Consider the following 56463-nt stretch of genomic DNA (forward strand, 5'->3'; position numbering starts at 1 on the left):
TATCGGTGAAGAGCTTCGCCGGCTGTCCCGCCACGATCACGGCCACGTCGATCTTCTTCACGACGAGCGCGGCAATCGCGTCCTCGTTGCTCAGGCTCTGCACGTTCTGCTCGGGAATCGGTTGATTGAACATCAGCCGGTAAAGCGTCGTTGCCGATTGCGCGGTGCCGCTGCCGATCGGGCCGATGCTGATCACCTTGTCCTTGATCTCGTTTATCGTCTTCATCGGCGAGTCGTTGCGCACGACAAAATAGATCTCTTCGTTATAGAGCGGCATGATGAGGCGCAACGGGCGGATCGTCGTGCCGGCATCCGCGTTGCCGGAGTTCGCCATGTCGATATAGGCCTGATACACGTCGGATTGCACGAGCGCGAGCTTGACGCCCGGCTCGAAGCGCATGCGCTGCACGTTTTCCGCGGAGCCTTTCGACGGCATCACTTCGAGGTCGATGCCCGCGGGCTGAGCGACGTATTTCGCGAGGTCGGCGCCGATCTGGATGTACGTGCCGCGCTCCTGTCCCGTGACGATCTTGTAGTGCGCGGCGACGCCGGCTGCCGCCGCTGCCCCCGTCGCCCCAGCAGCGATGGCGACGGACGCGACCAATAAGCTCACCAGCGCCGTCAATCCCGTCAGTATTGTTCTGAGCATGGTCTACCTACCTTGTGGTGTGTTGAAACGCATGCGCCTAACGGATAGCACGCATGCTCCGTTACTTCAGGCTTGCAATACGTGTGTGCTGCGTCTTCTCGATTGCGTGACGTGCTCTGCTATTTGTTCACTTGTTCGCCGATGGCGAGTGCTTCCAGCCCGAATCGATGATTGCGCGCATCTCGGCGTCGACGCCGCTGGCTGCGCTCGCCGCGTTGCTGTTCGTCACGTTCGTCGCCGCGTTCGTCGCCGTCGGATTCGCGGTGACGCTCGTTGCCGTCACGGCGCTTTTCGTTGCGATGGCGGGCGGCAGTGGCGGCAGCGCCGGCGTGCCGTTGGTATTCGTATTCACATTGGCATTGGCGTCGGCGTTGTTGACTTTCGTGGCGGCGGTCGCGGGCGCGGCCGCGCTGGCAAGCGGCTTCCAGCCCGTCGAAAGAATCACGCGTTCGAGCAATGACTGCGCGTCCGCGCTGCTGACGTCGATCGCGAGCGCGTGCGCTGCATGCTCGCGCACGCAGCTCCACAGCTTGTCCTTCGCGCAGTTGCTCGCCACGTTGAGCGCGGCGTCGCGCCTCTTCTCGCGGTCGCCGATTTCGCCCTGGATCTGCGCTGCGTCTGCGTTGTTCGGCTCGATCGACATCGCATCCGCAAGCGCCGACTTCGCTTCCGCGAGGTTGTTGTGCGCGAGTCCCGCGTTTGCGGCGCGCAGCGCTTCGGAGAGGTCACGGTAATGCTGGACGACGGGTGGCCTCGGCGGCGCGACGCGTGTCGGCATGATGTCGGCGACGGGCGCGTTCACAGTCGTTGCCGTCGGCGCGGTGCGCGCCATTTGCGCTACCGGCTGCGCTGCCGGTTGCACCACGGATTGCGGCGTCGCTCGCGGCGCAGGTGGCGGCGTATAAGGCGAAATCGATCCGCCCGCCGTGCTCGCGCTGTTGGTCGTTTCGTCGCCGCTCGTGTCCTGCCGGCGGTTGTCGCCGAGCAGCAGCCAGGCCGCGTAGCAGAACGCCGCGACGAAGAGCAGCATCACGACGCCTTTCGTGACCATCCACCGGCCGGCCGCCTGCCATGCCGCGTGCGGCACGGCGAGGGGCGCAATCGGCATGTCGGGTGATGCGAGCGCAGGCAGTCCCGAAGGATCGGGAGCAATCGCGGGCAAATGCGGCGCCTGCGTATCGACGGCTCTCAACTGGGTTCCGGCGCGCTTGCGCTGCGCTCTGTCGAGAGGATGATCCGCACCGCAGTACGGGCAGAATTCGGCATGCTGATACAGCACGCCGCCGCAACGTGTGCATGGCGTGGGGAAGCCCTGGGCAGATGTCGATTCGGCAGACATGCTTGAACCCCAACCAGTTGTAGGCGATGCCATTTCGGCATGCTCAGGATCGAAGTTGAAGCAAACGAGCGAGTTGGCGGAACTCGATCCACATGCGCTGGGTAGCAGCCGGCCCAGTTCTTTCATCATGGGGCCGCTGTGTGTGAGCAAATATGGTTTCTTTCTCGCGGCGCGTCAATCGCCGTTGCTACCTATCGCACACATCCGTCGCGTCGGCCCTTGAATTAAAGGGGTAAACGATCATGCATCAGGGTTTATGCATAGGCCGAATTGCAACGTCGCCCGTTACGTTTTGATCATAGGAAACGCATCGATCAAATAAAAGGCCGGCGCGCAATGCACACCGGCCGTTATGCACAAGCATGTCATAGAGACGTTGCACGCCTTTATCCAGTCATCGGACGCCTTTCGCGCGTCTTGTCGTTCTTGTGTTTGCTAGCGTCTGATGCGCTTTTCAATGCTTGCGCAGCGGATGATCTCTAAGCAGCCACGCAAGCGCGAACGCGAGCACGACCACGCAGGCAGCGACGAGATACACCGTGTGCAGCGCGCTCGCGAATGCCTGCAAGTAATCGTCGCGCAAGACGGCGGGCAAGTTGTGAATCGCAGCGGGGCCGAGCGCGTGCGGCAGTTCGGTATCCGGTGGAATCAGCGCTTGCAGGCGAGCCGCGAGCCCATTCGAGAAGATCGCGCCGAATGCCGCGACGCCGACCGAGCCGCCGATCGAACGGAACAATGTCGCGCCCGACGTCGCCGTGCCGAGATGCCTGAACGGCACCGCGTTCTGCACGGCGAGAATGAGCACCTGCATCACCATGCCGAGACCGCAGCCGAGCACGCCCATATACGCATACATCACATGAACGGGCGTCGAGAGCTTTAGCGTGGTGAGCAACACCATCGCGACGCCGACGAGGAACGTGCCCATGATCGGGAACATCCGGTATTTGCCGATCTTGCTGATGATGCGCCCCGTGACGATCGACATCACCAGCACGCCGCCCATCATCGGCATCATCTGCATGCCGGCTTCGGAAGGCGTCGAGTACTTCACGACCTGCAGATACATCGGCAGAAACGTCACCGAGCCGAACAGCGACACGCCGACGATAAAGCCGATCGCGCTTGCCAGCAGAAACGTGCGGTCGCGAAAGAGCTCGAGCGGCATGATCGGTTCGACGGCGAGGCGTTCTTCATAGATGAACCCGCCGACGCAGATGAACGCGAGCACGAGCGTGAACCACAGTTGCGGGGAGGTCCACGGGAGCACCGTGCCGCCCTGGCTCGTGAACAGGATCACGCAGGTGAGGGCGCCCGCGAGGAAGGCCGCGCCCATGTAGTCGATCGTGTGCTTCACGTGCGCGACACGCGGCTTGAACACGGCGCCGATCACGAGCAGCGCGGCGATGCCGAGCGGCACGTTGATGTAGAAGATCCAGCGCCACGACAGATGGTCGACGAGAAAGCCGCCCATCATCGGGCCGATCACGGTCGCAAGACCGAATACGCCACCGAACACGCCTTGATAGCGGCCGCGCTCGGCAGGCGGGATCACGTCGCCGATCGCGGCCATCGTGATGACGAGCAGTCCGCCGCCGCCGAGTCCCTGAAGCGCGCGCAGCAGGATCAGCTCGGTCATGTTCTGCGCGAGCCCGCACAGCGCCGAGCCGATCAGGAACAGCACGATCGCCGTCTGCAAGACGATCTTGCGGCCGAACAGGTCGCCGAACTTGCCGTAAAGCGGCACGACGATCGTCGACGTCAAAAGATAGGCGGTGACGACCCACGACAGGCTGTCCAGCCCGCCGAGATCGCCGACGATGGTCGGCAGCGCGGTCGACACGATCGTCTGGTCGAGCGCCGCGAGCAGCATCACCAGCAGCAGCGCCGGAAACAGCACGCGCAGCGACGGGCGTCCGGTCGTGCCGGGCGCGGCGTCGTGGGCAAGGGTCTGGGTTTCCATCTCGGCTTCCAATGCTTTCAAGTTGCCTTGAAATTAATTAACACGCAGATTAATATATGCGACATCAGATCATTCGTCAATCTCACTGTCATGGCACGGAAATCGGTATCGGGTCTGGATCAGGCGGGGCATGCGGACGACGTAAGCGCGGGCACGTCGGCGCCCGCCGTGGCGGGGCGCCGTCCCGGCCGCCCGTCGGGCAGCGGACGCGGTCCTGAGCAGCGCGCCCGTCTGCTGGACGCGGCGCTTGCGCTGTTCGCGCGGCAGGGCATCGTCGATACGACGCTCGGCCAGGTCGCGCGCGAGGCGGGTTTCACGCCCGCGATGATGCATTACTACTTCAAGACCCGCGATCAACTGCTCGACGTGCTGATCGACGAGCGTTTCCTGCCGCTGCGCACGCGGCTCGCCGGTTCGTTCGAAGCGAATCCCGACGATCCCATCGCGGCGATCACGTCGCTCGCGCAGCGGCTCGTCGATGTCGCGGGCGACTATCCGTGGTTTCCGTCGCTGTGGATTCGCGAAGTGATCAGCGAGGGCGGCCTGCTCAAGCAGCGCATGCACGAGCGTTTCGGCGATGCGAACCAGCGGCGCGGCATCGCGTATATCGAGCGGTGGCAGAAGGAAGGGCGGCTGAATCCGGATCTGGAGCCGTCGCTCGTGTTTCTGTCGGTGATCGGGCTGGCGATCCTGCCGCTCGCCACGTCGGCGATGTGGCGCCACGATCCTGTGCGCAGAAAGCTGACGGCGGACGACATCGCGCGTCATGCCGTCGCGTTGCTCATGCACGGCGTGGGGTCGAAGCCGCGCGCGTGAGTCGCGCGTCGGTCGTGCATCGCTTGCCGGCGAAGCGCTTTCTTCAGACGTGCAAGGCGCTTCGCCGTCGCCTGGCACCATTTGCCGGCGGCACGCAATGTGCTTGATCCATCCGTGTGTTTCGCAGTTCGACGTCCGCCATGCTGTCTTGCACCGGCGCGGCAATCAGCCATCTTCCGCGCACGCATCGACAGGTTGACGACGAAGACAACGAGGAACAGGAAGAAGATCGCAATGCATCGCAGTGCCTTGCCTTCGACCGTTTCGGCCGGCTGGCCCGCTTTTCATCCTGCGCGCGCTTCACAAGCTTCTTCTCGTTATCTGCATGCCTTCGGATGGTCACGCGAGCGCCTTGCGCGGCCGTCAAGATGGCGCGGTGCCCGCCAGCACGCGGCTCGGTTGTCGCGCCTGTCCTGGCGCTTTTTTGAATACGGCGGGACATGCTCGCAAGCGTACAGTCGCGTGCAACTCGATGCGGACAATCGAGTCCGAAGAGGGGATGTGCGCGGCGGCGGACGCGCGCCGTGCACACAGTGACGACTACGCGAGGCGGGAGCGGTTGGCGGACGGACAGCGCGTCCGTCGTCCGTTGGTAAGAGCGACCCTACGAGAGTAGAAACGTTGAACTCTTTTCCGCTGCCGGCGCTGGCGCGGTACACAAGTACGTAACATCATGGCCACGTCAGAGTGCATAACCAGCTTTTACAGCAATAACATCAAGATGAACGGAGTATTGAGGCTCGATCAGGCCACGATCGTGCTAGTCGAAGACGACCCGCAAAACAGGGAATCGTTGAAAATTCTGCTCGAATCAGAAGGGGCCAATGTCATCGCCGTGGCGGATGCCGAAGAGGGCGTCGAAGCCGCCATTCGGGTGCTGCCCGATGCCGTCGTCTGCGATCTGGACCTGCCCGCGATGGACGGCTTCTATCTGATCCAGCGTTTGCGGGATCACGAGATTCGCGGCGATCACGCGCCTTGCGTCGCAGTGGCCGTGACGGGCCATACCGATGAAGCCTATCGGCTGCGCAGCATCGGCGAGGGATTCCAGCACTTCATGACGAAGCCCGCGCCGCCCGATGCGCTGGTGACGCTGCTGCGCGACGCGATTGGTGCGCGCGCCGCCGGCCTGACCTGACGTTCGAACTGCGGCGCCTCGTCTGACGAAGACGGGTGGGTTCAGCTGCCGGCGGCTTGCGCGGCCTGGCATGCCGAGCACAGCCCTTTCAGCTCGATTCCGTCTCCGGCGAGCCGGTAGCCCGCGTTTTCGATTTGCGCGACGAGCGCCTCGCGCAGCGCGGGCTGATGCAGTTCCGTGACATTGCCGCACTGCTGGCAGACGACGAGAATGCCGTGCTGACATTGCGTCAGGTCGTGACAAACGGCGAACGCGTTGATCGATTCGATCTTGTGCACGAGCCCCGCGGACAGCAGGAAATCGAGCGCGCGATACACCGTGGGCGGCGCGGAGCCGGGGTGGATATGGCGCATGTCGTCGAGCAGCGAATAGGCCTTGGTCGCGCGGCCCGATGTCAACAGAAGTTCCAGCACCTTGCGGCGGATCGGCGTGAGCTTCTCGCCGCGCTCCCGGCAGTATTCCTCCGCCAGCGCGAGTGCCGCCTCTGCGGACGCCTGCGTACCCTGCAAATGCCCGGCATGCTCGTGACGCGGATCGTGCGGATGCGCGTGGTCCGCGCGATGTTCGTCGTGCTGCGGACGATGCGCTGGATTCGATGCGCCTGCCGTTGCGGAAGCAGCAGCGGCAGCCGTTGGCTTGGCGTTTTTCATCCGCTGATTATAAGGTTGAACGCAGCAGTTGAACCCTGCAGTCGAACCCAAGCCGCCGTCGCCGCTCTGCATGCGCGGCGGTCAGCGGCTCGCACGATTGATCGGTCGCGTCAGTCGAGCTTCGCGTCGAACCCGCGCCTGACACCAGGACGTTCGAACAGCGTGCCGTACCAGCGCTTGACGTTCGGGTAGTCGGCGAGATCGACCTTGTGGCGCTCGTGCCGCCACGCCCAGCCGAGGATCGCGAAGTCCGCGACGGACAACTCGCCCGCCACATATTCCGTCTTGCCCAGCCGCTTATCTAGCACCGCATAGAGCCTTCGCGTCTCGGCCGAAAAGCGCTTGAGTCCATAGCGCTTGTCGTCCTCGGAAGCGAGAGCCGCGAAGTGATGCACCTGTCCCGGCATCGGGCCGAAGCCGCCCATCTGCCACATCAGCCATTCGAGCACGGGCACGCGCTCGCGCAGGCTCTCCGGCAGGAACTTGCCCGTCTTCTCGCCGAGGTACAGCAGGATCGCGCCCGATTCGAACACGCTGATCGGCTGGCCATCCGGTCCGTCGGGATCGACGATCGCGGGAATCTTGTTGTTCGGGCTGATCGCGAGAAAGTCGGGATCGAACTGCTCGTCCTGCGTGATGTTGATCGGCTTGACGACGTACGGCAGTTCCATTTCCTCGAGCGCGACGCTGACCTTGCGGCCATTCGGCGTGCCCCATGCATAGAGCGTGATCGTCATGAGTTCAGGTCAGATCGAAGTCGACGTATTTCTTGAAGCCCGGGCGCGTCGCGAGCCGCTGATACCAGCGTTCGAGATTCGGCGTCGACGGACGCTCGACGCCCGGCAACCCGAACCAGCGCTTCGCATACGCGCCCAGCACGATGTCCGCGAGCGTGAAGTGATCGCCTTCGATGTGAAAGCGCCCTTGCAGGTGCACGTCGACCAGCTTCCACAGCTTCGCGACGCTGTCGATGTCGGCGGCGAGCTTCGCGTCGTCGCGCTCCGCCTCGGGCGTGCGCACGATGGTCCAGAACACGGGGCGCTCGGCAGGCTGCAGCGTGGACAATGACCAGTCGAGCCAGCGGTCGATGCTCGCACGCGCTTTGGGCTCCGTGGGATACAGCAGGCTCGACGCACCGTACTGCATCGCCAGATAGCGCAGGATCGAGTTCGATTCCCACAGCACGTAATCGCCGTCGACGAGCGTCGGAATCTTGCCCGTCGGGTTCATCGCGAGGTAGTCGGGTTCGTCGTTGCGGCCGAATTGCAGGCCGGCGTCGATGCGGTTGTAAGGCACGACGAGTTCGTCGCACACCCACAAGACTTTCTGGACATTGACCGAGTTGGCGCGTCCCCAGACTGTAATCATCCGGTAATCCTCTTTGATTCGTCTTCAGTGGCAAGCCGCGCGTCGTGCGCGGCGTTCAACCAGTAACGATACACGATGCGGGTTTTTCTTTCCGGGCGCCGCCTGTTCGTATGCACGCGTTGCGTACAATGAGCGCACCCAACATGACGAGGCATCGCATGGCCCGCATTGTCCCCGACGACTGGAAGAGTCTCGCCGCCACGGGCGCCGCCGCGCGCGAGCGCGAAACGCTGGCGCTCCTCGAAGAAGCGCTGCCGCGCGACTACACCGTCTATCACGGCCTGCACTGGACGCGCTTGCACGAAGGCTTCTCCGTGTTCGGCGAGGCCGATTTCGTGATCGTCAGCCCGTCGGGGCGCGTGATGATCGTCGAGCAGAAGACGGGCTTTTTGCGCGAGACGCCGAAAGGGCTCGTCAAGGTCTACATGCAGACCGAGCGCAACGTGGCGATCGCGCTCGCGCGCACGATCGAGGGGCTGCACCGGCGCTTCACGGCCGCTTTCGGCGCGGGCACGTATTTCATCGAAGAGGTGCTGTATTGCCCGGACCACATCGTCAGGGATGCGGCGATTGCGGGCGTGAACCCGGCGCGCATCGTCGATGCGAACCGCAAGGACAAGCTCATTGGCATCATTCTCGACGCGCTGCCCGCCGACGAGCCGCGTCTCGCGTGCGCATCGAAGATCCACCACTTTCTCGCCGACGAACTCGCGCTCACGCCCGACGCGAGCGCGCTCGTCGGCCAGGCGGGCACGCTCGTCACGCGGCTCGCGGGCGGGCTTGCCACATGGGCGCGGCGGCTCGAATTCACGCCGTTCCGGCTGCGCGTGATCGGCACGGCGGGCTCCGGCAAGACGCAGCTTGCCGTGCAGGTCATGAACGATGCCGTCGCGCGCGGCGAGCGGCCGCTGTACGTGTGCTTCAACCGGCCGCTCGCGGACCATATCGCGCGTGTCGCGCCGCCCGAGGCGAAGGTCGCGAACTATCACCAGTTATGCGATTGGGTCGTGCGGGAAAACGGCGAGGCGCCCGATTTCCAGAGCAACGACGTATTCGATAAGCTCGAAAGCGCGTTTGCCGCCACGCCGATCGACGCGCGCTGGCAATACGACGTGCTGATCGTCGACGAGGGCCAGGATTTCCAGCAGCCGTGGGTGCCCGCGCTCGAACGGCTGCTGAAGCCGGGCGGCGCCTGGTGGTGGCTCGAAGATCCGCTGCAGAACCTGTACATGCGCGAGAGCGTCGCGCTGCCTGGCTGGACGGTGCTGCGCGAGTCGACCAACTATCGCAGTCCGCGTGACATCCTCGACTATCTGCGCGACGTGGTCGGCGCGACGGTGCCGCTTGCGGGCGCGCTTGCGGCGGGCAGTCCGTTCGACGGCTCGGACATCCTGCTGTCGACCTACGATGAAGCGCAGACGCCCGAAAGCTGCATCGATGCGACCAAGCGCGCGATCACGCAGGCACTCGCGCTCGGCTTTCGCAAGCAGGACATCGCGGTGCTGTCGTTTCGCGGACGCGAGGGCTCGGTGCTCTGGCCGCTCGATCAGCTCGGCCCGCACCGGCTGCGCAGCTTCACGGGCAAGTACGATCTGTTCGGCAACCCGGCGTATCGCGACGGCGACGTGCTGCTCGACTCGATTTACCGCTTCAAGGGACAGTCGGCGCCGTGCGTGATCCTGAGCGAAGTCGATTTCGACGAGTTCGACGAGCGCAATGCGCGCAAGCTCTTCGTCGGCGCGACGCGCGCGACGATGAAGCTGATCGTCGTCGCTTCACAGCGCGCCGCGCGGCACTTGCAGCTGGGTGAACCGAAGGATCAGGCGGCGGCGTAGCGCGCCACGGGACGGGCGCGGCCGGGCAGCTTTGCTTCTTTGAAAGCTTCGAAGGCGTCAGAGCTCAGCGCCACGCCGACGCGCTGATCAGCGTGCCCTTGCGCGCGAGCGCATCCCACCAGATCACGCGCAAAAGCGGCGCCTGCTTCGCGATGAAGAGCGCCTGCACGGCATCGCTTTCGATGAAGTGCGTGACGCCGCAGCGCAGCGCGGCCTGCGCCTTGTGCGCGGCGGCGCCTGCGGGCGTTTCGTCGTGCATGTCCGGCGCGCGCATCACCAGCTCCAGATGGCCGAAGCCGTGCCGCTCCAGCCACGCGCGGGTGCGGTTCAGATCGACGTGCGGCCGGCCCGTGATCACCGCGTGCACCTTCTCCAGATCGACGTCGGGCAGGATCTCGAACGGCAGCAGCGCGTCGCGTTCGTTCAACGCGGCGGACAGGTCTTCGTCATAGCGCGACAGCGGCACGTCGGGCAAAAGGATGCCGTCCAGATCGATTGCGTACGTCGCGTACTCGTGGTCTTGCGCCATTTTCTCGGCGGAACCCGCCTCGACCTTCAGCCAGTCCTCGCGGTAATCGTCCGTGTAGGCCTGGCGCTCCCACGGGAAGAGCGCGAAGAAACCCGACGCGTCGTTCGCATAGTCCGGGCGAATGCGGCTGATTTCGTCGAACGCGCCCGTCAGCGTCTTGACGATCAGACCGTGCTGTTCGAGGAACGCGATGCAGTCGACCAGCGTGAAACCGCGTCCCGCGATGTCCTCGCACAACAGCACCTTGGAGCCCGGCGGCGGCAGCGGCTGCGCCGAGTCCCACGTGACATGGCGCGCGCGGCGGTCGTAGCTGAGAAACGCGACGGGCACGCCGATCGCATGCGAAGCCATTAACGCAAGTGGCGCACCGCCCCGTAAGATGCCGACAGCGGCCGCGAAGCGCTCTTCGAGCAGGGCGGGCTGCAGCGAATCGATCCAGTGGTCGAGCTGTTCGTAGGTCAACGGTAGAACCGGCTTTTTCATGACGGCTTGCGGTTTGTGTTGGGCCGGATGGACGCGCGTCGGCGAAACGGCTTTTTTGAGATTGAGCCGATATTATGCACGCCGTGTAAAGATTCTGTGTCGTGGCATCCGACCGCGCTGTCGTTATCGTCTGACGGCGATGTCAGGCACAATGCGAGCCACGGCTGGGAAAAAGACGCACAACAAGACACACAAGACCACACGAAAGGGACCAAAAGTGCAGAACAACAAATACGGATGGTTGCGCGCGCTCGCACTCGTGCCTGTGCTGGCGCTCGCGTTCGTCGCGCCGGACGCGCCTGCCGCGCCGATGACGACGACGCTCGAACTCGACGTGAAAGGCAAGATCGCGAAGACCAGCGACCCCGACCATTCCGTGTTCCATTTTTCGGAGGCGCAGATTCTCGCGCTGCCGACGCACACGATTACGACTTCGACGACATGGACGGCAAAATCGACCTTCACGGGGCCGCTGCTCGCGGATATTCTCAAGACAGTGGGCGCGTACGGCGACGAGATCGAAATCCACACGCTCGATGACTACACGTACACCGTTCCTGTGTCCGATACGAGCCGCTATGGCGTGATCGTCGCGTACAGCATGAATGGCAAGCGCCTCCAGGTCAGCGACTTCGGCCCGCTGTTTCTCATCTACCCGCGCGACCAATTCCCCGGCGAGCTGGCGGGAGGGGCAGCGGACGCAAAATTCGTATGGCAGATCAAGGCACTCATCGTCAAATAGGACGGCGCCCGCTGCGCCGCGTCGTACTCGTTGTCATCTGGATCGCCGCGCTCGCGGCGCCGACCACGGCGATCACCTATCTGCTCTATTCGGCTCTGCTCAATCCCCGCGAGACCCAGCAGGTCACGGGCACCTACGACGGGTTCTACTGGGACGCCGCGCAGCTCCAGATCGCCTATGCGCGGCTCGAAAGCCAGCTGTTGCTGTACCAGACGGGCGTCGACAGCGATTATCGGCGGCTCACACTGCATTTCCAGGTGCTGCAATCGAAGTTGCGCGTGATGGCGGGTTCGACTCAGCGCCTCGCCGCGCAGGCGGAGGCCGTCCAGCGTCAGCAGGAGGAGATCGCGCGTCTGTCCGAGATGCTCGTCGCGATGCAGCCCATGCTCGATGCGCTGCCGAATTCGCCGACGCTTGCCTCGCAGATGGTCGAAGAACTGCGCCAGCACTGGAAGGAAGTGAACGCCCTCGCGCTGAGCCGCCGTTTCGTCGACGTGCAGGATCGCGAGGCGATGAACTCCGACTTCATCGCGAAGCGCCGGATGTTGTTCGCGGGCGGGCTCGTGCTGCTGTTGCTGTCGGCGGCGGCGACCGTGCTGCTCGTGATGAACGGACGGCGCCGCACGAACCTGATCGTGCAGCAGCGCGCCGCGCTCGACGCCGAGCATCAGGCGAGCCGCGCCGCGCGCGAAGCGAGCCTCGCGAAGGACGCGTTTCTCGGCATGATCAGCCACGAGTTGCGCACGCCGCTGCACGCGATCGTGTCGTCGATCGAGCTGCTCGGCTTCAACTTTCACACGGAGGCCGATCGCAAGGTGATCCAGCGCCTCGAGACGGCCGCGCGCCATCTCGAGGCGCAGATGAAGGACCTGACCGACTACGCGCGTCTGGGCGCCGGCAAGCTCGAGTTGCGCCATGAGCATTTCGATCCGCGCGAGCTGCTGGCGTCCGTCGTCGACGAGCACGAGACGGCCGCACGCGCAAAGGGGCTGGCGTTCGAAGGCAGCGCGAGCGGGCGCACGGGTCTCGTCGATTCCGACCCGCATCGCATCCGGCAGATCGTCAACAACCTCGTGACCAACGCGATCCGCTACACGGAGCGCGGCAACGTCACGCTGCATTTCGAGCAGCACGCGGGCGCGCTTGTCATCGTCGTCACCGATACGGGACCGGGCGTGCCCGACACGCAGATTCCGCTGATCTTCAAGGAGTTCACGCAGCTCGACGCATCCCGCACGCGGCGCTTCGAAGGGGCGGGCATGGGGCTCGCGATCGTGCAGGGGCTCGTCGCGCTGTTCAACGGGACGATCGGCGTCGAAAGCGAAGTGGGCAAGGGCACGCGCTTCACGGTGACGATCCCCGTCGCGTCCGTCGAGGCTCCCGCAGTTCCGGCGGCCGCGCCGCACGAGGCGCACGGCGACGGCCGCCCGCAGGTGCTGATCGTCGACGACAACCAGCTGATCCGCGAATCGCTGTGCGAAATGCTCGAGCACATGGAATGCGACGCGGCCGCCGTCGCCAACGCCGACGACGCGCACGTGTGGCTGGCATCGAGGCGCTGCGATCTCGTGCTGCTCGATCTGCACATGCCGGACAAGGATGGCTACGCGTTCATGGCCGAGTACGCCGCGACGAAGGACGCGGCGGCGCGCACGCCCGTGATCGCCGTGAGCGCGTATGCGCCGGACGGACCGACACGCCTGGGCGACGCGCCGTTCTTCGACAGCCTGAGCAAGCCCGTTCACTACGAAGTGCTGCGCGACGCCGTGCAGCGCGCGCTGGCGGCGCGGCACGGGGCGTCGGTGGAAGGGTGACGCGGGCTGGGCAGGCTGGATCGTCCCGTCCCGGCAACCCTGGCGCTGCGCTTAAGCCCGGCTCAGTCGCTTCGACAGATCGGCGACGAGTATCGCCATGCGCGCGGGTTTCTCATAGCAGGCCACGTCGTAGTTGCGCACGATGTCGCTGATTTCCGATTCGCTTGCCTTGCCCGTCAGCAGTTCGCCCGTCAGCACGAAGATCGGCGCGTCCGGGTTTTCCGATGCGCGCACCGCGCGGATCGCTTCCGCCGACGTCTGCGGGCCGAACAGCCAGTCGATCACGACGCCGTCGAACACCTGCGTCTGCAGCGTTTCGGCGAACGCGGTGAGGCCGTAGATCGCCACGGCTGCAAAGCCGCTGCGCTCCAGGTAGTCGCGCAGGTTGTCGGCGGACGCCTGGTCGTCGTCGACGACGGCGATCAGCGGCTTGTCCGTTTCGGCGCGGCGCGGATAGATCTCGATCTTGTGGACTTCGTGCGCGTTCTGATAGAGCGCGCCGTCGTAGCGCACGACGCGCCACTGGTCGAGCTTCGACCACGCGATGAATTCCGGCCGGCTGCCCGCTTCGATCGGCGCGCCGATCCATGCGGTGCACGCGAGCTCGATCGAGCCGATCGCGAACACCGCCTCCTGCGCGGTGGCGCCGACCATGCCGGGGTCGAGCGTCTGCGCGCCGAACAGTTGCGCGGCCGGCTCGCCGAAGACCTCGGCGACCTTCTTGATCTGCGAGAGCGTCCAGGGGCTGTTGCCGCGCAGCTTGCGGTGGCCCTGCGAAAAACTCAAATCGAGGATGCGGCAAAGCTCGCTGGTCTGCTGACGCTTGCCGATGCCGTGACGGCTCATCAATTCGCGCACGCGTTCGGCGACGGCGAGCGAGTCGGTTGAGGTGGCTTCGTTGGACATGCGCGAAGTTTCTGTCTGTCAGTATGAATCGTTGTTTATGACGAAGCGTCGTTTCGACGGCGCGTAGCGCGGGTCTCCCAGACGCGCCGGATGGGCGCGCCCCCTAGCGGGACAGCCAATGTACCGCAAAACGCGCGGCGCGCCTGGTATCGCGCCGCGCCCGCATGGCCGCGTGCCGCTCCTGGCCGTGAAAACGGCCCATTCTGTTAAATTCGATTGCCCGCGCGGATCAGCACAGCTTCGCTCGTTGCCTGGCCTTTCTATTTTAGCGGCGAAAACGTATGCGTAACGCATCGTCTCGGGTGTCGATGGTCTTTCGCCGATGCGGACGGCGCGTGTTGCCGGCGCGCAAAAGACGGTGCGCAGCGGATCGCTTTATGACCGGCATTGCGGCATCCGCGCGGGCCTGAGAAGATGCAGACCCTCGACACCGCCACGCTGCGCAACCCGCTTTCCGATGACGACGACCTATCCGCTGCACGCGAACCTGAGTCCGGCCGACGCGCCGTTTCCCGATCGGGCCGATGTTGTCATCGCGGGCGCGGGCATCATGGGTTGCGCGGCCGCGTACTACCTCGCGCAGCGCGGCGTGAAGGCTGTCGTGCTCGACAAGTCGCGCATCGCGGGCCAGCAGTCGACGCGCGCGTGGGGCTTCGTGCGCCAGCAGGGCCGCGAGGCCGCCGAAGTGCCCCTGATGATGGCGGGCATGCGCATCTGGGAACAGCTCGAACACGAGCTGAACTTCGATCTCGAATGGCGGCAGGGCGGTTGTCTCTACGTCGCGGACAACGAAGAGGACTGGGCATCGTTCCAGCAATGGATGGATGTCGCGAAGCGGTACGGGCTCGACACGCGCGTGCTCGACCGCGCGCAGATCGACCAGCATGTGCGTGGCATGCACGGCGCGGCGTTGGGCGGCCTGTACACGGCTAGCGACGGCCAGGCCGAGCCGCGCCGCGCGGCGGCCGCGTTTGCCGCGCGCGCGGTCGAGGCGGGCGCGCGCTTCTTCGAGGGCTGCGGCGTGATCGGCATCGAACGGGCGGCGGGCGCGGTGACGGGCGTCGCCACGGAGCGCGGGACGATCCGCACGCGGCATGTGATCTGCGCGGCGGGTGCGAGCAGCTGGCGGCTGCTGGACACGCTCGGCATCGCGTTGCCGCAACAGGCCGTGCGCGGCACCTGCATGCGCACGAATCCGTTGCCTGCCGTCACGGCGTCGGCGTTCTGGGGGCATGGCCTAGGCATCCGTCAGCGCGCGAACGGCGCGATCAATCTCGCCGACGACATGCAGGTCGACGTCGACATGACGTTCGGCCATTTCCGCGCGCTGAAGTGGTTCCTGCCGGAGCTATGGACGCAGCGCGAGAAGTTCAGCTTCCATCTGAACGGCGCATTCGTGCGCGACGTGCTCGACCGTATGCCGGGCGTCGTGCCCGCCGACGAGCGCGTGCTGCATCCGCGTGACCCGAATCCGCAGCCGAACCGCGCGCACGCGCCGCGCGCATTGCAGAAGCTGCGCACGCTCTTTCCGGCGTTGAAGGATGCGCAGGTGGTCGAGTCGTGGGCGGGGCTGATCGACGTGCTGCCCGACGGCATTCCCGTGCTCGACGCGCCCTCGCAGACGCCGGGTCTGCTGATCGCCACCGGCTTCTGCGGACATGGTTTCGCGATGGGACCGATCGCCGGCCGGCTTATGGCCGAGTGGATCGACGACGGCAAGCCTTCGCTGGATCTCGCTGCGTTCCGCTTGCGGCGGTTTTTCGATGGGACGATGCAGCGGCCGCGGAGCATGTTGTGACCTGTGTTTTTTGATGTCTGCGACGCTGATTGTTTTTTAGCTTGCCGCTGGCATCCGCGCATGTGCCTCGCGGCGCAGGCGTTGCCCCTGTGCGGGGCGGCACTCACTTTCTTTGCCGCCGCAAAGAAAGTAAGCAAAGAAAGCGGGCTCACGCCGCCAGTGCTTGACATTTACCCACGGGCTCTCAGCGTCCCCGTGTTTCTTACGGCAGGGTGCTCGCTGATGTTCGTTGCCAGCGCACTACTTAATCGCCTCACCTGCTTCATGCGCCCGTGCCACGATCGAGGGTATCGAACGTTTCAGCGCCCCATTTCGGTTGTGAACGAAGTTGCTGTGCCGCACAGGGCAACGCCCGCACTGTATTGGCGTATCCAGTAGCGAGGGTGTCCTCCTGTGCGGCGCGAACACCTACACACAGTTTGCCGCAAAGGGGCGCTGGGACCTACGATGTCGCGAGCCGTAGTTCGGGTGCACGATGCAGGTGAGGCGATTAAGTAGTGCGTTGGCAACGAACATGGACCAGCATGCTGCGGTGTGACGGATGGGGACGTTGAGAGCCCGTGGGTAATCGTCAAGCACTGGCGGTGTGAGCGGCTTTCTTCTGCCTACTCTTCTTTGCCGCGGCAAAGAAGAGTAGGTGCCGCCCCGCACAGGGGCAACGCCCGCGCCGCGAGGCGCCTCGCGGATGCCAGCGACAAGCAAAAAAACAATCAGCGTCGCAGACAAAACCCTACTTCGGCGCAATATCGCGCCTCACCCTCAAGATGTGCTGCTCGACATAGAAAGCAGCCGCATCCGCATCGCCGTTGATGATCGCCTCGTAAATCAGCCGATGCTCCGACACATACAGCCGGATGCGCCCCGGATCATGAATGCCGTCGTCCTTCAGGCGCTTCCACAGCGGCTGGTCCATTGCCTGCGCGACTTCGTCGGCGATCTTCACGAGCAGCGCGTCGCCCGTCATCACGGCCAGTTGCCGGTGGAACAGACGGTCGCTGTCGTTCCAGAGCGCGCGCTGCACCGCGTCCGACACGTCGTCGATCGAATCCATCTGCGCGAGGTAATGCTCCGCGAGTTCGTCGCGTTGCGCATGCGCGGCCGCGCGGCGCGCGATCGCCGGTTCGAGGATCAGGCGCACGTCAAGCGCGGAAGTGGGGCTGATATCGGCGTCGCCCGGCGCGCGATCGTCCGCGCGTGCCGCCGACAGGCGCTGTAACGCGTCCGCGCACACATAGGTGCCGGAGTTGCGCCGCGTCACCACGAGTCCTTCGTTCTGCAGCGCGCCCAGCGCCTCGCGCACGGCGGGCCGGCCCACGCCGAAGCGCGCGGCGAGATCGCGCTCGGACGGCAGCCGCGCTTCGGGCGCGAACTGTCCGCTGCGGATGTCGGCGCGCATCCGCTCCGCGACCTGCTCGTAAATCTGCTTCGGGCGAAACGCGCGTTCCAGTGCGAATGAAGTCGTGGCCATAGGTGCGTTGCGAGGAATGGACGGCAAGATGACGTAAGCCGAATTCCGACCAGTTTAGCGCGACAATTTTGAAATTGGTTGATGGTCGACCAAAGCTGGTCTACATTCTGGTCCAATATAGCCAATGATGGAGCGAGACGACATGTTCGATATGCAGCCGGCCAGGCCCGTGACGCGAGGCGCGGGCGCATCATGAAACTGAACCGCGTGATCAGCACGGTCGAAGTGCATACGGGCGGCGAGCCGTTTCGCATCGTCACAAGCGGGTTGCCGAAGATGCTTGGCAAGACCATCGTCGAGCGGCGCGCGTGGCTGAAGGAACATGCCGATCATCTGCGCCGCGCGCTGATGCTGGAGCCGCGCGGCCACGCCGACATGTACGGCGGCTATCTGACCGAGCCCGTCACCGAGGGCGCCGACTTCGGCATCATCTTCGTCCACAACGAGGGCTATAGCGATCATTGCGGTCACGGCGTGATCGCGCTCGCGACGACGGCCGTTGCGCTCGGCTGGGTGGAGCGCACGGAGCCGGAAACGCGCGTCGGCATCGATGCGCCGTGCGGCTTCATCGAGGCGTTCGTCAAATGGGACGGCGATCACGCGGGCAGCGTGCGCTTCGTGAACGTGCCGTCGTTCATCTGGCTGCGCGACGTGAGCGTTCAGACGCCGGGCTTCGGCACCGTGTGCGGCGATATCGCATTCGGCGGCGCGTTTTATTTCTACACGTCGGGCGAGCCGTTCGGGCTCGACGTGCGCGAAGAGCAGGTGGACCGCCTGATCCAGTTCGGCGCCGAAGTGAAGCGCGCGGCCAACGAAGCATTCAAGGTCCAGCATCCGCATATTCCCGAGATCAACCACATCTACGGCACGATCGTCGATAACGCGCCGCGTCATGCGGGCTCGACGCAGGCCAACTGCTGCGTGTTCGCCGACCGCGAAGTGGACCGCTCGCCGACGGGCTCGGGCACGGCGGGACGCGTCGCGCAACTGTATCTGCGCGGGCAGTTGGGCAAGGACGAAACGCTCGTCAACGAGTCGATCATCGGCACGGTGTTCCGAGGACGCGTTCTGTCGGAGACGAAGCTCGACCGCTTCGATGCCGTGATTCCCGAGATCGAAGGCGACGCGCATATCTGCGGTTTCGCGAACTGGATCGTCGATGAGCGCGATCCGCTGACTTACGGATTTCTGGTCCGCTGAAAGCACGACTGAAAGCACGACTGAAAGCACGACTGAAAGCACGACTGAAAGCACGACTGAAAGCACGACTGAAAGCACGACTGAAAGCACGACTGAAAGCACGACTGAAAGCACGACTGAAAGCACGACTGAAAGCACGACTGAAAGCACGACTGAATGCGGAACTGAACGCGGAACTGAACGCGGAACTGAACGCGGAACTGAACGCGGAACTGAATGCGGAACTGAACGCGGAACTGAACGCGGAACTGAATGCGGAACTGAATGCGGAACTGAATGCAGAACCGAGCGCAGAACCGAGCGCCGGCCCGAACACAGAACCGAACGCACGACTCAACGTACGAGGAGCACGCCCCGCCATGAGCAGCATGCCGATTTTCGATGCCGCCGAAACGGCCCGCCTGATTCCCTTTCGCGCGCTCGTCGACGCGCTGAAGACGGCCGCCGCCGATTATGCAGCGGGGCGCGTCGCGAGCCCCGAGCGGTTGGTGGTGCCGATGAACGACAACGGCATCATGCTGTCGATGCCGGCCGCCGCGCCCGATCTCGCGATCCACAAGCTCGTCAACGTGTGCCCGCGCAATGGCGAGCGCGCGCTGCCGACGATCCACGGCCAGGTCATGACGTTCGACCCCGACACGGGCAAGACGCTGTTCATTCTCGACGGTCCGACCGTCACGGGACGCCGCACCGCCGCGATGACGATGCTCGGCATCGAGACGCTCTCGCGCGCCGTGCCGAAGGACTTTCTGCTGATCGGCACGGGCACGCAGGCCGCGAGTCATCTGCGGGCGATCGGCGAGCTGTATCCGGATGCGCGCGTGCGCGTGCGGGGCACGTCAGCGGCTCGCGCGCAGGCGTTCTGCGATGCGCAGCGCGGCAGCGTGCGCGATCTTCAACCGCTCGCCGAAACGGCGACGCCCGCTTCCGTCGATGTCGTGATCGCGCTGACGACGAGCCGCCAGGCCGTCTACGACGAGGCGCCGCGCGCGGGGCGGCTCGTGATCGGCGTCGGCGCGTTCACGCCGCAGATGTGCGAGATCGGTGCGCGCACGCTCGCGGGCAGCGCGCTTTACGTCGACGATCTGGCGGGCGCGAAGCACGAGGCGGGCGATTTCATCCAGGCCGGCATCGACTGGTCGACGGTGACGGGCATGGCGGATGCGCTCGAGCGCAAGCCTGCGCTCGACGGGCCAATCGTGTTCAAGACGGTAGGCTGCGCGGCGTGGGATCTGGCAGCGGGACGCGTCGCGCGATCGACGTTGGGCGCGGGCTGAGTGTCCGCAAGCGCGCTCGCGTCTGCGATCGCGGCGCGTGTTTTCGGTTTCGCGAGGGAGAGTGATCCGGCACGAACGAACGTGCGTGTCGTGTCACGACAGCATGCGTGCAAACAATCCGAAAACGTTGCACCATAGTCGTCTCGCGCAAACGCGTCCGGCATAAGCGCTGCCTGAAAGGGTGGCCCGGACGGGCTTGCGTTTCTCCCAGCAGTTCATCTTTCGCGACCGCGCTATGACGACTTCCAACGCCCCTGCCTCGCCGGACCTCCCGCTCGATATGATCATCTTCGGCGGCGCCGGCGACCTCTCAGCCCGCAAGTTGCTGCCCGCGCTTTACATGGCGCATGCGCACGGCAATCTGCCCGCCGAGACGCGCATCCTCGCGATCGGCCGCCGCGAATGGCAGCGCGAAGACTATCTGAAATGGATGGATGAGCAGAGCAGGCCCTTTATCGAGTCGAAGGCGTTCGACTCGGCCTCATGGGACCACTTTCTCGCGCTCTTCGAGTACGTGCGCGTCGACGTCGATCAGGCCGCCGATTACGTGCGTCTCGCCGAAGCGTCGCGCAAGGATGCGCTGCGGGTGTTCTATCTGTCGACGTCGCCGGAACTGTTCACGGCGATCTGCGACAACCTCGCTTCACACGATCTCGTCGACGAGCGCGCGCGCGTCGTGCTCGAAAAGCCGCTCGGCCACGATCTCGAATCCGCGAAGGCAATCAACAACTCGGTTGGCAGGCATTTCGAAGAGCACCAGATTTATCGTATCGATCACTACCTCGGCAAGGAGACGGTGCAGAACCTGATGGTGCTGCGCTTCGGCAATGCGATCTTCGGGCCGCTGTGGCAGGCGCCGTATATCCGCAGCGTGCAGATCACGGTGGCCGAGTCGGTCGGCGTGGGCACGCGCGCGGGCTTCTACGACCATACGGGCGCGATGCGCGACATGGTGCAGAACCACCTGCTGCAACTGCTGTGTATCGTCGCAATGGAGCCGCCCGTTTCGCTCGATGCGGATGCCGTGCGCGACGAGAAGCTGAAGGTGCTGCGCTCGCTGCGTCCGATGACGGCGGAAGACATTGCGCGCGATACGGTGCGCGGCCAGTACACGGCAGGCGCAGTCGGCGGCGAGCCCGTCAAGGGCTATCTGGAAGAAGCGAACGTGCCGCCCGATAGCCGCGCGGAAACCTTCGTCGCGTTGCGCGCGCATATCAACAACTGGCGCTGGGCGAACGTGCCGTTCTATCTGCGCACGGGGAAGCGGATGGCGAAGAAGGTGTCGGAGATCGTCATCGAATTCGCGGACATGCCGTTCTCGATCATGCCGAACAGTCCATGCGGTCCGCGCAATTGCGGCAACCGTCTGGTGATCCAGCTGCAGCCTGCCGAATCGATCCAGTTGCAGATGCTCGCGAAAGAGCCGGGCAGCGGCATGCGCACCTTGCCCGTGAACCTGAATCTCGATCTGGAGCAGGCGTTCACGAGCCGTCGCGCGGAAGCGTATGAGCGTTTGCTGATCGACGTCGTGCGCGGCAGGCTCACGCACTTCATGCGCCGCGATGAACTGGAAGCGGCATGGACGTGGGTCGATCCCATCATCGAAGGCTGGAAGCGCAATGGCGACAAGCCGCGTGGCTACACGGCCGGGACGTTCGGGCCGGGGGCTTCGACGGCGATGATGGCAAGGGAGAATATGGTTTGGTCGGAGGAGACGTGATTCACCTTCCCTTAACCGATGCGAGCGACGCGCTGGATGCGTCGCCTGCATTGTAAGACGGCGATTTAGGAGAAATACGAGCGGACATTAAGGAATGGTCCGCTTTTTGATGCGGTAATGTCGCAGCACTAGTAAGAAAAAGGTTGCGAACAAAATCGACAGTGCAAAGCTGGTTGTCAGTAGTATGGTTATCACCACGTCCATGTCGTCTTCAACCCCAATAGCACCATAAGCGTCAAAGAGCGGCCTTAGCAACTCATATCCAGCGCCACCAAGACAGGACTCGATCAGTCCTGGTACGCGCGAAATAGCAAAAGCGACGGGCCACGTCATAACGATCGCGAGTCCGAGAACTATTAGAAATTTTTTCATTCCACTTCCACTGTGCCGTAGTAGCGGACTGAGGTTCCCGGAATGAACGCCGGTCGCTGTGCTTTTAGATAGGAGCGTAGTGCCTTGAATTCCTCGCGCGAAGGAAGTGTTATACAGCCTTTGCTTTCTCCTGAAAGTCCGACCGGATGCAAACGAAAGTTGCCGCGCTGCACTCCATTTATGAACGTCCAGTCGTCGAGTTTCCCATCGGCGCGATACAACGCGAACCATTCACTCCGCCGTGTATCTGACGCAGCGTCTTTTATTGCATCCCAGAGCCATCCCAAATGTCCACCACTCTCCCGGTCGACAATGTAATAGAGGCCTTTGGGAAGCGGTCCTGACTCTTTCAAAGTCACAGAATCAGGGTTGTCAATAGAATTTCTGTTGCCCGAGAACGCCTGAATGCTGCCGAATCCAGGACATACAAGCGTCGACATTGGCCGTCGGTTCAGATTGAAGGTGCAGGTAACCGGCATAGTCTCCTCGCTCAATCGGAGCGATTCGCTTTGACATCGATGAGCGCGGTCACCGTACCGCCGCTCCCGCCGAGCCTGTTTTGCAAGATGTACTCCTGTTTCATTCTCGCAAACGAGAGCTGCACCTGTTCGAAGCAACTATCTCCAGTGCCGACAGGTTCGACGTGAGAAACGATCACGTCGTACATGGTAATCCGGGCGTATTCGTGAGGTTTGCCTCCAGACTTTCGCATCGTGAGTCTGGCTTCGGAGACGTGTTTGCCCGTAAAGCAATATTTCGCAAGGTTAGGACTTGCACGATCCAGCAAATGCGTAAACTCCAGATTCGATACAGTGGCTTTGCTCGCTCCACCTCCTGAGCCCGAATGCATTGTGGATTGCTGGGTGACTTTCCAGCGCCAGCCGATTACTTCGATTTCGTCTGGATGAAATGCATCCAGCGATTCGCCATCAATGCCATTGATCTTGATGAAAATGTCCTGCGCCATTTCTCTGCTCCGCAGTTGCAATCCGTTTTGCCGTCGCACAGAGGGTGCGGCTAGCGAACCCACACAGGCTCGGGGATTGGGTCAACATTGAGACGGAAATGGAGCTGCTCGAAAATAAGAACGGTCCTAAACAGTACGATATGCGAAATAAACCATGAATTGAGCGATAGGGCCGGTATAGAAGATGTATTCCTAGACTGGACGCTGTTGCATCAGAACAGCCTCAAAACACATCCACTCTCCCCGGAAACGTCTCCTCATACGCCACAGCTGCATCGCCTTCAACAGGCGTTCCGCCGCGTTGCTCTCTGAACATCACCGGGGGCATGCCGAACTCCTTTCGGAACTCGCGTCCCAAATGCGACGCGTCAGAAAACCCGCAACTCGACGCGATATCCGCGACAGTACGATCCGAACTCGTCAGCAGCCACGCAGCCGTTCTCAGGCGAACCTGCTTCGCGAACGCCTGCGGACTCTTGCCCGTCTCCGCCTTGAACAACCGCTCCAACTGACGTGGCGACAGATCCAGCTTGCAAGCCAGTTCCTCGAGCGGCAGTGTGCGCCCGACGTGCTGCTCCATCAGCAGGATCGCGCGCTTGACCTTCGGATGCGTCGCCGGTTCGAGACCCGGCGGATGCGGCTGCGGCGCATTGCCTTTCTGCATTTCGCCGACGAGCAGAATCCGTAGTGCCTTCTGCACCGTCGCCGTCTCGAAGTGCCGCAGCAGAATGGCAGCCGCGACGTCGATCGACGCCCGCCCGCCCGAGCACGTAATTCGTCGGCGGTCGATCACGAACAGCCGGTCCGCGATCAGCGCATCGGAATTGATGGAAGGAAAGCGCTCGACGAAATCCCAGTAGTGAAACCAGCTGACGCAGATCCGGTGCTCGTCCAGCACGCCTGCGCGCATCAGCGCGAACACGCCGGTGCAGATGCCGACCAGCGTCGCATTCGAGCGCGCGGCGTTGCGGATGAACTGCAAGGTCTCGTCGCTGGCCTGCGGCCCCGAATGCAGCAGCCCGCCGACGACGACCACATAGTCGAACGGCTCGGCATCGGCGAACGTTTCCCATGGCGTGATCTGGATGCCGCAACTCGCGCGCACGGGCGCGAGCGATTCGCCGATCACGCTCCACGAGCAGCGCACGGGCTTGCTGTAGTCGCCTTCGTCGGCGGACAGACGCAGCATGTCGACGAAGCCCGAAAAAGCCGTCAGCGTGAAGTTGGGCAACAGGATGATGCCGAAGCGGATGCGCTCTTTGGGCAGCGCATCGATGGAAGTCAGCGGTAGCGAATCAACGATGGTCATGGCGCGATGGCGCAGGAAAACGTCATAAGGTCCGGCAAGCTGAACAAGGGCTGACGACGAAGCAACACGAAACGGCACCCAACACGCACCACAAACATGCAGCACTACAACGCGCGCGCGTGGGGATAACCCTAGCGTCGCCGATCCGGCTTCGCGCCTCTTGTCCTTTTCCGACACCGACTTTCGCGGATGCGAAGCGCGTCGGCTCTCGACAGGCGTGCGATCCGGCGATCCTGCACGCCGCGCCGACTTGCGTTTTTCCGTCGCCGAGTTGCGCAGAAACGCAGCCGGAGCGGGCGCTGGCGTCGCCATCCCACGTCGATGCCGTTTTTGTTCTATCTGCGGATTTTACGCTTTGGTGTACTGGCGTCACTTCGCAATCTTCGCGTTTCCGCCCACTCAACTGAGCAAGGTTTCCATGAACGTCAGCGTTTTCGACCTGTTCAAGATCGGCATCGGCCCATCCAGTTCGCACACCGTCGGTCCGATGATCGCCGCATGCCGCTTCGCTTCGCATATCGAGGACGCGAATCTGCTCGCGTTCGTGCGCCGCGTGAAAATCGAGCTGTACGGCTCGCTCGGCGCGACAGGCAAGGGCCACGGCACCGACAAGGCGGTGCTGCTCGGCCTCGAAGGCCATCTGCCCGACACCATCGACCCCGACCTGATCGAGCCGCGTCTCGCGCAGATCCGCAAGGGCAAGCAGCTGTCGCTGCTCGGCAAGCACGAGATCGGTTTCGAAGAGAGGGAGCACATCGCGTTCTTTCGCCGCCTGATGAGCGGCACGGGCAGCGTCGTGCATCCGAACGGCATGCGCTTCCAGGCCTTCGACGAGAATGGCCAGCTGCTCGTCGAAAAAGAGTATTACTCGGTCGGCGGCGGCTTCGTCGTGAACCGCGAAGGCGATCGCGTGAACGGCGTGCGCGCGGGCGGCGAAGTGCCGTATCCGTTCCGCACTGGCGACGACCTGATGCGCGTATGCCGCGAAAGCGGTCTGTCGGTAGCGCAGGTGACGTTCGCGAACGAATGCGCGTCGCGCTCGCCCGAAGACGTGCGCGAAGGCCTGCTGACCATCTGGCGCACGATGGCCGCTTGCGTCGAGCGCGGCTGCAAGATGCACGGCGAACTGCCTGGCCCGATGAAGGTGAAGCGCCGCGCCGCCGATCTCTCCGTGCAACTGCGCACGCGCTCCGAAGAGTCGCTGCGCGATCCGCTGTCGATGCTCGACTGGGTCAATCTGTACGCGATGGCCGTCAACGAAGAAAACGCCGCGGGCGGCCGCGTCGTCACCGCGCCGACCAATGGCGCGGCCGGTGTGATTCCCGCCGTGCTGCATTACTACGTGAAGTTCGTGCCGGGCTCGAACGAGAACGGCATCGTCGATTTCCTTTTGACGGCGGCTGCCATCGGCATCATCTACAAGGAAACGGCGTCCATTTCCGGCGCGGAAGTGGGCTGCCAGGGCGAAGTGGGCGTCGCGTGCTCGATGGCCGCGGCGGCGCTCGCGGCCGTGATGGGCGGCACGCCGACGCAAGTCGAAAACGCCGCCGAGATCGGCATGGAGCACAACCTCGGCATGACCTGCGATCCCGTCGGCGGCCTCGTGCAGATTCCGTGCATCGAGCGCAACGCGATGGGCGCGATCAAGGCGCTGAACGCTTCGCGCATGGCGCTGAAGGGCGACGGCCAGCACTACGTGACGCTCGACAACGTCATCAAGACGATGCGCGAGACGGGCGCCGACATGAAAACGAAATACAAGGAGACGTCGCGCGGTGGTCTCGCCGTGAACGTCATCGAATGCTAATGGAAACCAGCAAGGCAACGACGAAGGGGTCTGCACGATGAGCCGCTATTCGATATTCAGTCTGTTCCGCAACGGGTTGTCGTATCACGAGAACTGGGAGCGACAGTGGAGGAGCCCGGAACCGAAGAAGGAATACGACGTCGTGATCGTCGGCGGCGGCGGGCATGGTCTTGCGACCGCGTACTACCTCGCGAAGGAACACGGCGTGAAGAACGTCGCGATTCTTGAGAAGGGCTGGATCGGCGGCGGCAATACGGCGCGCAACACGACGATCGTGCGTTCGAACTATCTGTGGGACGAATCGGCGGCGCTGTACGAGAAGGCGATGAAGCTGTGGGAAGGTCTGTCGCAAGACCTCAACTACAACGTGATGTTCAGCCAGCGCGGCGTGATGAACCTCGCGCACACGCTGCAGGACGTGCGCGACACCGAGCGCCGCGTGAATGCGAACCGGCTGAACGGCGTCGATGCCGAGTTCCTCACACCCGAGCAGATCAAGGAAATCGAGCCGACGATCAACCTGAACAGCCGCTATCCGGTGCTTGGCGCATCGATCCAGCGTCGCGCGGGTGTCGCGCGTCACGACGCCGTTGCATGGGGCTTCGCGCGCGGCGCGGACCAGGCGGGCGTCGACATCATCCAGAACTGCCAGGTGACGGGCATTCGCCGCGACGGCGGCCGCGTGACGGGCGTCGATACGGTGAAGGGCTTCATCAAGGCGAAGAAGGTCGCCGTGGTCGCAGCCGGCAACACGACGACGCTCGCCGACATGGCGGGCATCCGTCTGCCGCTCGAAAGCCATCCGTTGCAGGCGCTCGTGTCCGAGCCGATCAAGCCGGTCGTCAATTCGGTGATCATGTCGAACGCGGTGCACGCGTACATCAGCCAGTCCGACAAAGGCGATCTCGTGATCGGCGCGGGCGTCGACCAGTACACGGGCTTTGGCCAGCGCGGCAGCTTCCACATCATCGAAGGCACGCTGCAGGCGATCGTCGAAATGTTCCCGGTGTTCTCGCGTGTGCGGATGAATCGCCAGTGGGGCGGCATCGTCGACGTGTCGCCGGATGCTTGCCCGATCATCAGCAAGACCGACGTGAAGGGCCTGTATTTCAACTGCGGCTGGGGCACGGGCGGCTTCAAGGCGACGCCGGGATCGGGCTGGGTGTTCGCGCACACGATCGCGAACGACGAACCGCATCCGCTGAACGCGCCGTTCTCGCTGGACCGCTTCTATACCGGCCATCTGATCGACGAACACGGCGCTGCTGCCGTGGCCCACTAAACGCACTCACGAGGAGAAACGCAATGCTGATGATCGAATGCCCGTGGTGCGGGCCGCGCGCCGAATCCGAATTCTCTTGTGGCGGCGAAGCCGACATCGCGCGTCCGCTCGACACCGACAAGCTCACCGACAAGGAATGGGGCGACTACCTGTTCATGCGCAAGAACCCGCGCGGCGTGCACCGCGAGCAATGGATGCACACGCAGGGCTGCCGCCGCTGGTTCATGGCGACGCGCGACACCGTCTCCTATCAGATTCAAGGCTACGACACGTTCAAGACGGGCCATACGCCCGCTGACGCTCACGAGGGCAACAAGCAATGAGCCAGAAAAATCGTCTCGGCGCCGGTGGGCGCATCAACCGCGCGATTCCGCTGACCTTCACGTTCAACGGCCGCACGTATCAGGGCTTTCAGGGCGACACGCTCGCGTCGGCGCTGCTCGCGAACGGCGTGCACTTCGTCGCGCGCAGCTTCAAGTATCACCGTCCGCGCGGCATCGTCACGGCCGACGTTGCGGAACCGAATGCCGTCGTGCAACTCGAGCGCGGCGCGTACACGGTGCCGAATGCGCGCGCGACGGAGATCGAGCTGTATCAGGGACTCGTTGCGACGAGCGTGAACGCCGAGCCGAATCTCGAACACGATCGCATGGCGATCAACCAGAAGTTCTCGCGCTTCATGCCCGCGGGCTTCTACTACAAGACGTTCATGTGGCCGCAAAAATGGTGGCCGAAGTACGAAGAGAAGATTCGTGAGGCGGCGGGTCTCGGCAAGTCGCCGGATGTGCTCGATGCCGACCGCTACGACAAGTGCTACGCGCATTGCGACGTGCTGGTGGTCGGCGGCGGGCCGACGGGTCTCGCGGCTGCGCATGCGGCGGCGGTGAGCGGCGCGCGCGTGATTCTCGTCGACGATCAGCGCGAGCTCGGCGGCAGCCTGCTGTCGTGCAAGACGGAGATCGACGGACGCCAGGCGATGAGCTGGGTCGAGAAGATCGAAGCGGAACTGTCGCGCATGCCGGACGTGAAGATTCTCACGCGCAGTACGGCGTTCGGCTATCAGGACCACAACCTCGTCACGGTGACGCAGCGTCTGACCGATCATCTGCCCGTGTCGATGCGCAAGGGCACGCGCGAGTTGCTGTGGAAGGTCCGCGCGAAGCGCGTGATTCTCGCGACGGGCGCGCACGAGCGTCCCATCGTGTTCGGCAACAACGATCTGCCGGGCGTGATGCTGGCGTCGGCGGTGTCGACGTATATCCAGCGATTCGGCGTGATGCCGGGCCGCAACGCAGTCGTGTTCACGAACAACGACGCGGGCTATCAGTGCGCACTCGACATGAAGGCGTGCGGCGCGACGGTCGCGGTCGTCGATCCGCGCGCGCACGGCAGCGGCGCATTGCAGGCAGCCGCGCGCCGTCACGGCGTGAAGATCATGAACAATGCGGCCGTGATGACGGCACACGGCAAGCAGCGCGTGACGTCGGTCGAAGTGGTCGCGTATGCGAACGGCAAGACGGGCGCAAAGCAGGCTGATCTGCCATGCGATCTCGTCGCGATGTCGGGCGGCTTCAGCCCCGTGCTGCACCTGTTCGCGCAGTCGGGCGGCAAGGCGCACTGGAACGACACGAAGGTCTGCTTCGTGCCGGGCAAGGGCATGCAGCCGGAGACGAGCATCGGCGCGGCGGCGGGCGAGTTCAGCCTCGCGCGCGGCTTGCGTCTGGCCGTCGATGCCGGTGTCGAAGCCGTGAAGTCGATTGGCTATGCGGTGACGCGTCCGCAAGTGCCGCAGGTCGCGGAAGTCACGGAGTCGCCGATCCAGCCGCTGTGGCTCGTCGGCAGCCGCGTCGACGCGGCGCGCGGGCCGAAGCAGTTCGTCGATTTCCAGAACGACGTGTCGGCAGCGGACATTCTGCTTGCCGCGCGCGAAGGCTTCGAATCCGTCGAGCACGTGAAGCGCTATACGGCGATGGGCTTCGGCACCGATCAGGGCAAGCTCGGCAACATCAACGGCATGGCGATTCTCGCGGACGCGCTCGGCAAGTCGATTCCCGAAACGGGCACCACGACGTTCCGCCCGAACTACACGCCCGTGAGCTTCGGCACGTTCGCGGGCCGCGAGCTCGGCGATCTGCTCGACCCGATCCGCAAGACGGCCGTGCATGAATGGCACGTCGAGAACGGCGCGATGTTCGAGGACGTCGGCAACTGGAAGCGCCCCTGGTACTTCCCGCTGAAGGGCGAGGATCTGCACGCGGCCGTGAAGCGCGAATGCCTCGCGGTGCGCAACAGCGTCGGCATTCTCGATGCGTCGACGCTCGGCAAGATCGACATTCAGGGCCCCGATGCGGCGAAGCTGCTGAACTGGATCTACACGAATCCGTGGAGCAAGCTCGAAGTCGGCAAGTGCCGCTACGGCCTGATGCTCGACGAAAACGGCATGGTGTTCGACGACGGCGTGACCGTGCGCCTCGGCGAACAGCACTTCATGATGACGACCACGACGGGCGGCGCGGCGCGCGTGCTCACGTGGATGGAGCGCTGGCTGCAGACCGAATGGCCCGACATGAAGGTGCGGCTCGCGTCCGTCACTGATCATTGGGCGACGTTCGCCGTCGTCGGCCCGAAGAGCCGCAAGGTCGTGCAGAAGGTGTGCAGCGACATCGACTTCGCCAACGAAGCGTTCCCGTTCATGTCGTATCGCAACGGCACGGTCGCGGGCGTGAAGGCGCGCGTGATGCGCATCAGCTTCTCGGGCGAGCTCGCGTATGAAGTGAACGTGCCCGCGAACATGGGCCGCGCGGTGTGGGAAGCGTTGATGGCCGCGGGCGCCGAGTTCGACATCACGCCGTACGGCACGGAAACGATGCACGTGCTGCGCGCGGAGAAGGGCTACATCATCGTCGGCCAGGACACCGATGGCTCGATCACGCCGCACGATCTGGGCATGGGCGGACTGGTTGCGAAGTCGAAGGACTTCCTCGGACGCCGTTCGCTGACGCGCTCGGATACCGCGAAGGATGGACGCAAGCAGTTCGTCGGCCTGCTTTCCGACGATCCGCAGTTCGTGATTCCGGAAGGCAGCCAGATCGTCGCCGGTCCGTTCCAGGGCGATACGGCGCCGATGCTCGGGCACGTGACGTCGAGCTACTACAGCCCGATTCTCAAGCGTTCGATCGCGCTCGCCGTGGTCAAGGGCGGGCTGAACAAGATGGGCCAGAGCGTGACGATCCCGCTGTCGAGCGGCAAGCAGATCGCTGCGAAGATCGCGAGCCCGGTTTTCTACGACACCGAAGGAGTGCGTCAACATGTGGAATGAAACAAGGAACAATGCACCGGGCGCTACCTCGGCTGTCGTGCAACGGGGGGCGGGCCAGTCCTGGCAGGAGTCGCCGCTCGTCGGCGTGGGCGAACTGGTGAAGAAGCACGCGGCCGCGCCGTCGACGAAATTTCATCTGCGCGAGAAGGCGTTTTGCGATCTGGTGAATCTGCGTGGCGATGCGGGCGATGCGGCGTTTCTCGGCGCCGTCGAAAGCGTGACGGGCTGCCGTCTGCCTGTGAAGCCGAATACGGTTGCGCGCGGCAACGGCTATGACGTGCTGTGGCTCGGCCCCGACGAGTGGCTCGTGCGTTCGCAGCAGCCGCAGGCGCCCGTCGCCGAGGACAAGCTGGTCGAGGCGCTGCAAGGGCAGTTCGCAGCGGCCGTCGATATCGGCAGCGGCTGGACGGTGCTCGAAGTGAGCGGCGAGAAAGTGCGCGACGTGATCGCGCGCGGCTGTCCGCTCGATCTGCATCCGCGTATGTTCGCGCCCGGCCAGTGCGCGCAGAGCCATTATTTCAAGGCATCGATCGTGCTCGTGCCCGTCGCCGACAATACGTATGAAATCGTCGTGCGCCGCAGCTTTGCCGATTACTTCGTCCGTATCATGCTCGACGCGGCTGAGCCGCTGATGTCGTGAAGCCGTTCGAAGAACCTTTGGTGGCTTACGTGCAGCCGTTGCGCGGCTCGCATGGGGCGCGCGGCAGGGGCTGGCGCGTCTTCATCGACGAACTGGTCGTGTCGACGCGCATCGGCATTCACGCGCACGAGCATCTCGCGCCGCAGCCTGTCGTGATCGACGCGAGTCTTGCGTATCGTTGCGAGCCTTCGGAAGAAGGTTCGCACGCGATGATCGACTATGAGCGTTACTGCAACCGCGTGAGTGAGTTTCTTGCGACGAAGCCGCATACGCGGATGCTCGAAACGCTCGCCGTCGAGATCGCGCAGCTTTCGTTCGACGAGTGGCCCGCGCTCGATGCGCTCACGCTTTGTTTGCATAAGCCGAAGATTCGTGAGGGCACGAAGCGGATCGGTGTCGAGCTGGACTGGACGCGTGCCGATTACGACATGCATCGCGCGGCTTCTGCTGCGGGGCGTTGAGCGAGCGTCCGATATGTCGCGCGTGCATACGTCCGAACTGCTCAAGCGCGCGTATGCGGCCGGCGATGCGCATGCGGCTGTCGCGCTGCTCGATCAGAGCATGGCGCTCGGGCATCGGCGCATCGCGTTGATCCGCTATTTGCAGGCGCAACACCTGGATGCGCCGCTCGATGCAAGGCATCACGAGTATGTGCGGGAGGTTGCCGCGCGGATGAGTCCTGCGACGCTGGCGAGGGTGGTGGGGGAGGCGCGGGCGAGGGCGGGGAGACACGCGCGCGACGAACGCCGTGACTAGAACAACACGGCGGGCGTACGTCGACTAGCGCTCAATGCTTGAGCCTCACCCCTCACGCCGCATGCAACCCCCCACGCATCAACTGCCGCACACGCGACATATCCGCCTCGACGTGCCCCTGATGCTCGAACAACTCAGCGAGCCAATCGACGAACGCCCGCACGCGCGGCGACACGCGGCGCCCTTTGACATAAGCAACAGAAACAGGCATCGGCACTGGCTTCCACTGCGGCAGCACTTCGCGCAGCAGCCCCTTTTCGAGCAGCGGCTGCGCTGCGATCCGCGCGGGCTGAATCAACCCGAGCCCTTGCAGACCGCAAGTCAGGTATGCATGCTCGTCGCTGACCTTGATGAAGCCATTCACCTTCACGGTCAACGGGCTGCCGCCGACATCGAAGTCGAAATCGACGGCGCGGCCGTTGTGAGGCGACATGCAGTTCACCGCGACATGGCCCGACAGATCGTCGAGACTCTCCGGCGCGCCATAGCGCTCCAGATACGCGGGACTCGCGCACGTCACATGCTCGAGCGAGCCAAGACGCCGCGCGGCCAGCCCTGAATCGGGCAACTCGCCCAACTGGATGCTGCAATCCACCGCCTCGCCGACGAGATCGACATTGCGATGGCTCACGCCAATCGCCAGATCGATGGCCGGATAGCGCTCATGAAAATCATCGAGCGCCGGCAACACAATCGATGTCGCTACCGCGCCCGGCATTTCGACGCGCAGCCGTCCGCTCGGATTGTCCTGCGTCTGACGCAAGCTCGCTTCCATCTCGTCGATGTCGGCGAGAATCTGCGCGCAGCGTTCGTAATATGCCGCGCCTTCCGGCGTGAGGCTCAGACGCCGCGTCGTGCGCACGAGCAGCGCGGTGCCGAGCATCGCTTCCAGATTCTGCACAATCGTCGTCGCCGTCGCGCGGGGTATGTCGAGCGATTGCGCGGCGCGGGTAAAGCTATTGGTATCGACGATGCGCATGAAGGTACGCATCGCCTGGATACGATCGATCACGAAACTCTCCTGTGTCGACCAGAGTTGGCGCTTTAGTGCCTTACTCTGGTCCCATGCAAAGCGGTCGACCAGAGTTGGCACTTTAGCTGTCGGCCGGAGCTAGTGCTTTAGCACTTACTCCAGCCCCATGGAGAGCACCTCACTCCGGTCCCATGCAAAGCTCAAAAACGGGACATTCCACAAAAAGACAAAACAGCAAGAAAAGCCGCGACATGCCCCGTCCCGTCGGGAAGGCGCGCCGGTACTGCAGATGCACGAGCGATACAACGCGGGAAGCAGGGACAGGCCGCCGTCCTGCGCGGCCCGGGTGGAAGGGGTAAAGCGGTTGGGTCCTGCTGCCCGTTACTTCCGGAGCGAGTCGAGATCGATGACGAAGCGGTACTTCACATCGCTCTTCAACATGCGCTCATATGCTTCATTGATCTTCTGCATCGGAATCATCTCGATGTCCGAGGTGATGCCGTGCTTGCCGCAGAAGTCCAGCATTTCCTGCGTTTCGGCGATGCCGCCGATCAGCGAGCCCGCCAGACGGCGGCGCTTCATGATCAGGTTGAACACTTGCGGCGACGGATGATCGTGCTCTGGCGCACCCACCAGCGTCAGCGTGCCGTCACGCTTGAGCAGGTTGATGAACGGATTCAGATCGTGCTGCGCCGCGACCGTGTTCACGACCAGATCGAAGCTGTTCGCATGCGCATCCATCTCTGCCTGGTTCTTCGAGATCACCACTTCGTCGGCGCCGAGGCGCTTCGCGTCGTCGATCTTCGACGGCGACGTCGTGAACAGCACGACGTGCGCGCCCATCGCATGCGCGAGCTTCACGCCCATATGACCGAGGCCGCCCAAGCCGACGATGCCGACCTTCTTGCCCGGCCCCGCGCCCCATGTGCGCAGCGGCGAGTACGTCGTGATGCCCGCGCACAGAAGCGGCGCGACGCCCGCGGGATCGAGGTTCTCCGGCACGCGCAGCACGAACGCTTCGTCGACGACGAGTTGCGTCGAATACCCGCCGTAAGTGACAGCGCCCGTCTCGCGTTCGTTGCCGTTATACGTGCCGACGAAGCCGTTCTCGCAATACTGTTCGAGGCCTTCCTGGCAGCTCGCGCAGGTGCGGCACGAATCGACGAGACAGCCGACGCCGACGAGATCGCCGGCCTTGTACTTCGACACTTGCGGCCCGACTTTCGTCACGCGGCCGACGATCTCATGGCCGGGGACGACGGGGTACATCGTGTTCTTCCATTCGTTGCGAGCCTGATGCAGGTCCGAATGACAAACGCCGCAAAACAGGACTTCGATATGCACATCGTGTTCGCGCAACTCGCGACGCTGGAATTCGAACGGCGCGAGTTTCGATTGCGCGTCGGTTGCGGCATAAGCGTGGGTCGTGGTCATGAAAGCTCCAATCCTGGTGATGCAATTCAGCGAGGCGCCACGCGCGTTGAATACGCGCAGCGGGCGAATCTGTCGTGCGCCGAGGCACGCGGGAGTCCGTTGGAATGTCCGTCCGATGAACGGGAAGGCGGCGGTGCGCGCTTCGCATGCCTCGTGCGAGGCGATGGACGGTGGTGTTGCGGACAGAAAGCGGGCTTTGCGACAGGGTTCCCATAGTAGGGATCACGCGCGCCCCAGGGAATACCTGAACGTCTTGAAGACTTGCCTATTTCTCCTGACGCCGTCCGCGGTAGGCCATTTAATGCTAGATTTCAAGCCATATTCTATGGCGCACCATGCTCGCGTCGAACGGATTTAATCATGTCGGACACAAAACTTTCAAATAGCGCGCTCGTGCAATACACGCCACAGCAGCGCATGGTCGAACTGCTGCGCACGCTCGCGCCGAACGAGGGCATGACGGACGCGCCGCTCGAAGGCGTCAAGTTCTTGCGCGCGAATCATCCGATGCCGCGCCGGCCCGTCATGTACGAGCCCAGTATCGTGATCGTCTGCCAAGGCAGAAAGCGCGGGTACCTGGGCGGCCACTCGTACATCTACGATGCGCAGCAATACCTCGTGCTGTCCGTGCCGCTGCCGTTCGAATGCGAGACGGAAGCGAGCATCGAAGAGCCGTTCCTCGGCATTTCGATTCGCGTCGACCTGACGATGGTCGCGGAACTGCTGATGCTGCTGAACGAAACGCATGGCGCCGTCGACAGCGAGCCGCGCGGCATCTACTCGACGCCGCTCGACCAGCCGTTGAGCGATGCCGTGCTGCGCCTGCTCGAGGCGCTGGTGTCGCCGTTCGATGCGCGGATTCTCGCGCCGTCGGTCGTGCGCGAAATCTGCTATCGCGTGCTGACGGGCGTGCAGGGCGATGCGATCCGCGCGGCGCTCACGCATCAGCATCACTTCGGGCGCATCGCGAAGGCGCTGCGCCGCATTCACACCGAGTACGACGGCGCGCTCGACGTCGAGACGCTCGCGCGCGAGTCCGGCATGAGCCTCGCCGTGTTTCATGCGCAGTTCAAGAACGTCACGTCGACTTCACCGATGCAGTACGTGAAGACGACGCGCCTGCATCATGCGCGCCTGCTGATGGTGCAGGATGGGCTCAACGCGAGCGCGGCGGCCGCGCGCGTCGGCTACGAAAGCGCGTCGCAGTTCAGCCGTGAGTTCAAGCGGCTGTTCGGCCTCAGTCCCGTCGATGAAGTGAAGCGCATGCGCGGCACGCTGGACCCGGCCGTTTCGATCCCGCCGCAGCGGCCCGCCGCGCCCGCGCGCAAATTCGGGAAGTACGTGACGACGAACTGAAGCGTTGCGATCGGCCGCGCTGTGGCCGCGCCGTGGCGTCGCTCTCAAGCGGGGTCGTGACAGCAGACGCAGAGCTTGTTGCCGTCGGCGTCGCGAAAGTACGCGCCGTAGTAGTTCGCGTGATACTCGGGGCGCAGTCCGGGCGGTCCTTCGCAGATCGCGCCGTGTGCGAGCGCCGCCGTGTGCACGCGATCGACAGTGGGCCGATCGGGCGCCAACAGCGCGACCATATGCCCGTTGCCCGCGACAGCCGGCTGCCCGTCGAACGGCCTGCCCACCAGAAAGAGCGGCCGCGCGACGCCGGGTGTCATCCATCCCGCCCACGGCCTGTCGTCCTCGCGAAACTTGGGCACGAGTCCCAGCTCGCGCAACACAGCCGAATAGAACGCATACGCGCGTTCGAAATCGTTGACGCCGATGAACACGTGGGAAAGCATCGAAAGCGGCTCCTTTCGGATCAAAGCCCGACACAACTCGAGAGACAGGTAACGCCGATACCAGCATGGCTGCTGATCTGGCTACGCGTGCGCGCGGTGATTACGATGGTCGCGTCGTCAACTCAAACAACCTCACACGGAGCCCGACATCATGAAGCGTTTTCACATCGCGCTGGCCGTTGCAAACCTCGACGAATCGATTGCCGACTATAGCCGCCGGCTCGGCCAGCCTCCGTCGGCCGTGGTGCCGGGACAGTACGCAATGTGGCGCACCCGTCTGCTCAACTTCTCGATCAACGAAAAGCCCGAAAAAGCAGGGCAATTGCGCCATGTCGGCTTCGAGGACGACTCGGCGGAGGGCTATTCGAGCAGCGTCGATGTGAACGGGCTCGAATGGGAGCTGTTTTCAGCGGCGGAGCAGGATCGCCGCATCGTCAGCGCATATGGCGTTCCAGTGCGCGACTGAACGAGCAACTGCGTGCGCAACCGAGCACGCAACCACGCCGCTCACTCGCTGCCCGCTTCTTGCGATGCCTGCGATGTATAGTGCGCGCGCTTTTCCTCGTACATCAGCAGATCGGCGCGCTGCACGCCTTCTTCGATCCGCTCGCCGCGCTGCACCGTCGCGGCACCCATCGAAAAGCTGATCGGCGAGCCCGAATAGAACTGATTGTTCAGCTCGACCAGCTGACGGATCGTCTCGATCATCGCGGCGCCGCCGCGCTCGTCGGTGCCGGGCAGCAGGATCGCGAACTCGTCGCCGCCGATGCGCGCCGCGTTGAACGGCGTCTCCATTGCCTTCGCGAGCACTTCGCCGGCGCGGCGCAGTAGCGCGTCGCCGGCGGCGTGGCCCAACTGGTCGTTCACGCGCTTCAGGCCATTGAGGTCGGCCATGATGACCGTCACCGGAAACGGACCCTTGCGCTCCAGCCGGTTCAGCTCGTCGACATAGAACGAACGGTTGCGCAGTTTCGTCAGCACGTCGTGCTTGCCGAGAAACTCCAGATACGCCTCGGCCTTCTTGCGCGCGGTGATGTCGGTCAGCGCGACGAGCACGAGGTCCCATGTGCGCTCGTGGCCCGGCAGCACCGAGAATTGCAGGTGCACGTGCACCTCGTTCGCTTCGAGCGAATAGTTGAGCACTTCGCGCTGTTGAAAGAGCTTGCCGTCCCACAGGTCGATCAACTGCTCGCGGAAGTGCGGGCGCATGTCGTCGCGGAACACTTCGGGCAGGCGGGAGAGCAGCGTTCGCTTGTCGGGCGCGGCAAACATCTCCAGCGTGTGCCGGTTCACGTCGATCACGTGAATCTCCGCCATGCAGCGCTCGACGAACTCGGGGTGGACGTCGGTGAACGTGCGGAAATCGCTGATGCCGGCGGCGCGCGCTTCGTCGAGCAGACGCTTGACCGCGCTGAAATCCTCGACCCACAGCGACACGGGCGAATGCTCGAACAGCCCGCGCACGTGCTGTTCGGCGGCCGTCACGCGATGGCGCGCGTTTTCCAGCTCGGTGATGTCCTCCGTCGACACCAGCACGCGATCCCAGCGTTCCTCGTGCCCCGGCAGGATCTTGCCCTTCAGCAGTATGTCGAGGCGCCGTCCGCCGAGCGTGTAGTTGACCGTCTGGCTCGTGAAGTGCGGCTGGCCGGACCAAAGCTGGCACAGCTCTTCGAGGTGCGTCTTCAGCATGTCGTCGCGGAAGACGGTGGAAAGGCTGTCCGTCAGCGAGCTGAAATCGGCGGCCTCGAACAGCGACAGCGTCTTCTGGTTCACCTTGATCACGCGGATGCGGCTCGCGCATTCGGCGATGCGCCGCACATCCTCGCCGATATGGGCGCGCAAATCGGTCACGCCCTGCTCGCGCCACGCTTCGAACAGCGCCTTCACGCCGCTGAAGTCTTCTAGCCACAGCGCGACGGGGGCGAGGTCGAACATTTCGGAGTCGTCGTCGGCTGTGCTGCGCGGGCTGGAGGAGTTGGGCATGACGGGTCCAGAATCGAAAGTCTCGCTATTCTACGGTGCCGAATCGCGATGCCCGGCAAAAAGAGCGGGCATGCGGCCCTGGAACGGATGAGTTCGGCCGCACACGGGATATCGGCAGATCGCGGCGAATCTGCGGGGCACTTGCGTCGCGGACCGATCAGGCGAGAAACGACGCGAGCGTCGGGAAATCGTTGCGGTAAAGCGCGACGAGCCGCGCCGCGGTCTGCGCGAGCCGCTTCTGTTCGACGGAAAAAGCGTCGCTCACGCCGTCGGCCAATCCGCTCACGGTGACGGCCTTGGGCGAATCCGGGTCTTCCCATGTTTCGGCGAAGGCGGTCTGCTTGCAGGGCCGCGCGAGGTCTTCGTCATGCAGCAGATTGATGCGCGGCCGCGCAAACGCCATCGCGACGATCCGCCCATGCAGACTGCTGCCGAGATACCCGCGGCTGTGCGCGATCAGTGCGCAGATGTCCCAGATATTCAGCGAATCGAACACGTGGACGGATGAAGCCTGCATGCAGGCCGCGGTACGCTCGAAGCACGACAGATCGTCGTGCCACGGCGCAGCGCCCGCGCGAAAGAACACGACGGCGAGGCCATGCGTCCGCGCGACGTGGTCCAGTTGCGCGGCGATCTGCGCGAGCGTCGCATCGTCGCCGAAATCGGCGCTGAACTGCACGGCGAGATAGCCGTTGGGCGCCGCCGAGCGTATCCGTTCGATGGCGGGCGTCGACGCGCGCTCGCGGATCGTAGCGCCGAACAGGTCCGCTACCATGACGGCGCAATCGGGCACGAGCCGCGCTTCGATGCCGGACTGCGCGAGCCATGCCTGCGTGCGCACGTCGCGCACGGTGACATCGTCAGCGGCGGCGAGCTTCGCGAGCACTTCGCCGCGCAGCGCGTCGTCGCGGCCGCTCAGGCCCACGCCGCCGATCGCGTGAAAGAGCACGCGCGCGGCAGAGGGCAGCGCTTCCTTCGACGACACATACGGCGCATGCGCCCGCGTGCCGAGCACGCGATGCGCCCATGCAAGGCGATCCCGGTCGCGTTGATGCGACGCGATGAGCCGTTGCGCGTCGGCCGGCGATTGCAGCATCACGGCGGCTTCCCATGCATCGCACGTGAGAATTTCTCCGCCGACGTGGATCAGATCGACCGCACGTTCGTGCATCTGCGCAAGTGCTTCGACGCGATGGCCGCCGTGCGCGCGCAGGTCGCGAGCCGCGAGTCCCGCGAAGCGCACGTCGCGCGCGCCAAGCATGCTTGCGACGACGTGCGGAAACAGCATGTCGCCCAGATTGTGCCGGTCGAATGCACCGAACAGTATGACGGGTAATGGCTTATCTGCCGCGTCATTTGACTTTCGCATTGCGATGCCCTACGAATCGATTTAACCGGTCGTCGGTTTATCGGTGCAAATGATCATACGAGTCACCGGAATCTGTACGGAGGGTACACGCAATTCGCGCATTGGCCACGTGAACGCGCATCGCGTCACAGCACGCGAGCGGCACAGCAATACGGGGAACACGTGTTTTCCGGCGAAGCCATTCGAAGCGCTTCGCCGTGAAGCGGGCGACGATCTGTCTGCGGCGCACCGGCATCCCGGTGTGTCTCTTCATGCCTGAAAAGAACAGGGGCAGCGTCATGTTCACTTACGTCATCGTGGTGGCCATCTCGGCCTTCATTCCCTATGTCGCGACACCCGCTGCCGAAGCCGGCGTGAAGGCGATCGTCTCCCATCACGACGATACGGAATCGGGCGGCGCGGAGGCTCGCGCGCAGATGCAAACGCTCGTCGCGCAAGACGGCACGGTTGCCAATGCCGCGCCCAGGAATGAGCATTGACGGAGCACCGCGGCAAAGCAAACTGCCACGCATTGCGTCTCTTCATCGAGTCGAAACAGGGCGAAACGGGCTGGCCCCGACAGCGGGCCAAAGCTGCGATTTGCCTTCGATCCGGCGCGTTTTTTCGCTGCGCGCCACGGTCTCGTATGGCCGCGCGGCCCCTCTGCTGAAGGGAATTTTATCGCGCTGTACCATCGGCGTCGATGATCGAAACGACGTTGATGGGTGAGATTGCACGCGCATCGGTATGGCGCACTCCGCTTGCCCATTGCTTTCCTGTCGATCCACCCGCCGCATCGGCGGCGCAATGTGTCACGACCCAAAAGGAGCGAAGTTCAATGAGCACGATCACCACGAAGGATGGCACGCAGATCTTCTACAAGGACTGGGGCTCGGGCCGTCCCGTCGTCTTCTCGCATGGCTGGCCGCTCGACGCGGACGCATGGGATGCGCAGATGCTGTTCCTGCTGCAAAAGGGCTTTCGCGTGATCGCACACGATCGCCGTGGACATGGCCGCTCGGGCCAACCGTCGAACGGCAACGACATGGACACGTACGCCGACGATCTCGCCGCGCTGCTCGACGCACTCGATATTCAGGGCGCGACGCTCGTCGGGCATTCGACGGGCGGCGGCGAAGTCGCGCACTATATCGGCCGTCACGGCACGAAGCGCGTCGCGAAGGCGGTGCTGATCGGCGCGGTGCCGCCATTGATGATAAAGACGGCAGCGAATCCCGGCGGCTTGCCGCTGGATGTGTTCGACGGCATTCGCAAGGGCGTCGCCGACAACCGCGCGCAGTTCTACAAGGACCTCGCGATTCCGTTCTTCGGCTTCAACCGTCCGAGCGCAAAAGTGTCGCAAGGCACGATCGACGCATTCTGGGCGCAGGGCATGGCGGGCAGCATTCATGGCCAGTACCTGTGCATCCGCGAGTTCTCTGAAGTCGACTACACGGAAGATCTGAAGAAGTTCGACGTGCCGACGCTGATCCTGCACGGCGACGACGACCAGATCGTGCCGATCGATGCAGCGGGCAGGAAGTCCGCGGAGATCGTGAAGAACGCGACGTTCAAGGTTTACGAAGGCAGCCCGCACGGCATGTGCGTGACGGAGGCGGACAAGGTCAACGCCGATCTGCTCGCGTTCATCAACGGTTAAGCGCGCACGCGGGCCGTTGCCATGGTGGCGCATCCTTTGCGGGATGCGCCGTTTTTTTTGTTGAAGCGGCACGGTCTATCGCGTGATACGGATACGCCGGCGTTTGCGCTTCGTTTCCGACGCGATAACATTGCATCCATCGCGACTCCATGAACGGAACATGACCATCTACGTTGCGCTGTTGCGGGCCGTCAATGTCGGCGGTACCGGCAAGCTGCCGATGACCGAGCTTCGCCTGCTGTGCGAAGAAGCGGGCTTCGTCGACATACGCACGTACATTGCGAGCGGCAATGTCGTGTTCGAAAGCAAGCTCGCGCGGCGCGCGGTGCAAGCGGCGCTCGAAAGCCGTCTCGAAGCCTATGCGGGCAAGCCTGTGGGCGTGCTGATCCGCACGGGCAAGGAAATGGCGGACGTGCTGCACGCCAATCCGTTCAGCGACGAAGCGCCGAACCGTACCGTCGCGATCTTTCTCGACGGCGCGCCGCCTGTCGATACGCTCGAACACATGACCGGCCAGAAAAACGAAAAGGTCGCGCTCGGCAAGCAGGAAATCTACGTGCATTACGGCGAAGGGATGGCGAACTCGAAACTGAAGATTCCTGCCGCGAAAACAGGGACCGCGCGCAATATCAACACGATCGCGACGCTCGCCGAATGGGCCGCGCAATGATGACGAGCGATGGCCCGGCCCGCTGCGGCCGATACCGCTTGTTGCTACACTGCGCGTTGCCGGTACTTTGTTGCAGCACCTCTCTTGCAGCGTCTCTTTTGCGGCACCCCCGTTTCCTGCTCGCGTCTCGCTCATGAAACCGTCCCTGCTCGTACTGACCTCGCTTCTCGACGACAATCGCGAGCGCATCGCCGCGTCGTTTGACATCCTCTATGCGCCCACGCACGAAGCGCGCGCCGAATCGATCGCGAAGCACGGCGCTACGATTCGCGCGGTGCTGACGAGTGGCACCACAGGCCTGAGCGCCGATGAAATCGACCGGTTGCCCGCGCTCGAACTGGTGAGCGCATTGGGCGCAGGCTACGAGAACATCGCGACGGACCATGCGCGCGCACGCGGCATCGTGCTCACGAACGGCGCGGGCGCTAACGACGATTGCGTCGCCGATCACGCGTTTGCATTGCTGCTGGCCGTTGTGCGCGACGTGCCCCAGCGCGACCGCGCGACACGAGACGGCATCTGGCGCGATGCGTTGCCGTTGCGGCCTTCGGTGTCGGGCAAGCGCCTTGGCGTCGTCGGCCTTGGGCATATCGGCGAGAAGGTGGCGCGCCGCGCGGCCGGTTTCGATATCGACGTCGCGTATCACAATCGCAAGCCACGCGATGGCGTGACGCTGCGCTACTTCGACAACCTGCGCGAACTCGCGCGCTGGAGCGAGTATCTCGTCGTGGCGACGCGGGGCGGCGCGGGCACGCATCATCTGATCGACGCGCACGTGCTCGAAGCATTGGGGCCGACAGGCTTCCTCGTCAACGTGTCGCGCGGCAGCGTCGTCGATACGGATGCGCTTGCGCATGCATTGAAAAATGGCGTGATCGCGGGAGCAGGGCTCGACGTGTACGAAAGCGAGCCGCATCCGCCGCAGTCGCTGCTGCATCTGAACAACGTCGTGCTCACGCCGCATGTGGCGGGAACGTCGCCGGAAGCGAACGCGGCCTGTGTCGATACCTTCGTCGCGAACGCCACGCGCCACTTCGCGGGCGAAGACGTGCTCACGCCCATCTGACCCGCATCTGACTCACCTTACGCTCATCGGATTGCTCACCAGGCGAGGACCCCACGCATATGGCCAAACATACGGCACTGATCGAATGGAGCAGCAACGGCAGCCCGTTCACCGACAACCGCTATAGCCGCGCACATCGCTGGACGTTCGACGGCGGCGCGGTCGTGCCCGCATCGAGTTCGCCGCACGTGGTGCGCGTGCCGTTCTCCGATCCCGCAGCTGTCGATCCCGAAGAGGCGTACGTCGCGGCATTGTCGAGTTGCCACATGCTGTGGTTTCTGTCGATTGCAGCGGGTGAGGGTTATGTCGTGACCTCGTATCGCGACGAAGCCGAAGGCACGATGGCGAAGAACGACGCGGGCAAGGAAGTGGTGACGCGTGTCGTGCTGAAACCGGCCGTTGCATTTGCGGGCTCGAAAGCGCCGAGCGATGATGCGCTTCGCCATCTGCATCATCTCGCGCACGATGCGTGTTTTCTGGCGAACTCGGTGAAGACGGCGATCGACGTCGAGGGAAGCTGGAGCTTCGACGCGGCGCATTGAGCATTGCGGCGCGCAAGCAATGAAAAAAGCCGGCTCCACATGGTGCCATGAGGCCGGCGCGAAAGGGATTCTGGCCATTCCGAGGGCCATTGCCAGAACCCGAGAGAGTCGCCATTGTCCCGCACACCCCTGAAGATTTGCTTAACTGCGACGCCACTCGCTCAACACCTGGCGACACGATCGCGTTCAATACGCGCGTGTTCATCGACGTGGGGAACTGCGCGCACATAAACAGTTGGTAGGTGCTGGTTGCAACTGTGACATTCTTCATCCCTGTATGGGCGGTCGATTTCACCGCATCAGCGTCTCTTAAGTTTTGCGCGCTAAAATTTTGTGCGTTTCAATTGGTAAGCATGTCACTTTTTGACTCGACCAATTCGGAATTACCGACCCCCACTGCACATCGCGCGCCACATTCAGTATTTTTCTCGCTATGCGGCAATCGAATGGGGAAGAACTTCCGCGCCCCATACACAGCCTTCTGACGCTGTGTCCCGCTCGCCACAGTCAATCGTGTCTTATGTAAAGGATCGTTACCTGGAGGTCGGCCGTGGCCTCTGCGCGATCCGTGCCGCGAAACTTTTTTCCCCTTTGGAAACGTGCGTTTGCGCGCGGACTGCGTGTGCAGAGCGCTCAAAATCGCCAACGTGTAGTCGCGATTCGACGTTTTCAAACAGTAACAACCGCTGATGCATAACGGGTCGCGATTCCGTTAATTTTTGAGTAACCGATCGCGAACGAGTTCCCGGGGACGTAATGCTGTCGGTGCATGTCGACCAATCGAGGCGGGAAAACCGATTACATCATGGACCTCAAGCTAAAGCGGCTCTATCACGTGTGCAACCCTGAACTGGCGTGCCTCGACGGCAATCTGCCGGCGGAGTTATGGCGTATTCGCTGCATCGATGTTCGCGAGAGGCAAGGCGCTGCATTGCTAGCCGATGATCGAGCTGCCGGTTTGATCGAGTTCTCGTCTCTGACCATTCCGGATGATCTGAACGAAGTCGACGTACTGACAAAAGCGAGTGCTGAAATCAGTTGGGTCGCCGTCGTGACCAAGGCGCACCTGAACGATCCGGAAATACGCCGGATCGTGCGCACGCGCTGCGTGAGCTACATCACGCTGCCCGCTGCCGCCGAGCTGATCGCGCAGACCATCGATCGCGTGTATGAAACTTCGACGGGCGACGGTGACGAACGCAAGAGCACGGACGACGACTCGCCGGCGATGATTGGCGCGTGCGCTGCGATGACCGACGCGCGCGCGGCGATCCGGCGCGCGTGCGAGCACGAGCGGCCCGTGATGATCGTCGGCGAATCGGGGAGCGGCAAGACGATGACGGCAACGGCGGTCCATTCGGGTTCCGTGCGCCGCGATGGACCATGGGTATCGATCCATTGCGCAGCGTACGCGCCCGAGCGGATCGCAGCAGAACTATTTGGCGACGGGGAGAGCAAAGTCGAAGGGGGCAATCAGCGATCCCGCCTGGAAATGGCGGAGGGCGGTTCACTGTATATAGACGGCATCTGCGAACTACCGCTTGCGGCGCAACAACGTCTCGCAGATCTGCTCGACAGTGGGCCGCGCAATGTGCGCATCATCTGCTCGACACATTTCGACTTGCAACGCGCGACGCAAGAACATCGTCTGCATCCGCGCCTTGTCGCGTTGTTCGCGGGGAATACGATCACGCTTCCGGCGCTGCGCGATCGCGGCGCCGATATCCGTCTGCTCGCATCCTGGCTGCTGATGAGCTTTCGCTCCGATTCGCGGCATGGCGTGCAAGGTTTTTCCGCCTGCGCATGGGAAGCGCTCGACACGCACACATGGCCCGGCAACGTACAGGAATTGATCAACCGCATCCGGCGCGCGATTGTCGTCGGCAAAGGTCAGCTGATCTCGGCTGCTGATCTCGGTTTCGACAAGGTCGCGCAGGTCCCGTTGCTGAGGTCAGCCGACGAGACGGACGAGGTTCCCGAATGGGCCGCCGTCGAACTCGCCGTCGCACGCAATCAGGGCCGGCTCGATGCGGCCGCGACAGAGCTGCACATTTCGAAAGTCCTGCTCTCGCGGATGCTCGCGTCGGACTACAAGCGGGTCGCGCCGACGGACGCCGTGCTACAGGCGGATTCCGCGTAAGCCGAAGCAAAACCGCTTGTGCGCATGTTGAAATGCGCTTCACCAACAGTTACACAATCCATTTTTGTGTAGCACCTGGCGACATTTCCACGCGCTATGCTTCGTCTTATCGATGCCGCTCGCGCGTAGCGGCGCTCTTTGCCATTACTTTCAAAAGGAATTCTTTGCTAATTTTGATGCCGCTTTTTTGCGGAATTCACCATTGTATTTTGTCGTTATTTCGTTCACTGTGAGCCATGAAAGAGCCCTATCGCGCTGTTATCCGTTATCCGCGTAATGACTCAGGTCGTGACTTCGTCGTGGGCGACATTCACGGCTGCTTCGGGCAATTGCGCGCAGCACTCGAAGCCCGCCGTTTCGATCCGAAACGTGACCGGCTGTTCGCCGTCGGCGACCTGGTCGACCGAGGGCCGGAATCCGATTGCGTGCTGGAAGCCGTCGAGCGCTATCGCATCAAGTCCGTCAAGGGCAATCACGAAGATGTCATCGTGCGCTGGCATCACGGCGAAGAGCAGGCGCTCTCGCTGCTGGGCAACGGCGCGAACTGGCTGCTCGATCGCGCCGAGGACATGGACTGGATCGACCACATCGCCGACTACATGGCGTCGTTGCCGTATGTGATCGAGATCGAAACGGAACACGGAATCATCGGCATCGTGCACGCGGATTCGCCCGTGTCGGACTGGGCGACGTTCGTGCGTGAAATCGAACGCGAGTCGCCCAACGGCACGATGCGACGCAAGGCCATCTGGGCGCGCACACGCTGGAAGACGTATCAGCCGCATTCCGAGCCTTCGCGCAGCACGTTGCGAGGCCTGCTCGACAGGGCGAAGCGCAGCGTGCGCTCGCAGGCGCATGCGACGGGGCACGTCGACAACGTGACGGCCGTGATCGTCGGCCATACGCCTGTGTCCGGCGTCACCGCGAAAGACAACGTGATCAATATCGACACGGGCGCCGTATACGGCGGCAAGCTCACGATCATGGATCTCGCGGACGTGCCGCAGTGGGTCGAAGTGTTCGACCGTTCGTCCGTGGGTGCATCAGCGCCTGTTCGACAACAGCCCGTTCATGAGCAACCGGCTCATGGGGAGCTTGATCGCGAAGAGCCAGCGCTTCATGAGCCTGCGATGTCGGAGCGTTTGATTCGACGCAATCCTGGCTTCGCACCCGAGCCGATGGCCGAAAATGCCGTGGCCGAAGCGGTACCCGTGGCGGCGGAGTCGCCTGTGATGGCAGAGAGCTTCGCTGCCGCGCAGAGTCCTGCGACGACGGCCACTGCAAGTCCCGTCATCGAGCAGGAGATTGCGGACGACGCGCCGCAACTCGCGCCCGAATCCCAGCCTAAACAGGAGCCGTTGACGTCGTTTGCATCGCAAGGCATGCACATCACAGTGCGCATGAGCCTGCACAGCTTCGTGAACGACGGGCGTTCAACGGCCGATACCTCCGACCCGCATCGGCGGTAGCCCGATGCCGTGACACCGGATCGCATGCCGTCTTGCGAGTGTGACGCCGGCCGCGATCGACGGCATTCAGCGCACCGCATGCATCCCTAGACGTATGAGCAGATCGCGGCCGCGCGCGCTGATCTGCAATGCTGCCGCACCGCCGCGATCACGCACTTCGATGAGTTCGTAATGACGCAAAGCGAGCACGTCGGGGTCAAGTGATTCGAGACGGTGTTCATTGCTGTTCACCAGCATGAGCGTCGCGATTTCGTGAGGGCTCAACATCGGGACACCTCCATAGTCGAGTGAGCGATCAGTCCCGCACATGCTAATCGGACGTCGCTACAGTTTGACTACGGATGTGTTTCATGACGTTACGCCGTGACAGGTTTGACGGTCGTGAAAGGACGCGGCTTGCGCGTGCGCGCGCGGTCATGCGCGGAATGGGGCTCGACAGATGGCGCGTGGCTGTAACAGGCTTACGCGCGGGTAAGCCCGATACAGCAAACGGAAAGCACGCTGACGATTGACGACACGCGAGACGACCCGCGAGACGACACGCGAGCGATGCGACGATGCGGCGATGCGAGGCTCGAAATCAGCGGGCGTCGTCGACGGCGACGCGGTACTCCGCTGCGTCGTCATCGACTTTCGACACGAGCGTTTCGAGCGACAGGCCCTTCGTCTCGATGCCCATCGCCCACACGGCGAGCGCTGCGACGCCGAACGACAGCGCGCCGAGCGTAAACACGCCGCCTTGTCCGAAGATGGGCAGCACGACGCCGACTGCATAGGGGCCGATCAGCGAGCCGACACGGCCGATCGCCGACGCGAAGCCCGAACCCGTGGCCCGCGCGCCCGTGCCGTACAACTCGGGCGTGTAGGTGTAGAGCACGGCCCACATGCCGAACAGGAAGAACTGCATCGCGAGGCCCGTGCAGATCAGCAGCGTCACGCTATCCGCGTGCAGCGCCGTCTGTCCGTACAGATAGGCCATGACGCCGCCGCCCGCCAGCGACGCGATACAGGTCGGCTTGCGGCCCCAGCGTTCGACGAGCCATGCGGCGCACAGAAAGCCCGGCACGCCGCCGAGCGAAATGAGCACCGTATAGAGCACCGATTTCGTCACGGCGAAGCCCGCCTGCTGCATCAATGCGCCGAGCCACGACGTGAGGCCATAGAAGCCGAGCAGCGCGAAGAACCACAGCGCCCACACCATGATCGTGCGCTGGCGGTACGCGCCGCTCCAAATTTCGCGAAACGCGCCGTGTTTCGAACGCGGGGCGGGATCGGCGAGCATCGACGGCGCGGGCAGCGAACGGATGCCTTTCGACTTCATCACCTTCGCTTCGATTTGCCCGAGCACGGCATCGGCTTGCGCGTGGCGTCCGCGATGTTCGAGCCAGCGCGGCGACTCGGGCACGATGCGGCGCACGATCAGCACGAAGACGGCGGGAATCGCGAGCAACGCGAACACCGTGCGCCAGCCGAATTGCGGCAGCACGAGGAACGACACGCAGCCCGCCGCGATGAAGCCCAATGGCCAGAAACCGTCCATCAGCGCGACGAGACGTCCGCGTGACGCCGTCGGCACGAACTCGGAGAGGAGCGTCTGCGCAATCGGGAACTCCATCCCCATGCCGATGCCGAGCAGCACGCGATACACGATCAATGCGTCGACGCTTTGCGCCGTCGAGCACAGATACGATGCGGCGCCCCACAGCACCATGCTCCACTGGAACACGGGCCGGCGCCCGAAGCGATCGGCGAACAGGCCCGCGACGGCGGCGCCCAGCACCATGCCGAAGAAGCTCGCGCTGGCGACGAGCCCGGCCGTCGCGCTCGACAGGCCGAACTCGGTCTTGATCGAGCCGAGCACGAAGGTCATCGTGCCCAGATCGACGGAGTCGAAAAAGAACGCGATCGCGATGATGATGAAGATGGTGCGGTGATAGCCCGAGAAAGGCAGGCGTTCGAGACGCGCTGCGGCGCTGGCTCTTTTCGTGGACGAAGAGACGGATGAAGAAGCGTTGGTCGGCATGGCATCCTCGAATGGATGAAGGAATAGGCCGGTGTTCTGTTGCTCCGGTCCGTTCCAGTAGACGCCGCCATTAATCCGTCATATAGAACAGATTCGGCATTGCAGTGGAACGTGTGCGTCATCGGCGGATGAAGCACACGGCCCGTGAATGCCCGTCATTACGTATGCGTCGCCATGTTCCGTGCCTGTGCATGTGCAACGATATTCGCGCCACGCGCTGGTGCGCCGTTCGCCACGTAGTAGGGCGCGGTCGAGCGCGCGAGCGGCTTGCGTCCGCGAATGCGATCGGCGATTTTTTCCGCGAGCATGATGGTCGGCGCGTTCAGGTTGCCCGTCGTGATGCGCGGCATGATCGATGCGTCGACGACGCGCAGGCCTTCGAGACCATGCACGCGACCCTCGCTATCGACGACGGCCATGTCGTCGTAGCCCATCGCGCACGAACACGACGGATGGTACGCAGTCTCTGCGCGTGCGCGCACGAACGCGTCGATCTGCGCATCGGTTTGCAGTTCCGCGCCGGGGCTCAGTTCGCGGCCGCGAAAACGGTCGAGCGCCGGTTGCGCGATGATCTCGCGCGTGATGCGGATCGCGTCGCGGAACTCGCGCCAGTCGAGCGCTTCGGCCATGTAGTTGAAGAGAATCGACGGATGCTTGCGTGGATCGCGTGAGCGCAGCTTCACGCGGCCGCGGCTAGGCGAGCGCATCGAGCCGACGTGCGCCTGGAAGCCGTGCATCCTGATCGCATTCGTGCCGTTGTAGTTGATCGCGACGGGCAGGAAGTGATACTGGATATTCGGCCACGGGTCGTCATCGCGCGTGCGAATGAAGCCGCCCGCTTCGAAATGATTGCTCGCGCCAATGCCCGTGCCCTTCAGCATCCATTCGATGCCGATCGCGGGCTGATTGCGCAGCAGCAGCGCGGGATAGAGCGACACGGCCTCCTTGCACTCGTACTGCATGTACATCTCGAGATGATCCTGCAAGTTCTGGCCCACGCCGGGCAGATCCAGGACGACGGGAATGTCGAATTCGCGCAGGCACGCGCCGGGGCCGACGCCCGAGCGTTGCAGGATCTGCGGCGATGCAATCGCGCCGCTGCAGAGCAGCACTTCACGGCGCGCATGCACGGTGATCTGCGCCTGACCATCCAGATACACGACGCCTTGCGCGCGCTTGCCGCTGAACAGAATGCGATCGGTGGTCGCGTGCGTGACGATCGTGAGATTCGCGCGCTGCTTCGCCTGATCCAGGTAGCCGCGCGCGGTGCTTGCGCGGCGGCCGTTCGCCGTCACGGTGCGGTCCATCGGGCCGAAGCCTTCCTGCCGATAGCCGTTGAGATCGTCGGTGCGCGGATAGCCGGCCTGCACGCCCGCTTCGACCATCGCTTCGAAGAGGGGATTCACGCCGGACTTGCTGGTCGTCACATGCACAGGGCCGTCGCCGCCGTGGTAGTCGTTCGCGCCGATATCGCGCGTCTCCGCCTTGCGGAAATACGGCAGGCAATCCAGATAGGTCCAGTTTTCAAGGCCTTTTCGTTCGGCCCAGCCGTCATAGTCGAGCGCATTGCCGCGGATATAGCACATGCCGTTGATCAGCGACGAGCCGCCCAGCCCCTTGCCGCGTCCGCATTCCATGCGGCGATTGTTCATGAACGGCTCGGGGTCCGTTTCATACGCCCAGTTGTAGCGGCGTCCCTGCAATGGATACGCGAGCGCGGCGGGCATTTGCGTGCGAAAGTCGAAGCGATAGTCGGGGCCGCCCGCTTCGAGCAGCAGCACGGTCACGTCGCGGTCTTCCGTCAGACGCGTCGCGAGCACGTTGCCCGCCGATCCCGCGCCGATGATGATGTAGTCGTACTCTTTCGCTGCCATGCTGCGCTCCCTCAAAACACGGGCTGATATGGGCCCAGTTCGACCTGGATGGACTTGATGCGCGTGTAGTGCTCGAGTGTCGTGATGCCGTTCTCGCGGCCCACGCCCGATTGCTTGTAGCCGCCCACGGGCATTTCGGCGGGCGACTCGCCCCATGTGTTGATCCAGCAGATGCCTGCTTCGAGCCGATGAATCACGCGATGCGCGCGCGACAGGTTCTCGGTGACGACGCCCGCCGCAAGACCGTAGATCGTGTCGTTCGCGCGCGCGATCACGTCGTCCTCGTCGGCGAAACTCAGAATGCTCATCACAGGGCCGAAGATTTCTTCTCGCACGATCTTCATGCCGTCGTGGCAGTTCGAGAACACGGTCGGCTGCACGTACTGGCCGCGCGCGTAGTCGCCGTCCGTGATGCGCGCGCCGCCCAGAACGAGCCGCGCGCCTTCCTGCTTGCCGCTCTCGATGTAGCCGAGCACCTTGTCCAGTTGCGCGGCGCTCGCGAGCGGCCCGAAATTCGTCGACGGGTCCGACGGCTTGCCGATGCGAATGCGCTTCACGCGCTCGATCACTCGCTCTTCGAATGCCTGTTGCACCGATCGATGCACGAATACGCGCGTGCCGTTCGTGCACACCTGTCCCGCGCTGAAGAAGTTGGCCGTCACGGCGATATCGGCGGCGCGGTCGAGGTCGGCATCGTCGAAGACGATCAGCGGCGACTTGCCGCCGAGTTCCATCGTTACTTCCTTCAGCGACGAAGCGCCTGCCATCGACATCACTTTCTTGCCCGTCTCGACGCCGCCCGTGAACGAGATCTTTGCGATGCCCGGATGCGCGGCCAGCATTGCGCCGACGCGTCCGTCGCCCTGCACGACGTTGAATACGCCGGCCGGCACGCCCGCTTCCAGATAGATTTCCGCGAGCTTCGACGCGGAGAGCGGCGTGACCTCGCTCGGCTTGAAGATCATTGCGTTTCCGGCCGCGAGCGCCGGCGCGGACTTCCAGCACGCGATCTGGATCGGATAGTTCCATGCGCCGATGCCCGCGGTGACGCCGAGCGGTTCGCGCCGCGTATAGACGAACGATTCGGCGCGCAGCGGAATCTGCTGGCCTTCGATGGCTGTGGCGAGGCCCGCGTAGTACTCGATTACGTCAGCGCCCGTGACAATATCGACGGCGCGTGTTTCGGCGATCGGCTTGCCCGTGTCGCGCATTTCGAGTTCGGCGAGTTCGTCGTTGCGCTCGCGCAGCAGTTCCACCGCGCGGCGCAGGATGCGCGAGCGCTGCATCGCCGTCATCGCGGCCCACGCGCGCTGGCCTTCGCGCGCGGTTTGCACGGCGCGCTCGATGTCGGCCTCGCTTGCTTGCTGGACGGTTGCGAGTGTTTCGCCCGTGGCGGGATCGAATGTGTCGAAGGTGACGCCGCTCGTGGCGTCGACATATTCGCCGCCGATATAGAGACGTTGCAGGCCATAGACGGGCATCTGGGTTTCTCCTTGAAATGCGGGTGTTCGTGGCGCAGCGCTGTGAGCTTTATGAGCCGTTGCGCGCGAGCAGCAGGTCGATGTAGTCGTTGGCGAGACGCAGCGCGGCTTTCGTGTCGAACGGATCGCCCGACAACGCTCCGCGCAGCCACAGCCCGTCGATCATCGCCGCGAGGCCGCTGGCAGCGCGTCGCGCGGACGCGCGCGGCAGCTCCTTCGCGAACTCCGCGCACAGGTTCGAATAGAGGCGGCGCGTGTTGACGCGCTGCAAGCGGCGCAGCGCGGGCTCGTGCATGCTCTCGGTCCAGAACGCGAGCCACGTCTTCATCACGGGGCCGCTCACCTGCGATACGTCGAAATTTGCCGCGACGATCGCGCGCAAACGCGCACGCGGCTGTGGCTTCGCGGCGATGCGGCGGCGCGTCGTAGCGGCCCACAGATCGCGCAGAATGTGGCGCATCGTGGCTTCGAGCAGGCCGTCCTTGTCGCCGAAATAGTGGCTCACGATACCTGTCGAAATGTTTGCGCGCTGCGCGACGGATGCGAGCGTCGTACCCGACAGACCGGCCTGGTCGATCGTGAGCAGCGTGGCGTCGATCAACTGCGCGCGACGCACTTCGCGCATTCCGACTTTGGGCATGGTGTCTCGCGATGCTTGCCGAAAGTCGTCACTCTAGTCTTTTTTTATTGAACGTTCAATCAACAAAAACGGGGCAATCTGGCTTTGTCGGTTTGAGGAAAACGCGTGTCGCGTTTTGAACATTGGTGGACGGGGCAAAGGGACTAACCTCGAATCAGCGCCATTTGCGCATTCAGACCAACGTGGAGACGAGACGATGAGCAACAATCGCGGTGTCGTATATCTGGGCCAGGGCAAGGTGGAAGTACGGCCGATCGATTACCCGAAGATGGTCGATCCGCGCGGACGCGCGATCGGTCACGGCGTGATCCTCAAGGTGGTATCGACGAATATTTGCGGCTCCGATCAGCACATGGTGCGCGGCCGTACGACAGCCGAAATAGGCCTTGTTTTAGGGCACGAAATCACGGGCGAAGTAATCGAAGTGGGCCGCGATGTCGAAACGCTGAAGATCGGCGATCTCGTTTCCGTGCCGTTCAACGTCGCGTGTGGCCGCTGTCAGACCTGCAAGGAACAGCATACGGGCGTGTGCCTGAACGTGAACCCGTCGCGTGCCGGCGGCGCGTATGGCTACGTCGATATGGGCGGCTGGATCGGCGGGCAGGCCGAATACGTGATGGTGCCGTATGCGGACTTCAATCTGCTGAAGTTTCCCGATCGCGATCGCGCGATGGAAAAGATCCGCGACCTCACGTGTCTCTCGGACATTCTGCCGACGGGCTATCACGGCGCCGTGATGGCGGGCGTGAAGCCAGGCTCGACGGTGTACGTCGCGGGCGCGGGCCCTGTCGGCATGGCGGCGGCTGCATCGGCGCGCATCCTGGGGGCGGCGTGCACGATCGTCGGCGACATGAACGAAGAGCGGCTCGCTCATGCGCGCGCCGTCGGCTTCGAAACGGTCAATCTGTCGAAGGACGCGACGCTCGGCGAGCAGATCGCGCAGATTCTCGGCAAGCCCGAAGTGGATTGCGCCGTGGATTGCGTGGGCTTCGAGGCGCACGGCCACGGCACCAGCGGCTCGCGCGAAGAGGCGCCCGCAACGGTCCTCAACTCGCTGATGGATATCACGAAGCCGGCGGGCGCGATCGGCATTCCGGGTCTGTACGTCACGGACGATCCGGGCGCCGTCGATACCGCCGCTCGCAAGGGCAGCCTGAGCATCCGCTTTGGCCTCGGCTGGGCGAAGTCGCATTCGTTCCACACGGGACAGACGCCCGTGATGAAGTACAACCGCAACCTGATGCAGGCGATTCTGTGGGACCGTCTCCCCATCGCGGACATCGTCAACGTGACGGTGGTGTCGCTGGACGAGGCGCCCGAGGGTTATCGCAAGTTCGATGGCGGCGCGCCGCGCAAGTTCGTCATCGATCCGCATGGTTTGCTGAAGGCCGCTTAGTGCAGGCGCGTTCGCCTGCAACGAGCGGGTAGCAGATCGAAGTCTCCTCTGTCCCGTTTTGGACGATGCTGCGTTTTCCTTTTACAGGGAACGCAGCTTTTTTTTGCTTTGCGCGCGCGGACTCCAATTGAATTCACTTGAAGTCAAAAATCATGTCGAATGGAAAACGTCGCGCCTCTCTCGTGTGAGTGATTGAGGTTCAAAAGCGGATTGGCTCTGAAGCTCCATTCGTCGCTGTCGGTCGATGAACCTGAAGAGCCGTTTTGAGGATCGGGAGTGAGTCCATAGTCAGGCGAACCCGGTGTCTGGCCCGTCTGAAGGCCATCGAGCCTGGACAGGCGCTGTCCAAAGCGGAAGCGCTCGAAATCCGGCGCGATGCTGTACTGGTTATAGAGCCCGTAAGCCGCAGTTCCCATATGCAATGGGCTTGCGACGACGTATCGATGCAGACGCCGTTGCGGCGCATAAGCCGTCGACGGAATCTGCGGATACGAATAAAAAAGAATCGATGTGGATTCTCTTTCGGGCAATAAACGGGCGTGATCAGTGGCGACGGCTTTGGCGAATAACGCGCCGCTGACCAGGAGAAGCAACGCGCCCGCAATCCAGTTGCGGGGATTGCGGCGCGTCGCGGAGAGAACCCAATAAACAACGGAAATGATCACACCGCGGATCATCCTGGCTCGGCAGAAGCTTTGCCTGTCAAAACATTGATACTACATTTTAGTTCTTTCGATGCCTTTTCGGTTCTCCGGTTCTTTTCGGCTAGCCGCACGCGCCGATTTCACCGCACGCCGTGCAGAAGTCGCAACCGTCCTTGCGGATCACCGCGTTTGCCCCGCAATTGCCGCACTTGCGTCCGTGCATCGTGTGCAGTGCCTGAACGCCGCGCTCTTCCGCTGATCCTTCTTCAATGGACGAGAGCGTGTTGTCGGCGCTCGACGCATTCGGATTCGACTGACCGCTCGGCAAGCGTGCGAGCAGACGCGACGGCACCTGATTGCCCTCCACATCGAGAAAGCCGCGCCGGTGCAGGATCTGCTGTAGTGCATACGCAAGCGCCGCGACTTCCGAATCGTGCCAGCGCGGCGAGCGATGACCGTCGAGCCGTTGCACTTCGCCGAGCCGCACCTGGCCGCGATCCCATGAAACCTTGCGCAAGTCCTGCAGATTGCGCGCGACAAAGCCCCCGCGGGCCGCGAGCGAAAGTGAACGCATCGTCGCCGTGATCCATTGCTGCGACTCGTCGCGTTGGCCGGCGGGAATGAAGAACTCGATGGGCCGTTCGATCGTCACTTCCTCGCCGCCCACGCGCCCCGTCACCTCGATGAACGACACGGCCAGATACAGCGACTTCTTGCCGGCTGCCGTCAGGTACTCAACCTTCTCGATGATCGCGGGCAGCTCGCCCTTGGGCCGATGATCGATGGCGATGCGCAGCGGGTCCAGATCGATTTCGGCGAGCGCGTCGGAGGGCGTGGCCGCGGGCTCCGGCGTCACGCTCAGCACCGCGCCCAGCGTCTCGTTCGGGCGATACGTCGCGAGGCCCTTGAGTCCGCTTTTCCATGCGTCGAAATAGAGGGTTTCGAATGCATCGAACGGATAATCGGCGGGCACGTTGACCGTCTTCGAAATCGACGTGTCGATGAACGGCTGCACGGCGGCCATCATGTCCAGGTGGTCGCGCGCCGACATTTCCAGCGCACTGACGAAATACTCGGGCAGACTGCCGACGTCGCCGCCCAGCTCGCGATAGAGACGGTACGCGTGATCTTCGACTGCGAACTGCTCGCGGCTGCCGTCCGCCATCACCTTCATGCGCGT

The 56463-nt window shown here is 63.5% G+C and carries 52 protein-coding genes (2 of these 52 cut by a window edge); 27 read left to right on the forward strand and 25 right to left on the reverse strand.

All coding sequences use genetic code 11. The annotated features are described in order from the left end of the window. From GCT13_RS26470 to GCT13_RS26480, 3 genes are all read right to left on the reverse strand, one after another. On the reverse strand, positions 1-649 hold the 5' portion of the coding sequence (locus tag GCT13_RS26470) for a TAXI family TRAP transporter solute-binding subunit (RefSeq protein ID WP_152763186.1). It extends 476 nt beyond the left edge of the window; the window shows 649 of its 1125 coding nt (coding positions 1-649); its start codon is at positions 647-649; its stop codon lies off the left edge, out of view. Positions 650-776: 127 nt separating this feature from the next. Next, positions 777-1988: a zinc ribbon domain-containing protein gene (locus tag GCT13_RS26475; protein ID WP_152763188.1), complete on the reverse strand. Its 1212-nt coding sequence runs from the start codon at positions 1986-1988 to the stop codon at positions 777-779. A gap of 454 nt (positions 1989-2442) precedes the next feature. Continuing rightward, positions 2443-3951, reverse strand: coding sequence for an MDR family MFS transporter (locus tag GCT13_RS26480; protein WP_152763190.1), 1509 nt, complete (start codon positions 3949-3951; stop codon positions 2443-2445). A 90-nt stretch (positions 3952-4041) separates the two neighbouring features. On the opposite strand from GCT13_RS26480, the gene GCT13_RS26485 reads away from it, so the two are divergent. The 3 genes from GCT13_RS26485 to GCT13_RS26495 all read left to right on the forward strand — a co-directional run bounded on the left by GCT13_RS26485 (position 4042) and on the right by GCT13_RS26495 (position 5905). Next, positions 4042-4767 carry a TetR/AcrR family transcriptional regulator gene (locus GCT13_RS26485; RefSeq protein WP_152763192.1) on the forward strand — a complete coding sequence of 242 codons (726 nt, stop codon included), beginning with the start codon at positions 4042-4044 and terminating at the stop codon, positions 4765-4767. Positions 4768-4883: 116 nt separating this feature from the next. Then, positions 4884-5195: a hypothetical protein gene (locus GCT13_RS26490; RefSeq protein WP_152763194.1), complete on the forward strand. Its 312-nt coding sequence runs from the start codon at positions 4884-4886 to the stop codon at positions 5193-5195. A gap of 245 nt (positions 5196-5440) precedes the next feature. After that, a complete protein-coding gene (locus GCT13_RS26495; RefSeq protein WP_087732384.1) occupies positions 5441-5905 on the forward strand; it encodes a response regulator in 465 nt (154 codons plus the stop codon). Positions 5906-5946: 41 nt separating this feature from the next. Here GCT13_RS26495 and GCT13_RS26500 read toward each other — a convergent pair whose 3' ends face one another. The 3 genes from GCT13_RS26500 to GCT13_RS26510 form a co-directional block, all read right to left on the reverse strand. Continuing rightward, entirely contained in the window at positions 5947-6555 is a 609-nt protein-coding gene (locus GCT13_RS26500) for a Fur family transcriptional regulator (RefSeq protein WP_152763196.1), read from the reverse strand. Positions 6556-6665: 110 nt separating this feature from the next. Beyond that, positions 6666-7292, reverse strand: coding sequence for a glutathione S-transferase family protein (locus GCT13_RS26505; protein ID WP_152763198.1), 627 nt, complete (start codon positions 7290-7292; stop codon positions 6666-6668). 4 nt (positions 7293-7296) lie between these two features. Then, positions 7297-7923 carry a glutathione S-transferase family protein gene (locus GCT13_RS26510; protein WP_152763200.1) on the reverse strand — a complete coding sequence of 209 codons (627 nt, stop codon included), beginning with the start codon at positions 7921-7923 and terminating at the stop codon, positions 7297-7299. A gap of 158 nt (positions 7924-8081) precedes the next feature. Here GCT13_RS26510 and GCT13_RS26515 point away from each other — a divergent pair, with 158 nt between their 5' ends. After that, positions 8082-9758 carry an ATP-binding domain-containing protein gene (locus GCT13_RS26515; protein WP_152763202.1) on the forward strand — a complete coding sequence of 559 codons (1677 nt, stop codon included), beginning with the start codon at positions 8082-8084 and terminating at the stop codon, positions 9756-9758. A 64-nt stretch (positions 9759-9822) separates the two neighbouring features. On the opposite strand, the gene GCT13_RS26520 is transcribed toward GCT13_RS26515, so the two are convergent. Then, positions 9823-10770, reverse strand: coding sequence for a phosphoribosyltransferase (locus tag GCT13_RS26520; RefSeq protein WP_152763204.1), 948 nt, complete (start codon positions 10768-10770; stop codon positions 9823-9825). Positions 10771-11080: 310 nt separating this feature from the next. On the opposite strand from GCT13_RS26520, the gene GCT13_RS26525 reads away from it, so the two are divergent. Both GCT13_RS26525 and GCT13_RS26530 read left to right on the forward strand, forming a co-directional pair. Next, positions 11081-11512, forward strand: coding sequence for a molybdopterin-dependent oxidoreductase (locus GCT13_RS26525; protein WP_227747025.1), 432 nt, complete (start codon positions 11081-11083; stop codon positions 11510-11512). Beyond that, entirely contained in the window at positions 11482-13326 is a 1845-nt protein-coding gene (locus GCT13_RS26530; RefSeq protein ID WP_152763214.1) for an ATP-binding response regulator, read from the forward strand. The genes GCT13_RS26525 and GCT13_RS26530 overlap by 31 nt, the downstream gene beginning before the upstream one ends. Before the next feature lie 51 nt (positions 13327-13377). Here the strand turns inward: GCT13_RS26530 and GCT13_RS26535 are convergent, their stop codons facing one another. Continuing rightward, positions 13378-14232, reverse strand: a complete 855-nt coding sequence (locus GCT13_RS26535; protein ID WP_152763216.1) for a helix-turn-helix domain-containing protein — start codon at positions 14230-14232, stop codon at positions 13378-13380. 457 nt (positions 14233-14689) lie between these two features. On the opposite strand from GCT13_RS26535, the gene GCT13_RS26540 reads away from it, so the two are divergent. Next, positions 14690-16030: an NAD(P)/FAD-dependent oxidoreductase gene (locus GCT13_RS26540; RefSeq protein ID WP_152763218.1), complete on the forward strand. Its 1341-nt coding sequence runs from the start codon at positions 14690-14692 to the stop codon at positions 16028-16030. A 730-nt stretch (positions 16031-16760) separates the two neighbouring features. On the opposite strand, the gene GCT13_RS26545 is transcribed toward GCT13_RS26540, so the two are convergent. Then, positions 16761-17498, reverse strand: a complete 738-nt coding sequence (locus GCT13_RS26545; RefSeq protein ID WP_152763220.1) for a FadR/GntR family transcriptional regulator — start codon at positions 17496-17498, stop codon at positions 16761-16763. 192 nt (positions 17499-17690) lie between these two features. On the opposite strand from GCT13_RS26545, the gene lhpH reads away from it, so the two are divergent. The 3 genes from lhpH to zwf all read left to right on the forward strand — a co-directional run bounded on the left by lhpH (position 17691) and on the right by zwf (position 21695). Next, positions 17691-18698, forward strand: coding sequence for a trans-3-hydroxy-L-proline dehydratase (gene lhpH / locus GCT13_RS26550; protein ID WP_152763222.1), 1008 nt, complete (start codon positions 17691-17693; stop codon positions 18696-18698). Between the two features lie 359 nt (positions 18699-19057). Beyond that, positions 19058-19975 (forward strand): bifunctional Delta(1)-pyrroline-2-carboxylate/Delta(1)-piperideine-2-carboxylate reductase, encoded by a 918-nt coding sequence (gene lhpI, locus GCT13_RS26565; protein ID WP_152763224.1) that lies wholly within the window; start codon positions 19058-19060, stop codon positions 19973-19975. Positions 19976-20210: 235 nt separating this feature from the next. Beyond that, on the forward strand, positions 20211-21695 hold the full coding sequence (gene zwf, locus GCT13_RS26570; RefSeq protein WP_152763226.1) for a glucose-6-phosphate dehydrogenase: 1485 nt from the start codon (positions 20211-20213) through the stop codon (positions 21693-21695). An 87-nt stretch (positions 21696-21782) separates the two neighbouring features. Here zwf and GCT13_RS26575 read toward each other — a convergent pair whose 3' ends face one another. The 4 genes from GCT13_RS26575 to GCT13_RS26590 all read right to left on the reverse strand — a co-directional run bounded on the left by GCT13_RS26575 (position 21783) and on the right by GCT13_RS26590 (position 24343). Then, on the reverse strand, positions 21783-22067 hold the full coding sequence (locus tag GCT13_RS26575; RefSeq protein ID WP_152763228.1) for a hypothetical protein: 285 nt from the start codon (positions 22065-22067) through the stop codon (positions 21783-21785). Beyond that, positions 22064-22546: a DUF2778 domain-containing protein gene (locus GCT13_RS26580; protein WP_152763230.1), complete on the reverse strand. Its 483-nt coding sequence runs from the start codon at positions 22544-22546 to the stop codon at positions 22064-22066. The genes GCT13_RS26575 and GCT13_RS26580 overlap by 4 nt, the downstream gene beginning before the upstream one ends. A gap of 11 nt (positions 22547-22557) precedes the next feature. Beyond that, positions 22558-23034, reverse strand: a complete 477-nt coding sequence (locus GCT13_RS26585) for an Hcp family type VI secretion system effector (RefSeq protein ID WP_152763231.1) — start codon at positions 23032-23034, stop codon at positions 22558-22560. 223 nt (positions 23035-23257) lie between these two features. Further along, on the reverse strand, positions 23258-24343 hold the full coding sequence (locus tag GCT13_RS26590; protein ID WP_152763232.1) for a GlxA family transcriptional regulator: 1086 nt from the start codon (positions 24341-24343) through the stop codon (positions 23258-23260). Between the two features lie 418 nt (positions 24344-24761). On the opposite strand from GCT13_RS26590, the gene GCT13_RS26595 reads away from it, so the two are divergent. Genes GCT13_RS26595 through GCT13_RS26625 form a run of 7 tightly spaced genes read left to right on the forward strand, consistent with a single transcriptional unit; the run spans position 24762 to position 32147 of the window. Further along, positions 24762-26150, forward strand: a complete 1389-nt coding sequence (locus GCT13_RS26595) for an L-serine ammonia-lyase (protein WP_152763233.1) — start codon at positions 24762-24764, stop codon at positions 26148-26150. 37 nt (positions 26151-26187) lie between these two features. After that, positions 26188-27432, forward strand: coding sequence for a sarcosine oxidase subunit beta family protein (locus tag GCT13_RS26600; protein WP_087733733.1), 1245 nt, complete (start codon positions 26188-26190; stop codon positions 27430-27432). Between the two features lie 23 nt (positions 27433-27455). Beyond that, on the forward strand, positions 27456-27755 hold the full coding sequence (locus GCT13_RS26605; protein ID WP_152763234.1) for a sarcosine oxidase subunit delta: 300 nt from the start codon (positions 27456-27458) through the stop codon (positions 27753-27755). Beyond that, positions 27752-30751, forward strand: a complete 3000-nt coding sequence (locus GCT13_RS26610; RefSeq protein WP_152763235.1) for a sarcosine oxidase subunit alpha family protein — start codon at positions 27752-27754, stop codon at positions 30749-30751. Before GCT13_RS26605 ends, GCT13_RS26610 begins: the two co-directional genes overlap by 4 nt. Next, a complete protein-coding gene (locus GCT13_RS26615) occupies positions 30741-31391 on the forward strand; it encodes a sarcosine oxidase subunit gamma (RefSeq protein WP_152763236.1) in 651 nt (216 codons plus the stop codon). Before GCT13_RS26610 ends, GCT13_RS26615 begins: the two co-directional genes overlap by 11 nt. Continuing rightward, the gene (locus GCT13_RS26620; RefSeq protein WP_321574641.1) at positions 31388-31852 is read left to right on the forward strand and encodes a dihydroneopterin aldolase; all 465 of its coding nucleotides are present in this window, start codon (positions 31388-31390) and stop codon (positions 31850-31852) included. Before GCT13_RS26615 ends, GCT13_RS26620 begins: the two co-directional genes overlap by 4 nt. A gap of 13 nt (positions 31853-31865) precedes the next feature. Then, positions 31866-32147, forward strand: a complete 282-nt coding sequence (locus GCT13_RS26625; protein ID WP_152763237.1) for a hypothetical protein — start codon at positions 31866-31868, stop codon at positions 32145-32147. Positions 32148-32199: 52 nt separating this feature from the next. Here the strand turns inward: GCT13_RS26625 and GCT13_RS26630 are convergent, their stop codons facing one another. Continuing rightward, positions 32200-33159 carry a LysR family transcriptional regulator gene (locus GCT13_RS26630; RefSeq protein WP_321574642.1) on the reverse strand — a complete coding sequence of 320 codons (960 nt, stop codon included), beginning with the start codon at positions 33157-33159 and terminating at the stop codon, positions 32200-32202. A gap of 342 nt (positions 33160-33501) precedes the next feature. Then, complete coding sequence (locus GCT13_RS26635; protein WP_152763238.1) at positions 33502-34554, reverse strand: NAD(P)-dependent alcohol dehydrogenase; 1053 nt, start codon at positions 34552-34554, stop codon at positions 33502-33504. A 360-nt stretch (positions 34555-34914) separates the two neighbouring features. On the opposite strand from GCT13_RS26635, the gene GCT13_RS26640 reads away from it, so the two are divergent. Beyond that, positions 34915-35910, forward strand: a complete 996-nt coding sequence (locus tag GCT13_RS26640; RefSeq protein ID WP_152763239.1) for an AraC family transcriptional regulator — start codon at positions 34915-34917, stop codon at positions 35908-35910. 44 nt (positions 35911-35954) lie between these two features. Here the strand turns inward: GCT13_RS26640 and GCT13_RS26645 are convergent, their stop codons facing one another. Beyond that, positions 35955-36347 (reverse strand): VOC family protein, encoded by a 393-nt coding sequence (locus GCT13_RS26645; RefSeq protein ID WP_152763240.1) that lies wholly within the window; start codon positions 36345-36347, stop codon positions 35955-35957. Between the two features lie 151 nt (positions 36348-36498). On the opposite strand from GCT13_RS26645, the gene GCT13_RS26650 reads away from it, so the two are divergent. Beyond that, a complete protein-coding gene (locus tag GCT13_RS26650; RefSeq protein ID WP_152763241.1) occupies positions 36499-36813 on the forward strand; it encodes a VOC family protein in 315 nt (104 codons plus the stop codon). A 41-nt stretch (positions 36814-36854) separates the two neighbouring features. On the opposite strand, the gene GCT13_RS26655 is transcribed toward GCT13_RS26650, so the two are convergent. Together GCT13_RS26655 and GCT13_RS26660 are read right to left on the reverse strand one after the other, a co-directional pair. Beyond that, positions 36855-38330 (reverse strand): sensor domain-containing diguanylate cyclase, encoded by a 1476-nt coding sequence (locus tag GCT13_RS26655; RefSeq protein WP_152763242.1) that lies wholly within the window; start codon positions 38328-38330, stop codon positions 36855-36857. A 157-nt stretch (positions 38331-38487) separates the two neighbouring features. Next, entirely contained in the window at positions 38488-39699 is a 1212-nt protein-coding gene (locus GCT13_RS26660) for a polysaccharide pyruvyl transferase family protein (RefSeq protein ID WP_152763243.1), read from the reverse strand. Positions 39700-39977: 278 nt separating this feature from the next. On the opposite strand from GCT13_RS26660, the gene GCT13_RS26665 reads away from it, so the two are divergent. The 7 genes from GCT13_RS26665 (at position 39978) to GCT13_RS26695 (ending at position 47225) form a co-directional block, all read left to right on the forward strand. Further along, positions 39978-40178 carry a hypothetical protein gene (locus GCT13_RS26665; RefSeq protein WP_152763245.1) on the forward strand — a complete coding sequence of 67 codons (201 nt, stop codon included), beginning with the start codon at positions 39978-39980 and terminating at the stop codon, positions 40176-40178. A 338-nt stretch (positions 40179-40516) separates the two neighbouring features. Then, on the forward strand, positions 40517-41338 hold the full coding sequence (locus GCT13_RS26670; protein ID WP_152763247.1) for an alpha/beta fold hydrolase: 822 nt from the start codon (positions 40517-40519) through the stop codon (positions 41336-41338). Positions 41339-41498: 160 nt separating this feature from the next. Next, positions 41499-42008 (forward strand): DUF1697 domain-containing protein, encoded by a 510-nt coding sequence (locus GCT13_RS26675; RefSeq protein ID WP_152763249.1) that lies wholly within the window; start codon positions 41499-41501, stop codon positions 42006-42008. Positions 42009-42141: 133 nt separating this feature from the next. Beyond that, positions 42142-43074, forward strand: a complete 933-nt coding sequence (locus GCT13_RS26680) for a 2-hydroxyacid dehydrogenase (RefSeq protein WP_152763251.1) — start codon at positions 42142-42144, stop codon at positions 43072-43074. A 59-nt stretch (positions 43075-43133) separates the two neighbouring features. Beyond that, positions 43134-43616 carry an OsmC family protein gene (locus GCT13_RS26685; protein ID WP_152763253.1) on the forward strand — a complete coding sequence of 161 codons (483 nt, stop codon included), beginning with the start codon at positions 43134-43136 and terminating at the stop codon, positions 43614-43616. Between the two features lie 805 nt (positions 43617-44421). Beyond that, the gene (locus GCT13_RS26690) at positions 44422-45756 is read left to right on the forward strand and encodes a sigma-54-dependent transcriptional regulator (RefSeq protein ID WP_152763255.1); all 1335 of its coding nucleotides are present in this window, start codon (positions 44422-44424) and stop codon (positions 45754-45756) included. A gap of 299 nt (positions 45757-46055) precedes the next feature. Beyond that, positions 46056-47225: a metallophosphoesterase gene (locus tag GCT13_RS26695; protein ID WP_321574644.1), complete on the forward strand. Its 1170-nt coding sequence runs from the start codon at positions 46056-46058 to the stop codon at positions 47223-47225. A 66-nt stretch (positions 47226-47291) separates the two neighbouring features. On the opposite strand, the gene GCT13_RS26700 is transcribed toward GCT13_RS26695, so the two are convergent. The 5 genes from GCT13_RS26700 to betI form a co-directional block, all read right to left on the reverse strand. After that, entirely contained in the window at positions 47292-47492 is a 201-nt protein-coding gene (locus GCT13_RS26700; protein WP_152763259.1) for a hypothetical protein, read from the reverse strand. Positions 47493-47805: 313 nt separating this feature from the next. Next, the gene (locus tag GCT13_RS26705) at positions 47806-49248 is read right to left on the reverse strand and encodes an MFS transporter (protein ID WP_152763261.1); all 1443 of its coding nucleotides are present in this window, start codon (positions 49246-49248) and stop codon (positions 47806-47808) included. Positions 49249-49406: 158 nt separating this feature from the next. Further along, on the reverse strand, positions 49407-51122 hold the full coding sequence (gene betA, locus GCT13_RS26710; protein WP_152763263.1) for a choline dehydrogenase: 1716 nt from the start codon (positions 51120-51122) through the stop codon (positions 49407-49409). An 11-nt stretch (positions 51123-51133) separates the two neighbouring features. Further along, positions 51134-52603: a betaine-aldehyde dehydrogenase gene (betB, locus tag GCT13_RS26715; protein ID WP_152763265.1), complete on the reverse strand. Its 1470-nt coding sequence runs from the start codon at positions 52601-52603 to the stop codon at positions 51134-51136. Positions 52604-52652: 49 nt separating this feature from the next. Beyond that, complete coding sequence (gene betI, locus GCT13_RS26720; protein ID WP_152763267.1) at positions 52653-53243, reverse strand: transcriptional regulator BetI; 591 nt, start codon at positions 53241-53243, stop codon at positions 52653-52655. A 196-nt stretch (positions 53244-53439) separates the two neighbouring features. On the opposite strand from betI, the gene fdhA reads away from it, so the two are divergent. Beyond that, a complete protein-coding gene (gene fdhA, locus GCT13_RS26725; RefSeq protein ID WP_152763269.1) occupies positions 53440-54639 on the forward strand; it encodes a formaldehyde dehydrogenase, glutathione-independent in 1200 nt (399 codons plus the stop codon). Positions 54640-54782: 143 nt separating this feature from the next. Here the strand turns inward: fdhA and GCT13_RS26730 are convergent, their stop codons facing one another. Together GCT13_RS26730 and GCT13_RS26735 are read right to left on the reverse strand one after the other, a co-directional pair. Further along, positions 54783-55316 carry a hypothetical protein gene (locus GCT13_RS26730; protein WP_152763271.1) on the reverse strand — a complete coding sequence of 178 codons (534 nt, stop codon included), beginning with the start codon at positions 55314-55316 and terminating at the stop codon, positions 54783-54785. 88 nt (positions 55317-55404) lie between these two features. After that, positions 55405-56463 carry the end of an adenosylcobalamin-dependent ribonucleoside-diphosphate reductase gene (locus GCT13_RS26735; protein ID WP_152763273.1) on the reverse strand. Its footprint extends 1485 nt past the window's final position, so the window shows 1059 of its 2544 coding nt (coding positions 1486-2544); the start codon falls outside the window, past its right edge — the gene reads right to left on this strand; the stop codon is at positions 55405-55407.

The sequence above is a fragment of the Paraburkholderia franconis genome, from assembly GCF_009362735.1.
In the GTDB taxonomy this organism is placed as follows: Bacteria; Pseudomonadota; Gammaproteobacteria; order Burkholderiales; family Burkholderiaceae; genus Paraburkholderia; species Paraburkholderia franconis.

Excerpts from the sequence above, each read along its gene's own strand:
- GCT13_RS26475 (WP_152763188.1), bottom strand. The coding sequence starts at position 1,988 with ATGTCTGCCGAATCGACATCTGCCCAGGGCTTCCCCACGCCATGCACA.
- GCT13_RS26480 (WP_152763190.1), bottom strand. The coding sequence starts at position 3,951 with ATGGAAACCCAGACCCTTGCCCACGACGCCGCGCCCGGCACGACCGGA.
- GCT13_RS26485 (WP_152763192.1), top strand. The coding sequence starts at position 4,042 with ATGGCACGGAAATCGGTATCGGGTCTGGATCAGGCGGGGCATGCGGAC.
- GCT13_RS26495 (WP_087732384.1), top strand. The coding sequence starts at position 5,441 with ATGGCCACGTCAGAGTGCATAACCAGCTTTTACAGCAATAACATCAAG.
- GCT13_RS26500 (WP_152763196.1), bottom strand. The coding sequence starts at position 6,555 with ATGAAAAACGCCAAGCCAACGGCTGCCGCTGCTGCTTCCGCAACGGCA.
- GCT13_RS26505 (WP_152763198.1), bottom strand. The coding sequence starts at position 7,292 with ATGACGATCACGCTCTATGCATGGGGCACGCCGAATGGCCGCAAGGTC.
- GCT13_RS26510 (WP_152763200.1), bottom strand. The coding sequence starts at position 7,923 with ATGATTACAGTCTGGGGACGCGCCAACTCGGTCAATGTCCAGAAAGTC.
- GCT13_RS26515 (WP_152763202.1), top strand. The coding sequence starts at position 8,082 with ATGGCCCGCATTGTCCCCGACGACTGGAAGAGTCTCGCCGCCACGGGC.
- GCT13_RS26520 (WP_152763204.1), bottom strand. The coding sequence starts at position 10,770 with ATGAAAAAGCCGGTTCTACCGTTGACCTACGAACAGCTCGACCACTGG.
- GCT13_RS26525 (WP_227747025.1), top strand. The coding sequence starts at position 11,081 with ATGACGACGACGCTCGAACTCGACGTGAAAGGCAAGATCGCGAAGACC.
- GCT13_RS26530 (WP_152763214.1), top strand. The coding sequence starts at position 11,482 with ATGGCAGATCAAGGCACTCATCGTCAAATAGGACGGCGCCCGCTGCGC.
- GCT13_RS26535 (WP_152763216.1), bottom strand. The coding sequence starts at position 14,232 with ATGTCCAACGAAGCCACCTCAACCGACTCGCTCGCCGTCGCCGAACGC.
- GCT13_RS26540 (WP_152763218.1), top strand. The coding sequence starts at position 14,690 with ATGACGACGACCTATCCGCTGCACGCGAACCTGAGTCCGGCCGACGCG.
- GCT13_RS26545 (WP_152763220.1), bottom strand. The coding sequence starts at position 17,498 with ATGGCCACGACTTCATTCGCACTGGAACGCGCGTTTCGCCCGAAGCAG.
- lhpH (WP_152763222.1), top strand. The coding sequence starts at position 17,691 with ATGAAACTGAACCGCGTGATCAGCACGGTCGAAGTGCATACGGGCGGC.
- lhpI (WP_152763224.1), top strand. The coding sequence starts at position 19,058 with ATGAGCAGCATGCCGATTTTCGATGCCGCCGAAACGGCCCGCCTGATT.
- zwf (WP_152763226.1), top strand. The coding sequence starts at position 20,211 with ATGACGACTTCCAACGCCCCTGCCTCGCCGGACCTCCCGCTCGATATG.
- GCT13_RS26575 (WP_152763228.1), bottom strand. The coding sequence starts at position 22,067 with ATGAAAAAATTTCTAATAGTTCTCGGACTCGCGATCGTTATGACGTGG.
- GCT13_RS26580 (WP_152763230.1), bottom strand. The coding sequence starts at position 22,546 with ATGCCGGTTACCTGCACCTTCAATCTGAACCGACGGCCAATGTCGACG.
- GCT13_RS26585 (WP_152763231.1), bottom strand. The coding sequence starts at position 23,034 with ATGGCGCAGGACATTTTCATCAAGATCAATGGCATTGATGGCGAATCG.
- GCT13_RS26590 (WP_152763232.1), bottom strand. The coding sequence starts at position 24,343 with ATGACCATCGTTGATTCGCTACCGCTGACTTCCATCGATGCGCTGCCC.
- GCT13_RS26595 (WP_152763233.1), top strand. The coding sequence starts at position 24,762 with ATGAACGTCAGCGTTTTCGACCTGTTCAAGATCGGCATCGGCCCATCC.
- GCT13_RS26600 (WP_087733733.1), top strand. The coding sequence starts at position 26,188 with ATGAGCCGCTATTCGATATTCAGTCTGTTCCGCAACGGGTTGTCGTAT.
- GCT13_RS26605 (WP_152763234.1), top strand. The coding sequence starts at position 27,456 with ATGCTGATGATCGAATGCCCGTGGTGCGGGCCGCGCGCCGAATCCGAA.
- GCT13_RS26610 (WP_152763235.1), top strand. The coding sequence starts at position 27,752 with ATGAGCCAGAAAAATCGTCTCGGCGCCGGTGGGCGCATCAACCGCGCG.
- GCT13_RS26615 (WP_152763236.1), top strand. The coding sequence starts at position 30,741 with ATGTGGAATGAAACAAGGAACAATGCACCGGGCGCTACCTCGGCTGTC.
- GCT13_RS26625 (WP_152763237.1), top strand. The coding sequence starts at position 31,866 with ATGTCGCGCGTGCATACGTCCGAACTGCTCAAGCGCGCGTATGCGGCC.
- GCT13_RS26635 (WP_152763238.1), bottom strand. The coding sequence starts at position 34,554 with ATGACCACGACCCACGCTTATGCCGCAACCGACGCGCAATCGAAACTC.
- GCT13_RS26640 (WP_152763239.1), top strand. The coding sequence starts at position 34,915 with ATGTCGGACACAAAACTTTCAAATAGCGCGCTCGTGCAATACACGCCA.
- GCT13_RS26645 (WP_152763240.1), bottom strand. The coding sequence starts at position 36,347 with ATGCTTTCCCACGTGTTCATCGGCGTCAACGATTTCGAACGCGCGTAT.
- GCT13_RS26650 (WP_152763241.1), top strand. The coding sequence starts at position 36,499 with ATGAAGCGTTTTCACATCGCGCTGGCCGTTGCAAACCTCGACGAATCG.
- GCT13_RS26655 (WP_152763242.1), bottom strand. The coding sequence starts at position 38,330 with ATGCCCAACTCCTCCAGCCCGCGCAGCACAGCCGACGACGACTCCGAA.
- GCT13_RS26660 (WP_152763243.1), bottom strand. The coding sequence starts at position 39,699 with ATGCGAAAGTCAAATGACGCGGCAGATAAGCCATTACCCGTCATACTG.
- GCT13_RS26665 (WP_152763245.1), top strand. The coding sequence starts at position 39,978 with ATGTTCACTTACGTCATCGTGGTGGCCATCTCGGCCTTCATTCCCTAT.
- GCT13_RS26670 (WP_152763247.1), top strand. The coding sequence starts at position 40,517 with ATGAGCACGATCACCACGAAGGATGGCACGCAGATCTTCTACAAGGAC.
- GCT13_RS26675 (WP_152763249.1), top strand. The coding sequence starts at position 41,499 with ATGACCATCTACGTTGCGCTGTTGCGGGCCGTCAATGTCGGCGGTACC.
- GCT13_RS26680 (WP_152763251.1), top strand. The coding sequence starts at position 42,142 with ATGAAACCGTCCCTGCTCGTACTGACCTCGCTTCTCGACGACAATCGC.
- GCT13_RS26685 (WP_152763253.1), top strand. The coding sequence starts at position 43,134 with ATGGCCAAACATACGGCACTGATCGAATGGAGCAGCAACGGCAGCCCG.
- GCT13_RS26690 (WP_152763255.1), top strand. The coding sequence starts at position 44,422 with ATGGACCTCAAGCTAAAGCGGCTCTATCACGTGTGCAACCCTGAACTG.
- GCT13_RS26700 (WP_152763259.1), bottom strand. The coding sequence starts at position 47,492 with ATGTTGAGCCCTCACGAAATCGCGACGCTCATGCTGGTGAACAGCAAT.
- GCT13_RS26705 (WP_152763261.1), bottom strand. The coding sequence starts at position 49,248 with ATGCCGACCAACGCTTCTTCATCCGTCTCTTCGTCCACGAAAAGAGCC.
- betA (WP_152763263.1), bottom strand. The coding sequence starts at position 51,122 with ATGGCAGCGAAAGAGTACGACTACATCATCATCGGCGCGGGATCGGCG.
- betB (WP_152763265.1), bottom strand. The coding sequence starts at position 52,603 with ATGCCCGTCTATGGCCTGCAACGTCTCTATATCGGCGGCGAATATGTC.
- betI (WP_152763267.1), bottom strand. The coding sequence starts at position 53,243 with ATGCCCAAAGTCGGAATGCGCGAAGTGCGTCGCGCGCAGTTGATCGAC.
- fdhA (WP_152763269.1), top strand. The coding sequence starts at position 53,440 with ATGAGCAACAATCGCGGTGTCGTATATCTGGGCCAGGGCAAGGTGGAA.
- GCT13_RS26730 (WP_152763271.1), bottom strand. The coding sequence starts at position 55,316 with ATGATCCGCGGTGTGATCATTTCCGTTGTTTATTGGGTTCTCTCCGCG.